This window comes from Methylobacterium sp. Leaf85 (genome assembly GCF_001422125.1).
GTDB lineage: Bacteria > Pseudomonadota > Alphaproteobacteria > Rhizobiales > Beijerinckiaceae > Methylobacterium > Methylobacterium bullatum.
This window is the reverse complement of record NZ_LMME01000007.1, coordinates 1-55,188: the sequence shown is the minus strand read 5'-3', so window position 1 is coordinate 55,188 and position 55,188 is coordinate 1. Positions and strand designations below refer to the sequence as shown.

At 65.4% G+C, this 55,188-nt stretch carries 58 protein-coding genes, 1 tRNA gene and 1 riboswitch (1 of these 60 only partly in view); of the genes, 28 read left to right on the top strand and 31 right to left on the bottom strand.

Annotated features, from left to right (window positions below; genetic code table 11):
- Positions 1-332, bottom strand: the beginning of a protein-coding gene (locus ASF08_RS06810; protein WP_056142993.1) for a GyrI-like domain-containing protein. 373 nt of this gene lie to the left of the window's left edge; the window shows 332 of its 705 coding nt (coding positions 1-332); it begins with the start codon at positions 330-332; its stop codon lies beyond the left edge, outside the window.
- Positions 333-575: 243 nt separating this feature from the next.
- On the opposite strand from ASF08_RS06810, the gene dapF reads away from it, so the two are divergent.
- On the top strand, positions 576-1,463 hold the full coding sequence (gene dapF, locus ASF08_RS06805; protein WP_056142989.1) for a diaminopimelate epimerase: 888 nt from the start codon (positions 576-578) through the stop codon (positions 1,461-1,463).
- Positions 1,464-2,711, top strand: coding sequence for a tRNA (N(6)-L-threonylcarbamoyladenosine(37)-C(2))-methylthiotransferase MtaB (gene mtaB / locus ASF08_RS06800; RefSeq protein WP_056142988.1), 1,248 nt, complete (start codon positions 1,464-1,466; stop codon positions 2,709-2,711).
- Between the two features lie 771 nt (positions 2,712-3,482).
- On the opposite strand, the gene ASF08_RS06795 is transcribed toward mtaB, so the two are convergent.
- A complete protein-coding gene (locus tag ASF08_RS06795; RefSeq protein WP_244474472.1) occupies positions 3,483-4,187 on the bottom strand; it encodes an RluA family pseudouridine synthase in 705 nt (234 codons plus the stop codon).
- 62 nt (positions 4,188-4,249) lie between these two features.
- Between ASF08_RS06795 and ftsY the strand changes: the two genes are divergently transcribed.
- Together ftsY and ASF08_RS06785 are read left to right on the top strand one after the other, a co-directional pair.
- Positions 4,250-5,653, top strand: a complete 1,404-nt coding sequence (gene ftsY, locus ASF08_RS06790; protein ID WP_056142981.1) for a signal recognition particle-docking protein FtsY — start codon at positions 4,250-4,252, stop codon at positions 5,651-5,653.
- A gap of 142 nt (positions 5,654-5,795) precedes the next feature.
- Entirely contained in the window at positions 5,796-6,413 is a 618-nt protein-coding gene (locus tag ASF08_RS06785; protein WP_056143102.1) for a septation protein A, read from the top strand.
- Between the two features lie 17 nt (positions 6,414-6,430).
- Here the strand turns inward: ASF08_RS06785 and ASF08_RS06780 are convergent, their stop codons facing one another.
- The 3 genes from ASF08_RS06780 to ASF08_RS06770 are packed head-to-tail and all read right to left on the bottom strand — an operon-like array spanning position 6,431 to position 7,965.
- A complete protein-coding gene (locus ASF08_RS06780; RefSeq protein WP_018044169.1) occupies positions 6,431-7,033 on the bottom strand; it encodes a DsbE family thiol:disulfide interchange protein in 603 nt (200 codons plus the stop codon).
- Complete coding sequence (gene ccmD, locus ASF08_RS06775; protein WP_056142979.1) at positions 7,030-7,185, bottom strand: heme exporter protein CcmD; 156 nt, start codon at positions 7,183-7,185, stop codon at positions 7,030-7,032. Before ccmD ends, ASF08_RS06780 begins: the two co-directional genes overlap by 4 nt.
- 3 nt (positions 7,186-7,188) lie before the next feature.
- Positions 7,189-7,965 carry a heme ABC transporter permease gene (locus tag ASF08_RS06770; RefSeq protein WP_018044167.1) on the bottom strand — a complete coding sequence of 259 codons (777 nt, stop codon included), beginning with the start codon at positions 7,963-7,965 and terminating at the stop codon, positions 7,189-7,191.
- 249 nt (positions 7,966-8,214) lie between these two features.
- Here ASF08_RS06770 and ASF08_RS06765 point away from each other — a divergent pair, with 249 nt between their 5' ends.
- Positions 8,215-8,826, top strand: coding sequence for an SOUL family heme-binding protein (locus ASF08_RS06765; RefSeq protein WP_056142977.1), 612 nt, complete (start codon positions 8,215-8,217; stop codon positions 8,824-8,826).
- Here ASF08_RS06765 and ccmB read toward each other — a convergent pair whose 3' ends face one another.
- From ccmB to relB, 4 genes are all read right to left on the bottom strand, one after another.
- Positions 8,827-9,483, bottom strand: a complete 657-nt coding sequence (ccmB, locus tag ASF08_RS06760) for a heme exporter protein CcmB (protein WP_043764704.1) — start codon at positions 9,481-9,483, stop codon at positions 8,827-8,829.
- Positions 9,484-9,491: 8 nt separating this feature from the next.
- Positions 9,492-10,148, bottom strand: coding sequence for a heme ABC exporter ATP-binding protein CcmA (gene ccmA / locus ASF08_RS06755; protein ID WP_056143100.1), 657 nt, complete (start codon positions 10,146-10,148; stop codon positions 9,492-9,494).
- Between the two features lie 75 nt (positions 10,149-10,223).
- Entirely contained in the window at positions 10,224-10,493 is a 270-nt protein-coding gene (locus ASF08_RS06750; RefSeq protein ID WP_056142975.1) for a type II toxin-antitoxin system RelE family toxin, read from the bottom strand.
- Positions 10,477-10,701, bottom strand: coding sequence for a type II toxin-antitoxin system RelB family antitoxin (gene relB, locus ASF08_RS23840; RefSeq protein ID WP_081612742.1), 225 nt, complete (start codon positions 10,699-10,701; stop codon positions 10,477-10,479). Before relB ends, ASF08_RS06750 begins: the two co-directional genes overlap by 17 nt.
- A 300-nt stretch (positions 10,702-11,001) precedes the next feature.
- On the opposite strand from relB, the gene acnA reads away from it, so the two are divergent.
- Entirely contained in the window at positions 11,002-13,701 is a 2,700-nt protein-coding gene (gene acnA / locus ASF08_RS06745) for an aconitate hydratase AcnA (RefSeq protein WP_056142973.1), read from the top strand.
- 150 nt (positions 13,702-13,851) lie between these two features.
- Here the strand turns inward: acnA and ASF08_RS06740 are convergent, their stop codons facing one another.
- Positions 13,852-14,973 (bottom strand): AI-2E family transporter, encoded by a 1,122-nt coding sequence (locus ASF08_RS06740; RefSeq protein ID WP_056142971.1) that lies wholly within the window; start codon positions 14,971-14,973, stop codon positions 13,852-13,854.
- A 372-nt stretch (positions 14,974-15,345) separates the two neighbouring features.
- Here ASF08_RS06740 and ASF08_RS06735 point away from each other — a divergent pair, with 372 nt between their 5' ends.
- The 9 genes from ASF08_RS06735 (at position 15,346) to ASF08_RS06695 (ending at position 22,954) form a co-directional block, all read left to right on the top strand.
- Positions 15,346-15,648, top strand: coding sequence for an acyl carrier protein (locus tag ASF08_RS06735; protein ID WP_018044158.1), 303 nt, complete (start codon positions 15,346-15,348; stop codon positions 15,646-15,648).
- Positions 15,649-15,721: 73 nt separating this feature from the next.
- Complete coding sequence (locus tag ASF08_RS06730) at positions 15,722-16,219, top strand: 3-hydroxyacyl-ACP dehydratase FabZ family protein (protein ID WP_056142968.1); 498 nt, start codon at positions 15,722-15,724, stop codon at positions 16,217-16,219.
- Entirely contained in the window at positions 16,216-17,367 is a 1,152-nt protein-coding gene (locus ASF08_RS06725) for a beta-ketoacyl-ACP synthase (protein WP_200931836.1), read from the top strand. Before ASF08_RS06730 ends, ASF08_RS06725 begins: the two co-directional genes overlap by 4 nt.
- 129 nt (positions 17,368-17,496) lie before the next feature.
- Positions 17,497-18,798: a beta-ketoacyl-ACP synthase gene (locus tag ASF08_RS06720; protein ID WP_056142964.1), complete on the top strand. Its 1,302-nt coding sequence runs from the start codon at positions 17,497-17,499 to the stop codon at positions 18,796-18,798.
- Positions 18,795-19,559 carry an SDR family NAD(P)-dependent oxidoreductase gene (locus ASF08_RS06715; RefSeq protein ID WP_056142960.1) on the top strand — a complete coding sequence of 255 codons (765 nt, stop codon included), beginning with the start codon at positions 18,795-18,797 and terminating at the stop codon, positions 19,557-19,559. Before ASF08_RS06720 ends, ASF08_RS06715 begins: the two co-directional genes overlap by 4 nt.
- Before the next feature lie 13 nt (positions 19,560-19,572).
- On the top strand, positions 19,573-19,848 hold the full coding sequence (locus ASF08_RS06710) for an SH3 domain-containing protein (protein WP_018044153.1): 276 nt from the start codon (positions 19,573-19,575) through the stop codon (positions 19,846-19,848).
- Positions 19,849-20,057: 209 nt separating this feature from the next.
- Complete coding sequence (locus ASF08_RS06705) at positions 20,058-21,083, top strand: zinc-binding dehydrogenase (protein WP_056142956.1); 1,026 nt, start codon at positions 20,058-20,060, stop codon at positions 21,081-21,083.
- Between the two features lie 97 nt (positions 21,084-21,180).
- Complete coding sequence (locus tag ASF08_RS06700) at positions 21,181-22,185, top strand: lipid A biosynthesis lauroyl acyltransferase (protein ID WP_056142953.1); 1,005 nt, start codon at positions 21,181-21,183, stop codon at positions 22,183-22,185.
- Positions 22,186-22,225: 40 nt separating this feature from the next.
- Positions 22,226-22,954, top strand: coding sequence for a DUF1223 domain-containing protein (locus ASF08_RS06695; protein WP_056142950.1), 729 nt, complete (start codon positions 22,226-22,228; stop codon positions 22,952-22,954).
- Positions 22,955-22,982: 28 nt separating this feature from the next.
- On the opposite strand, the gene ASF08_RS06690 is transcribed toward ASF08_RS06695, so the two are convergent.
- From ASF08_RS06690 to ASF08_RS06680, 3 genes are all read right to left on the bottom strand, one after another.
- The gene (locus ASF08_RS06690) at positions 22,983-24,248 is read right to left on the bottom strand and encodes an aminopeptidase (protein ID WP_056142946.1); all 1,266 of its coding nucleotides are present in this window, start codon (positions 24,246-24,248) and stop codon (positions 22,983-22,985) included.
- 91 nt (positions 24,249-24,339) lie between these two features.
- The gene (locus ASF08_RS06685; protein WP_026175995.1) at positions 24,340-24,633 is read right to left on the bottom strand and encodes a DUF2218 domain-containing protein; all 294 of its coding nucleotides are present in this window, start codon (positions 24,631-24,633) and stop codon (positions 24,340-24,342) included.
- Positions 24,634-24,948: 315 nt separating this feature from the next.
- Positions 24,949-26,394: an FAD-binding oxidoreductase gene (locus ASF08_RS06680; RefSeq protein WP_082473100.1), complete on the bottom strand. Its 1,446-nt coding sequence runs from the start codon at positions 26,392-26,394 to the stop codon at positions 24,949-24,951.
- Positions 26,395-26,562: 168 nt separating this feature from the next.
- Here ASF08_RS06680 and ASF08_RS06675 point away from each other — a divergent pair, with 168 nt between their 5' ends.
- From ASF08_RS06675 to ASF08_RS06660, 4 genes are all read left to right on the top strand, one after another.
- Entirely contained in the window at positions 26,563-27,261 is a 699-nt protein-coding gene (locus ASF08_RS06675) for a fumarylacetoacetate hydrolase family protein (RefSeq protein WP_056142939.1), read from the top strand.
- Entirely contained in the window at positions 27,258-27,737 is a 480-nt protein-coding gene (locus ASF08_RS06670) for an NUDIX domain-containing protein (RefSeq protein ID WP_187273317.1), read from the top strand. The genes ASF08_RS06675 and ASF08_RS06670 overlap by 4 nt, the downstream gene beginning before the upstream one ends.
- A 129-nt stretch (positions 27,738-27,866) precedes the next feature.
- Positions 27,867-27,941 (top strand) — tRNA-Gly (locus ASF08_RS06665).
- Between the two features lie 437 nt (positions 27,942-28,378).
- On the top strand, positions 28,379-28,633 hold the full coding sequence (locus ASF08_RS06660; protein WP_018044143.1) for a hypothetical protein: 255 nt from the start codon (positions 28,379-28,381) through the stop codon (positions 28,631-28,633).
- Between the two features lie 305 nt (positions 28,634-28,938).
- Here the strand turns inward: ASF08_RS06660 and ASF08_RS06655 are convergent, their stop codons facing one another.
- Complete coding sequence (locus ASF08_RS06655) at positions 28,939-29,121, bottom strand: hypothetical protein (protein WP_056142937.1); 183 nt, start codon at positions 29,119-29,121, stop codon at positions 28,939-28,941.
- Between the two features lie 206 nt (positions 29,122-29,327).
- Positions 29,328-31,142 carry an adenine deaminase gene (locus ASF08_RS06650; RefSeq protein ID WP_056142933.1) on the bottom strand — a complete coding sequence of 605 codons (1,815 nt, stop codon included), beginning with the start codon at positions 31,140-31,142 and terminating at the stop codon, positions 29,328-29,330.
- 329 nt (positions 31,143-31,471) lie between these two features.
- On the opposite strand from ASF08_RS06650, the gene ASF08_RS06645 reads away from it, so the two are divergent.
- Positions 31,472-31,729, top strand: a complete 258-nt coding sequence (locus ASF08_RS06645) for a hypothetical protein (protein ID WP_018044140.1) — start codon at positions 31,472-31,474, stop codon at positions 31,727-31,729.
- 2 nt (positions 31,730-31,731) lie between these two features.
- On the opposite strand, the gene ASF08_RS06640 is transcribed toward ASF08_RS06645, so the two are convergent.
- From ASF08_RS06640 to ASF08_RS06620, 5 genes are all read right to left on the bottom strand, one after another.
- On the bottom strand, positions 31,732-31,947 hold the full coding sequence (locus ASF08_RS06640) for an alkylphosphonate utilization protein (protein ID WP_056142930.1): 216 nt from the start codon (positions 31,945-31,947) through the stop codon (positions 31,732-31,734).
- A 3-nt stretch (positions 31,948-31,950) separates the two neighbouring features.
- Positions 31,951-32,166, bottom strand: coding sequence for a hypothetical protein (locus tag ASF08_RS06635; RefSeq protein WP_056142928.1), 216 nt, complete (start codon positions 32,164-32,166; stop codon positions 31,951-31,953).
- Positions 32,167-32,294: 128 nt separating this feature from the next.
- Entirely contained in the window at positions 32,295-33,050 is a 756-nt protein-coding gene (locus ASF08_RS06630) for an ABC transporter ATP-binding protein (protein ID WP_056143091.1), read from the bottom strand.
- Positions 33,050-33,802, bottom strand: a complete 753-nt coding sequence (locus ASF08_RS06625; RefSeq protein ID WP_056142927.1) for an ABC transporter permease — start codon at positions 33,800-33,802, stop codon at positions 33,050-33,052. The genes ASF08_RS06630 and ASF08_RS06625 overlap by 1 nt, the downstream gene beginning before the upstream one ends.
- 4 nt (positions 33,803-33,806) lie before the next feature.
- The gene (locus ASF08_RS06620; RefSeq protein ID WP_018044135.1) at positions 33,807-34,835 is read right to left on the bottom strand and encodes an ABC transporter substrate-binding protein; all 1,029 of its coding nucleotides are present in this window, start codon (positions 34,833-34,835) and stop codon (positions 33,807-33,809) included.
- 263 nt (positions 34,836-35,098) lie between these two features.
- On the opposite strand from ASF08_RS06620, the gene ASF08_RS06615 reads away from it, so the two are divergent.
- The 3 genes from ASF08_RS06615 to ASF08_RS23830 all read left to right on the top strand — a co-directional run bounded on the left by ASF08_RS06615 (position 35,099) and on the right by ASF08_RS23830 (position 39,240).
- Positions 35,099-35,500, top strand: a complete 402-nt coding sequence (locus ASF08_RS06615; RefSeq protein WP_056142924.1) for a DUF3597 domain-containing protein — start codon at positions 35,099-35,101, stop codon at positions 35,498-35,500.
- Between the two features lie 886 nt (positions 35,501-36,386).
- Positions 36,387-38,213: an ATP-dependent nuclease gene (locus ASF08_RS23835; RefSeq protein ID WP_082473107.1), complete on the top strand. Its 1,827-nt coding sequence runs from the start codon at positions 36,387-36,389 to the stop codon at positions 38,211-38,213.
- Positions 38,161-39,240, top strand: coding sequence for a DNA cytosine methyltransferase (locus ASF08_RS23830; RefSeq protein WP_200931835.1), 1,080 nt, complete (start codon positions 38,161-38,163; stop codon positions 39,238-39,240). Before ASF08_RS23835 ends, ASF08_RS23830 begins: the two co-directional genes overlap by 53 nt.
- 57 nt (positions 39,241-39,297) lie before the next feature.
- Here ASF08_RS23830 and ASF08_RS06610 read toward each other — a convergent pair whose 3' ends face one another.
- Together ASF08_RS06610 and ASF08_RS06605 are read right to left on the bottom strand one after the other, a co-directional pair.
- Entirely contained in the window at positions 39,298-40,440 is a 1,143-nt protein-coding gene (locus ASF08_RS06610) for a polyamine ABC transporter substrate-binding protein (RefSeq protein ID WP_156629489.1), read from the bottom strand.
- 26 nt (positions 40,441-40,466) lie between these two features.
- The gene (locus ASF08_RS06605) at positions 40,467-40,829 is read right to left on the bottom strand and encodes a RidA family protein (protein WP_056142920.1); all 363 of its coding nucleotides are present in this window, start codon (positions 40,827-40,829) and stop codon (positions 40,467-40,469) included.
- Positions 40,830-41,084: 255 nt separating this feature from the next.
- Between ASF08_RS06605 and ASF08_RS23825 the strand changes: the two genes are divergently transcribed.
- Complete coding sequence (locus tag ASF08_RS23825; RefSeq protein WP_156629488.1) at positions 41,085-41,708, top strand: GYF domain-containing protein; 624 nt, start codon at positions 41,085-41,087, stop codon at positions 41,706-41,708.
- A 668-nt stretch (positions 41,709-42,376) separates the two neighbouring features.
- Complete coding sequence (locus ASF08_RS06600) at positions 42,377-42,646, top strand: GlsB/YeaQ/YmgE family stress response membrane protein (protein ID WP_056143085.1); 270 nt, start codon at positions 42,377-42,379, stop codon at positions 42,644-42,646.
- A 108-nt stretch (positions 42,647-42,754) separates the two neighbouring features.
- Here ASF08_RS06600 and ASF08_RS06595 read toward each other — a convergent pair whose 3' ends face one another.
- Positions 42,755-42,976 (bottom strand): YgaP family membrane protein, encoded by a 222-nt coding sequence (locus ASF08_RS06595; RefSeq protein ID WP_018044130.1) that lies wholly within the window; start codon positions 42,974-42,976, stop codon positions 42,755-42,757.
- Between the two features lie 107 nt (positions 42,977-43,083).
- Here ASF08_RS06595 and ASF08_RS06590 point away from each other — a divergent pair, with 107 nt between their 5' ends.
- Entirely contained in the window at positions 43,084-44,790 is a 1,707-nt protein-coding gene (locus ASF08_RS06590; RefSeq protein WP_056142917.1) for an SWIM zinc finger family protein, read from the top strand.
- A 3-nt stretch (positions 44,791-44,793) separates the two neighbouring features.
- Here the strand turns inward: ASF08_RS06590 and ASF08_RS06585 are convergent, their stop codons facing one another.
- From ASF08_RS06585 to rpsO, 3 genes are all read right to left on the bottom strand, one after another.
- Positions 44,794-45,438, bottom strand: coding sequence for a glutathione S-transferase family protein (locus ASF08_RS06585; RefSeq protein WP_056142914.1), 645 nt, complete (start codon positions 45,436-45,438; stop codon positions 44,794-44,796).
- Between the two features lie 605 nt (positions 45,439-46,043).
- Positions 46,044-48,215: a polyribonucleotide nucleotidyltransferase gene (gene pnp, locus ASF08_RS06580; protein ID WP_056142911.1), complete on the bottom strand. Its 2,172-nt coding sequence runs from the start codon at positions 48,213-48,215 to the stop codon at positions 46,044-46,046.
- Positions 48,216-48,429: 214 nt separating this feature from the next.
- Positions 48,430-48,699 carry a 30S ribosomal protein S15 gene (gene rpsO / locus ASF08_RS06575; protein ID WP_018044126.1) on the bottom strand — a complete coding sequence of 90 codons (270 nt, stop codon included), beginning with the start codon at positions 48,697-48,699 and terminating at the stop codon, positions 48,430-48,432.
- A gap of 454 nt (positions 48,700-49,153) precedes the next feature.
- Here rpsO and ASF08_RS06570 point away from each other — a divergent pair, with 454 nt between their 5' ends.
- The gene (locus ASF08_RS06570) at positions 49,154-49,453 is read left to right on the top strand and encodes a hypothetical protein (RefSeq protein ID WP_056142910.1); all 300 of its coding nucleotides are present in this window, start codon (positions 49,154-49,156) and stop codon (positions 49,451-49,453) included.
- Positions 49,454-49,541: 88 nt separating this feature from the next.
- On the opposite strand, the gene ASF08_RS06565 is transcribed toward ASF08_RS06570, so the two are convergent.
- Both ASF08_RS06565 and ASF08_RS06560 read right to left on the bottom strand, forming a co-directional pair.
- The gene (locus ASF08_RS06565; RefSeq protein WP_056142908.1) at positions 49,542-50,609 is read right to left on the bottom strand and encodes a threonine aldolase family protein; all 1,068 of its coding nucleotides are present in this window, start codon (positions 50,607-50,609) and stop codon (positions 49,542-49,544) included.
- Positions 50,610-50,659: 50 nt separating this feature from the next.
- Positions 50,660-50,771: riboswitch (SAM-I-IV-variant riboswitch) on the bottom strand.
- 310 nt (positions 50,772-51,081) lie between these two features.
- Entirely contained in the window at positions 51,082-51,891 is an 810-nt protein-coding gene (locus tag ASF08_RS06560; RefSeq protein WP_056142904.1) for an exodeoxyribonuclease III, read from the bottom strand.
- A gap of 79 nt (positions 51,892-51,970) precedes the next feature.
- Here ASF08_RS06560 and ASF08_RS06555 point away from each other — a divergent pair, with 79 nt between their 5' ends.
- The gene (locus tag ASF08_RS06555; RefSeq protein WP_082473097.1) at positions 51,971-52,771 is read left to right on the top strand and encodes a lysophospholipid acyltransferase family protein; all 801 of its coding nucleotides are present in this window, start codon (positions 51,971-51,973) and stop codon (positions 52,769-52,771) included.
- Here ASF08_RS06555 and ASF08_RS06550 read toward each other — a convergent pair.
- From ASF08_RS06550 to ASF08_RS06540, 3 genes are all read right to left on the bottom strand, one after another.
- The gene (locus tag ASF08_RS06550) at positions 52,759-53,193 is read right to left on the bottom strand and encodes a hypothetical protein (RefSeq protein ID WP_156629487.1); all 435 of its coding nucleotides are present in this window, start codon (positions 53,191-53,193) and stop codon (positions 52,759-52,761) included. The genes ASF08_RS06555 and ASF08_RS06550 overlap by 13 nt on opposite strands.
- Before the next feature lie 259 nt (positions 53,194-53,452).
- Positions 53,453-54,364, bottom strand: a complete 912-nt coding sequence (locus ASF08_RS06545) for a LolA family protein (protein WP_056142899.1) — start codon at positions 54,362-54,364, stop codon at positions 53,453-53,455.
- 163 nt (positions 54,365-54,527) lie between these two features.
- Positions 54,528-55,188: DNA translocase FtsK (locus ASF08_RS06540; RefSeq protein ID WP_056142896.1), on the bottom strand; the 661-nt coding region annotated here is incomplete at its 5' end.

Here is a 55,188-nt window from a genome sequence, read left to right as displayed (position 1 = left end):
GCCTTCAGGGCCGGCACCGCCTCCTCCCAGCTCGCCCGCCCCGCCAGGATCGCGGCGGGTTTGGGCGGCAGGGAGACCTCGTCCACGTCGTTGGCGTCGCCGGGGGTCTCCACCAGGGTCGGGCGCGAGGGGCCCGGCGTGAGTGCCGGCACGGCGGGCAGCGCCTGGGTCGGCACCGGACGGGACGGCGCGTCGGGATTGACCGGATCGGGCGCCGTCGTGGTCGGCAGCGGAGAGGAGGTCGCGGGCGAGGACGGCTGCTGCGCGAGCGCGGAGGAGACGGCCAAAGCGGCGGCGAGGCTGACGAGCGGCAATAGACGATGACGGGTCAAGGCAACGCTCCGGAGATCGCACGCCGCGACGAATCGTACGGCTGAATCGCGAAGCCCTAAAATAGGGAGGAAGCCGCCCTCCTGCGAGGCACCAACCCGCATCGGGCGCAGGAACGTGACGGGCGCGTCCCTTGTGCAACGCTCCCCCGAGCGGACCCCGCGTGCGCGGCCCGGCGCTTTGGCCTATATGCGGTGGCCGCGCATGCGGGATGCCCCGTTCGGACAACGAAACAAAAGACGCTCATGACGAGGCTCGAGAACCGCCGGTTCCTGAAGATGCACGGGGCGGGCAACGCCATCGTGGTGCTGGACCTGCGCGGCACGGAGCTGGTCGTGCGCGCCGAGGAGGCCCGCGCCATCGCCGGCCACCCGCGCTCCGGCTTCGACCAGCTCATGGTCATCCACGATCCGCGCAAGCCCGGCACGGATGCTTATCTGCGGATCTACAATACCGACGGGTCGGAATCCGGCGCCTGCGGCAACGGCACCCGCTGCGTCGCCTACGCCATGCTCGACGACCCGGCCATGGCGCGTCCCGCCGAGAGCGGCCGCCTCACCCTGGAGACCAAGGCCGGGCTCTTCGGCGTGAAGCGCGAGGCGCAGGCCTCCTTCACCGTCGACATGGGCCGCCCCCGCCTGAAGTGGGACGAGATCCCGCTGGCCGAGCCGTTCCCCGACACGCGGCGGATCGAACTGCAGATCGGTCCCATCGACGCGCCCGTCCTGCATTCGCCGGGGGCGGTGAACATGGGCAACCCCCATGCGGTGTTCTTCATCGAAAGCGATCCCGACGGCTACGACCTCGGCCGCTTCGGCCCGATGCTGGAGAACCACCCGATCTTTCCCGAGCGCGCCAACATCTCGCTGGCGCAGGTGACGGGACCGGAGACGATCAAGCTCCGGGTCTGGGAGCGCGGCGCCGGGTTGACGCTGGCCTGTGGCACCGCCGCCTGCGCCACGCTGGTGGCGGCCTCGCGCCTGCGCATGCTCGGCCGCCACGCCACGGTGAGCCTCCCCGGCGGCGACCTCGTCATCGAGTGGCGCGCCGACGACCACGTGCTGATGACCGGCCCCGTGGCCCTCGAATGGGAGGGGTTCCTGTCCCCCGAGCTCTTCGCGCGGGTGGACTGAGTGGCGGTGGAGACCCTGACCTTCGGCTGCCGCCTCAACACGGTGGAATCCGAGGTGATGCGCCGCCACGCCGAGGCGGCGGGGACGGGCGGCGACCTCGTCCTCGTCAACACCTGCGCCGTCACGGCGGAGGCCGGGCGCCAGGCCCGCAAGGCGATCCGCAAGCTCGCCCGCGAGCGGCCGGGGGCCGAGATCGTTGTCACCGGCTGCGGCGCTCAGGTGGAGACGGACGCCTATTCGGCGATGCCGGAAGTGGCGCGGATCGTCGGCAACGACGCCAAGACCAGGGCCGAGACCTGGCTGCCCGCAACGCATGTCAGACCGCGCCTCGCCATCGACGACATCATGGCCGCGCGCGACGCCGCTCCGACGCGGATCGCCTCTGTGGCCGGGCATACCCGCGCCTTCGTTCCGGTCCAGAACGGCTGCGATCATCGCTGCACCTTCTGCATCATCCCCTTCGGCCGGGGGAATTCCCGCTCCGTCACGCTGGCGGACGCGGTCGATCAGGTCCGCCGAATCGTCGACCATGGCGGGCGCGAGGTCGTGCTCACCGGGGTCGACCTCACCGCCTACGGCCGGGATTGTTCGGAGCCGTCGAGCCTCGGCCGATTGGTCCAGGCGATCCTGCGCCACGTGCCGGATCTCGCGCGCCTGCGCCTGTCCTCCATCGATTCCATCGAGGCCGACGCGGCTCTCTGGGAGGCGATTGCCGGCGAGAACCGGCTGATGCCGCATTTCCACCTCTCGCTGCAGGCCGGCGACGACCTGATCCTCAAGCGCATGAAGCGCCGGCACGGCCGCGACGACGCGATCCGGTTCTGCGAGGCCGTGCGCCGTCTTCGCCCGGGCGCCGTCTTCGGGGCCGACCTCATCGCCGGCTTTCCCACCGAGACCGAGGCGCAATTCACCCGCTCCCTCGATCTCGTGGCCGAATGCGGACTGACGCATCTCCACGTGTTTCCCTATTCACCGCGCCCCGACACGCCGGCCGCGCGCATGCCTCCCGTCGCCGGAGACGTGATCCGCGAGCGCGCCGCCCGCCTTCGTGACGCGGGAGCGGCAGCCTTGACGGCGCATCTCGCGGGAGAGGTCGGCCGGACCCACCGCGTGCTCACCGAGCGCGGCGGGATGGGACGCACGGAAGGGTTCACGCCGGTCCGGCTGGCAGCCGACACGCCTCCGGGCGAGCTCCGCGACGTGACGATCGCCGGACATGACGGCCGGGTGCTGATCGCGGCAGAGTGATCCGAGCGCAACGGCTCTACCGGCTTCACACATCCGCACTTGTCGGCAGAGCGCGTCCCTCTCCCCCTTGTGGGGAGAGGTTAGGAGTGGGGGTGGTTCCGCTTGCCTCCGCAAGCTGAGGGTCACCCAACCACCCCCACCTCCAACTCCTCCCCACAAGGGGGAGGAGGGACTCGCGCCTTACTCGTCGGCCTCGTACCCACACATCTCCATCCGCTCCCGCATATGCCCCGGCGCCTCGCCAGTGATGGCCGGCCTTCTGAAGTAGAGCGGCAGGGTCMGGCAGCGCCCGCCTCTCSCCGCGCGCGGGGAGAGGATCGCGGACACCTTGTCGTGTCCGCGATGAGCGAGAGGCGAAGCCGAAGCGAGGGTGTGGGCGCGCGTCCGACAGTGGCTTACCCGGACGCGCCCCCTCACCCTCGGCTGCCGCCTCGCCGCGACGACGACGAGGTCGTCGCGGCCCTCTCCCCGCGCGCGGGGAGAGGTGATGTGCGCCCGCCGTCCAGCCAGTCCATTTCGCGGGTCATGTCACGGCGCCAGCGCCTCCTCGCCGCGCGCGGGGAGAGGATCGCGGACACCTTGTCGTGTCCGCGATGAGCGAGAGGCGAAGCCGAAGCGAGGGTGAGGGGGCGCATCCGATAGGGGCTCACCCGGACGCCCCCTCACCTTCGGCTGCCGCCTCGCCGCGACGACGACGAGGTCGTCGCGGCCCTCTCCCCGCGTGCGGGGAGAGGGGATGTGCTCCTCTAGCTCAGCCGATCCTTGCGCGCGTCATGCGCCGACCCGATACCCGCACATCTCCATCCGCTCCCGCATGTGCCCCGGCGCAGGCGCCTCGACCACGATCGGCGGCTTCTTGGGGTAGAGCGGCAGGGTCAGCGCGCGGGCGTGGAGCTGGAGCCCCGGCCCGCCCGAGCGAGGGGCGGTGCCGTAGATCGTGTCCCCGAGGATGGGCCAGCCCATGGCGGCGCAATGGACGCGCAGCTGATGCGTGCGGCCGGTGACCGGGCTGAGGGCGAGCCAGGCGAGGCTCCGGTCCGGCGAGCGGCCGAGAACGCGCCATGTGGTCAGCGACGGGTCACCGGCGGGGTCCGTCTTCATCCACCACGAGCGCGGGTCGTCCGAGCGGCGGGCGAGGGGGAGGTCGATGCGGCCCTCGTCTTCCGAGGGATCGCCCTCCACGATGGCCCAGTAGGTCTTCCCCACCGTGCCGCTCGCGGAAAACAGCTTGTTCAGGCGGGCCAGGGCCTTGGCGTGACGGCCGAGAGCCAGGCAGCCGGACGTGTCGCGGTCGAGCCGATGGGCCGCCTCGGGACGGCGCGGCAGGCCGAAGCGCAGGGCATCGAGGTGGTCGGTCAGGGTCTCGCCGCCCTTGGGGCCGGGATGGACGGGCAAGCCAGCCGGCTTGTCGATGACGAGGACAAGGGCATCGCGGTAGAGGAGGCGCGCGCCTATGTCTGTTATGCGGTGTTCCACTGGGGCATCGGCTGACGGCATCGCCCTGCGCTACTCATGCGGGGTCGAGGGAGCAAGTGGGAATGAGCGAAGACAAGAGGCCGGGCTGGTTGCTGCGGCGGATGTTCGGGAAGAAGGAGGAGGCCTGGCCGCCCGAGCCGGTGCCGGTCCAGCCGCCCGATCCCAAATCCGAGTCCAAGTCCGAGCCCAAGCCCGAGCCGAAACCCGAAACGCCGATCGAGCCGGCTTCACCTCCCATCGCGTCCCCCGCCTCGGCATCGGAAGGCCAGCCCGACTTCGCCACGGGTGCGGACGACATCTCGGCGATCCCGCTGCCCCCCAGCGAGCCCGCGCCCGCCGACCCGGACAAGAACACGATCCCCGACGAGATCGAGGGGGCGGACCTGCAGCCCATCGCGGGCGCCGACGAGCGCCCGCCGGCAGGCACCGCGGGAGACGATCCCGCGCGCGGAGCGGAGAAGGCCGACACCACGACGGTCGCCTTCGCACCAAAGCCCGCCCCCACGCCCGAGCCGGTCTCCGAAGCCGAACCGGCCTCCGAGAAGCGCGGCTGGTGGAGCCGCCTCACCGGGGGCATGAAGCGCACCTCGTCGGCTTTGTCCGAGCGGGTGACCGGCCTCTTCACCAAGCGCAAGCTCGACGCGGACACGCTGGAGGAGCTGGAGGACGCCCTGATCCAGGCCGATTTCGGCATCGACACCGCCATGCGGATCTCGGAGGCCGTGGGCAAGGGCCGCTACGAGAAGGGCATCTCCCCCGACGACGTCCGGGCCATCCTGGCGGCCGAGGTGGAGCGGGCGCTGACACCCGTCGCCATTCCCCTCAGCATCGACACGACGAAGAAGCCGTTCGTGATCCTGATGATCGGCGTCAACGGGGCGGGCAAGACCACCACCATCGGCAAGCTCGCCCTGAAGCTGAAGGGGGAGGGGCACAGCCTGATGCTCGCGGCGGGCGACACGTTCCGCGCCGCGGCCATCGAGCAGCTCAAGGTCTGGGGTACGCGCACCGGGGTTCCGGTGGTGGCGGGCGCGCAAGGAGCGGATGCCGCCGGCCTCGCCTTCGAGGCCTTCCAGCGGGCCAGGACCGAGGGCACCGACGTGCTCCTGATCGACACCGCCGGCCGGCTCCAGAACAAGACGGGGTTGATGGCGGAGCTCGAGAAGATCCTGCGCGTCATCCGCAAGATCGACGCCGAGGCCCCCCATGCCGTCCTCCTCGTCCTTGATGCCACTGTGGGCCAGAACGCGCTGAGCCAGGTCGAGCTGTTCTCGAAGGCGGCCAACGTCACCGGCCTCGTCATGACCAAGCTCGACGGCACCGCGCGGGGCGGCATCCTCGTGGCGCTGGCCGCGAAGTTCGGCCTGCCGGTGCATTTCATCGGCGTCGGAGAAGGCGTCGAGGATCTCGAACCCTTCGCCGCGCGGGATTTCGCACGGGCCATCGCGGGGTTGGACAAGGACTAGATTCATGGACGGGCGCTCCGGCGACCTGCGCGAAAAGGGCTCGCGCTAGGAAAGCCGGGGCGACTGTCCTACATCCGGCGTCCCGCCCGGCGCCGCTCTGCGTCCGGGCGTGCCGAACCACGAGCCGCTCACGATCATGACCCTGCCCATCGAATCCGTGCCGCCGCGCCGCCATCTCGATCCGGTGCCGAAGCTCGCCCTGGAAATGGGGCCGCTGGTGCTGTTCTTCCTGCTGAACTCGTTCGGCACGCGGTTCGGCCTGAGCGAGGACAGCAGCACCTTCCTGGCCATCGGGGTGTTCGTGGTGGCGACGGCGGTGGCCTTGGCCATCCATTTCGCGCTGCTGCGACGGCTGCCGATCATGCCGCTGGTCTCCGGCATCGTCGTGCTGGTCTTCGGCGGCATGGCGCTGGCGCTGCACGACAAGACGTTCTTCGTGATCAAGCCGACGATCGTGAACGCCCTGTTCGGCGCCATCCTCCTCGGCGGCTTGCTGTTCGGGAAGTCCCTGCTGTCGGTGGTGCTCGACTCGGTCTTCGACCTGACGGAGGAGGGCTGGCGCAAGCTCACCTTCCGCTGGGGCTTGTTCTTCCTGGCCCTGGCCGCCATCAACGAGGTGGTCTGGCGGACGCAGACCTACGCCTTCTGGGCCAATTTCAAGGTGGTCGGCATCATGCCCCTGACCATCCTGTTCGCCCTGTCGCAGACCCCGCTCCTCATGCGCTACGACCGCAAGGCCGAGGCGAAGCCCGACGTCTAGTCAGGCGCGTCGGCGAATCAGGGCTTCGCGGCCGTCATCGTCTCCGCCGCCCGGATCTTCTGCAGCACAGCGGCATAGTTCTCCGCCGTGACGATCCCCACGAGCTTGTCGCGGATCACGCCGTCGGGCCCGATGATGAAGGTCTCCGGCACGCCGTAGACGCCGAAATCGATGCCGGTGCGGCCGGTGGAATCCATGCCCACCGCCCGGAACGGAACGCCGCTGCGCGACAGGAAACGCCGGCCATTCTCGGGCGCGTCCTTGTAGTCGATGCCGACGAGGTTCACGCCCGGCTCGCGCGCCAGCCGCATCAGTTGCGGATGCTCGATCTGGCACGGGGCGCACCACGACGCCCAGAAATTGACCACCGTCACGCGGCCCTTGAGGTCGGCGCTGGACAGGCCGGGAATGGCCTGGCCTTCGCCGCCGACGAGGTTAGGCAATGGTCCCAGGGCGAAGGCCGGCACCGGCCGCCCGATCAGCGCCGAGGGGATCGCGGCCGGGTCGGCGCCGGACCGAAGGCGGATGAAGAACACCAGGGCCAGCGCCGCGAAGATCACCAGCGGCGCGATGACGAGGAGCGACCGGCGCACCGGTGCCGACGAGGATGCGGCGCTCACGCCCGCTCTCCCGCATCGCCCTGGAGGGCCGCGAGCGCCTGTTTCTGCGCCCGGTGATCGCTGAGCGAGCGCCAGATCAGGGCGCCGATGACGAGGGCGGTGAAGGCGTAGGCGCCGAGGATGAAGCCGGCATGCGGCCCGAGGGAAGCCATCGGTCAGACTCCCCGGATCGCCTGGCCGAGGGGCCGGGCCGGACGGGGATCGGCATCGAGACGCTCGGCCTCGCGGATGGTGAGCGCCCGGACCCGGCGGCGCAGGATCTCCGTGCGCATGGCGTAGAGATGCAGCGTGATCCCCAGCAGGGTGAAGGCGAGGATCATCTCGAGCAGGGGGTAGAGCATCGAGGGATCGATGCTGGAGCCGCCCATCCGCATGATCGAGGCCGGCTGATGCAGCGTCGACCACCAGTTCACCGAGAACTTGATGATCGGCAGATTCACGGCCCCCACCAGGGTCAGGATCGCGATGGCGCGCGCCGCCCGGTTCGGATCCTCGATGGTGCGCCACAGGGCGATGATGCCGCAATAGATCAGGAACAGGATCAGCATCGAGGTCAGCCGCGCGTCCCAGACCCAGTAGGTGCCCCACATCGGCTTGCCCCAGAGCGAGCCGGTGACGAGGCAGATCAGGGTGAAGGCCGCCCCGATCGGCGCGGCGGCGCGCTGCGCCACGTCCGCGAGGGGGTGGCGCCAGACCAGGGTGCCGATGGCGGAGAGCGCCATCGACCCGTAGAAGAACACGCCGAGCCAGGCCGCCGGCACGTGGATGTACATGATCCGCACGGTCTCGCCCTGCTGGTAGTCGGGCGGGACCACGAACCAGGTGAGATACAGGCCGATTGCGAGCAGCACGGCCGACAGCCCCGCGAGCCAGGGCATCACGGGGCCGGTCCAGCGCAGGAAGTGACCGGGATGGGCAAGACGTGTCCACATGGTCCGTGGACCTAGCCCAAGGTGCGGTGCAGCATCAATGCGGGCGTTACGCGCAGTCCAGCCGCGTCGATCATTTCTTCGCGCACGTCCTCACGTCTTTACCGTCCGGCCGGCCTCGATCTCGGCTATTCCGATGCCGCCCATTTCACCCGCGCGTTCCGTGGCTGGACCGGCCCGCCGCCGACGGAATGGCGGCGACTGGCGGCGAGCCTGGAAACAGGGCCGCCGATGGGGCGTTGACGCCGCGCCATGCTCGACAAAGCCCTCTACTACGCCCTGACCTTCGCGGAATCGGTCCTGTCCGTGGTCGGCATCCGTGCCACCTACGAGCAGCCGCGCTACGAGGTGGTCGAGCAACTGCCCCGCAACGTCGAAATCCGCCGCTACGAACCGCGTGTCGCGGTCGAGACCGACATGGCGGGACCGGGCGATAAGGAAGCGTTTCGGCGGCTGTTCCGGTACATCACCGGCGCCAATGATGGAGGCGACCGCATCGCGATGACGGTGCCGGTGGAACAGGGCACCCTGATTGCCATGACCGTGCCGGTGGAGCAGGGCGGCGATCTGCGCGTCATGCGCTTCTTCCTGCCCGCCGCCATCGCGAAGGCAGGTCCGCCGGTTCCCACCGATCCGAAGGTCCGCATCGCCCGGCTGCCCGCCGCGACCTACGCGGCGCTCCGCTTCTCCGGCACTCTCGACGCCAGGGCGCGCGAACAACGCGAGGCGGTTCTCCGGCAGGTCCTGGCGAAGATGGCCCGCGAGACGACGGGTCCGTCGAGCGTGCTGAGCTACGATCCGCCCTTCGCGATCCCTTTCCTGCGGCGCAACGAAATCATCGTCCCCGTCGCCGAGGGGCGTTGATCATTCCGACCAGCGCAGGGCCGCGGCCGCCGCGAAGGTCCCGATCACCGCCGCGATCAGGCTGAGGGCCGACAGGATCAGCAGGGGCGTCGTGAAGGGCACCGTGCCGCCGGAGGCCGCCTCGGTCGCCGAGACGCCGAAGATCAGCGTCGGGATCATCAGCGGCAACACCAAGACGGCGAGGATCAGGCCGCCCCGGCGGATCGATGCGGTGAGCGCCGCACCGACCGCGCCGATGAAGGTCAGGGCCGGCGTGCCCACCAGCAGGGTGAGGGCGGTGGCGCCCATGGCGGTGCCGTCGAGGGCGACGAGCAGCCCGAAGAGCGGCGAGGCCAGTGCCAGCGGCAGGCCGGTGGTGAGCCAATGGGCGATCACCTTGGCGAGCACCACCATCTCCATAGGCGCGGGAGCACCGGTCATCAGGTCGAGGGAGCCGTCCTCCTCGTCGGCCTGGAACAGGCGGTCGAGGCCGATCAGGGTGGCGAGCACCGCCGCGAGCCAGAGGATGGCCGGACCGATCCGCGAGAGCAGGTTGAGGTCGGGTCCGAGCGCGAAGGGCACCAGGGCGACGATCATCAGGAAGAACACCAGCGACAGGGCGCCAGAGCCGCCGACACGGGCCGCGAGCTGCAGGTCGCGGGCGATGAGGGCGCGCATCACGCCGATCACCACCACACCTCCGAATCGGCCGCATTCGCGCCGGCCGAGGCGGGTGCGGGTTTCAACGCCTCGTCGATGCGCAATTCGCGGGCATCCTCCAGGCCGAGGGACTGGTGGGTGGCCGCCACGATGAGGCCGCCCTCGGCCCGGTGGCGCGCCATCAATCCGGCGAGCACGGCCTGAGAGGCGGCGTCGAGGGCCGCGGTCGGCTCGTCGAGCAGCCAGAGCGGACGCCGGCAGACGAGAAGCCGGGCGAGGGCGACGCGGCGGCGCTGGCCGGCGGAGAGGTAGGCCACCGGCAGCCGCAGGGCATGGCCGAGGCCGAGTTCGTTCAGCGCTTCGGCCGGGCTCGCGGTGGGCGCGCCGAGGAGGTCGCGGGCGAAGGTGAGGTTCTCCTCCGCCGTCAGCGGGCTCTTCAGCCCATCGCGATGGCCGACCACGTGGAGACATTCGGCCAGCGTCGCCTCGCCCACATCGGCGACCGCGATGGTGCCGGCATCCGGCTTCAACCGGCCGGCGAGCAGGCTGAGCAGGGTGGATTTTCCCGCGCCGTTGCGCCCCGTCACCATCAAGGCCTCGCCGGGACCGAGCGCGAAGGACAGTCCCGAGAAGATGCGGCGGCCGGAGCGGCGGGCGGCGAGGTTCGTGGCGGTCAGCCGCACGGATAAGTCCATCCGTCGGCAGGGCCTTGGTTCAGGCCCCCGTCGTGAGACGAGTTGGGTCTTTTCACCATGCCCCTACCGATAGACCTCGCGACGATTGCCAATCCTGACCACGAGGATGCGGACGGCACTGTCTTCGATCGACGCGAACACGCGATAATCGCCGACCCGATACTTCCAGAATTCGCCGAGTTTTGAGCCCTTCAGGGCTTCGCCGATCATTCGAGGGTCGTCCAGAGACGAGACTCTGTGGCGCAGGAAGGTCAGAATACGCTTGGCTGCACTATCATCGAGCTTGGCGAGATCCTTTTCTGCAGTCCGCGTGAAATCAATGGTCCACGCCATAACGCGCCATCAGGTCGGACAGCGGGATCGTTTCGCTCTCGCCACGACGATGCTCTTCGAGGCGTCGCTCGGCCAATTCGAGATCCTCGAGGTTCTCGAGATGATCCAAGATCGCATCGCTCGCATGGTCGTGTGCGCTGCGGCCAGTACGGCGGGCGAGTGCCTCCAGGCGCTCCTCTATATCCGGGGGTAGGCGAAGGGCGATCATGGCGGTCTCCGGCTCTTCGATCTGCTTAACCCGCATGTGCCCCAACGTCCACGTTCTCCCCGACACTCCCGCGCTCGTGTCACGGCAGGGCGTAGCGGCCAGTTTCGAAGTGTTCTATACGGGGCCCAGGCTGCGCCGCGCGAGTCCCGAGCGTCCAAATCGCTCGTCGCGCAACATCCTGTCCGGGCACCCCCGGAGCGGCGCGCGCTTTTTTTTAGAAGCGCTCCAGCCGAACACGACTTCGTGGCGCGGGTCATGCCTGCGCGTGTTCGACAACCGCTCGTGAGGAAGAAACAAGCCGTGGCATCACTCGACAGCTTTCACTCCCGCCAGACCCTCACCGTCGGCGACAAATCCTACACCTACTACTCCATCCCCCATGCCGAGCAGGCCGGCCTCGCCGATGCGACGGCGCTGCCCTTCTCGATGAAGGTCATCCTCGAGAACCTCCTGCGGTTCGAGGACGACCGCTCGGTGAAGAAGGACGACATCTCCGCCACCGTCGCGTGGCTCGGCAATCTCGGCAAGGTCGAGACCGAGATCGCCTTCCGTCCCTCGCGCGTGCTGATGCAGGATTTCACCGGCGTGCCCGCCGTGGTGGATCTCGCGGCCATGCGCGACGCCATGGTGGCGCTGGGCGGCGACCCCCAGAAGATCAACCCGCTGGTCCCGGTCGACCTCGTCATCGACCACTCGGTCATTGTCGATGAGTTCGGCACCCCGAAGGCCCTGGCCGACAACGTGGCGCTGGAATACGAGCGCAACGGCGAGCGCTACACCTTCCTGAAATGGGGCCAGTCGGCCTTCGACAACTTCTCCGTCGTGCCCCCCGGCACCGGCATCTGCCATCAGGTCAACCTCGAGTTCCTGTCGCAGACGGTGTGGACCAAGACCGAAGACGGCACCGAGCTCGCCTATCCCGACAGCCTCGTCGGCACCGATTCGCACACCACCATGGTCAACGGTCTGGCCGTGCTCGGCTGGGGCGTGGGTGGCATCGAGGCCGAGGCTGCCATGCTCGGTCAGCCGCTCTCCATGCTGATCCCGGAAGTCGTCGGCTTCAAACTGTCGGGCAAGCTGCCCGAGGGCACCACCGCCACCGATCTCGTGCTCACCGTGACGCAGATGCTGCGCAAGAAGGGCGTGGTCGGCAAGTTCGTGGAATTCTACGGCCCCGGCCTCGACGACATGGCGGTGGCCGACCGCGCCACGATCTCCAACATGGCCCCCGAATACGGCGCCACCTGCGGCTTCTTCCCCATCGACCAGAAGACCATCGACTTCCTCAAGGTGACCGGCCGCGCCGACGACCGGATCGCGCTGGTGGAGGCCTATGCCAAGGCCCAGGGCATGTGGCGCGACGCGCAGACCCCGGACCCCGTCTTCACCGATTCCCTCGCCCTCGACATGGGTGACGTGCGCCCGTCGCTGGCCGGCCCCAAGCGACCGCAGGACCGGGTGCTGCTGGATGGCGCCAAGCCGGGCTTCGCCCAGTCCATGGAGACCGAGTTCAAGAAGGCCGCCGACATCGCCAAGCGCTACCCCGTCGAGGGGGCGAATTACGACATCGGCCACGGTGACGTGGTGATCGCGGCGATCACGAGCTGCACCAACACCTCGAACCCGAGCGTCATGATCGGCGCGGGGCTGCTCGCCCGCAACGCCGTCGCCAAGGGCCTGCGTTCAAAGCCCTGGGTGAAGACCTCCCTGGCGCCGGGCTCGCAGGTGGTCGCCGAGTATCTGGAGAGCGCGGGCCTGCAGGCTCCCCTCGACGCCCTCGGCTTCAACCTCGTCGGCTTCGGCTGCACCACCTGCATCGGCAATTCCGGCCCGCTGCCGGCGCCGATCTCGAAGGCGATCAACGACAACGACGTGGTCGCGGCGGCCGTGCTCTCCGGCAACCGCAATTTCGAAGGCCGCGTGAACCCCGACGTGCGCGCCAACTACCTGGCCTCGCCGCCGCTGGTCGTCGCCTACGCGCTCGCCGGCTCGATGCAGATCGACATCACCACCGAGCCGCTGGGCATCGGCTCAGACGGTCAGCCGGTCTATCTCGCCGACATCTGGCCCTCCACGGCGGAGGTCGCCGAGTTCATCGAGGCCAACATCACCTCGACCCTGTTCAAGTCGCGCTACGCCGACGTGTTCAGCGGCGACCATTACTGGAAGGCCGTTGAGGTCACCGAGGCCGAGACCTTCAAGTGGGATTCGACCTCCACCTACGTGCAGAACCCGCCCTATTTCGAGGGCATGACCAAGACGCCAGCGCCGATCACCGACATCGTCGAGGCCCGCATCCTCGGCCTGTTCCAGGATTCCATCACCACCGACCACATCTCCCCGGCGGGCAACATCCGGGCGGCCTCGCCGGCCGGCACCTACCTGCAGGAGCATCAGGTCCGGGTGCAGGACTTCAACCAGTACGGCACCCGCCGCGGCAACCATCAGGTCATGATGCGCGGCACCTTCGCCAACATCCGCATCAAGAACCAGATGGTCCGGGACGAGAACGGCAACGTGGTCGAGGGCGGCTGGACCCTGTTCCAGCCCTCGGGCGAGCGGATGTACATCTACGACGCCGCCCAGAAATACGCCGAATCGGGCACGCCGCTCGTGGTCTTCGCCGGCAAGGAATACGGCACCGGCTCGTCGCGCGATTGGGCGGCCAAGGGCACCAAGCTCCTCGGCGTCCGCGCCGTCGTGGCGGAGAGCTTCGAGCGCATCCACCGCTCGAACCTCGTGGGCATGGGCATCGTGCCGCTGGTGTTCCAGGGCGAGACGTCCTGGGCATCGCTCGGCCTCAAGGGTGACGAGACCGTCAGCCTTCTCGGCCTCTCGGGCGACATCAAGCCGCGCCAGACCATGATCGCCGAGATCACCTCCGCCGACGGCACCAAGACAGAGGTGCCGCTCACCTGCCGGATCGATACGCTCGACGAGCTGGAATATTTCCGCAACGGCGGGATTCTTCCCTACGTCCTGCGCTCCCTGGCAGCGTAAGCCTACGATGCGAGGAAGGCCCTTCCCGGTCAGGGGAGGGCCTTTCGGCTCGGACATTCCACCGGAATCTGAGCCGGCTTCGTAATTCTCGGAAACGCCGTCCGATGGCGGTCTTTTCGGCCGTCCCATGGCGGTTGCGGGCGGCTCGAATTACGGTCCGCGCGGGCCTCGGGATGCGTCCTGCGCGACGTCTCCATCGGTGAATTCCCGCCACAAAAGCACCAGCGCCGCCATCACCGCCGGGCCGAGGAAAAGCCCGAGCAGGCCGAACGTCTCGACCCCGCCGAGGATGCCGAGCAGCACCCAGAGGAAGGGCAGGCGGGTGGTGCCGCCGATCAGGACCGGCCTCACGAAATGGTCGGCGACGAAGGTGACGACGAAGCCCGCCACCACCACCACCACCGCCGGGATCACCGCCCCGCCGGCGAGAAGAATCAGCGCGGCGATGCCGAAGACCAGCGGCGCCCCGAAGGGGATCATCGCCGCCACCGCCGTCAGCGCGCCGAGCAGGACCGGATGCGGCACGCCCGCAAAATAGTAAACGATTCCAAGGATTACGCCTTCGCCGAGGCCGACCAGGACGAGCCCATCGACGGTGCCGTGGACGGAGGCCACCATCTGGCGCGCCACCCGCTCGCCACGCGGGCCGAACAGGCGGCCACTCGCCGTCAGCGACTGCCTGATGACAGCCCGCCCGTCGCGAAACAGGAAAAACAACGTCAGCAGGGTGAAGCCGAATAGCACAACCCGGCGAACCACTTGAGCCCCGAGGCTCTTGGTCAGGCCTATCGTCGTCGAGTTGTCGAGCTTGTGCAGGATCTCGGAGCCCGCGGACGGGTGGCTGAGATTCTCGTTCCACCAGGCACCGGCCCTGGCCGCGCCGTAGGGCAGATGGGACAGGAATTCGGGGGCTGGAATCCCGCTCTGCTCCACCGACTTCACCCAGGCCATCGCGTCATGGGCTTCCCGTGCCGCCTGGACGCCGAGGATCACCAGGGGCGCCAGGAAGACCAGCGCCACAGCCAGGGTGAAGAGGCTCGGCAGCAGGATGTTGTGCCCCCCGGCCGGCCAGCGCCGCTCGGCCTTCGCGTAGAGCGGCCAGAGCGCGATGGCGAGGATCACGGCCCAGGCCAGGGCCGGAAGGAACGGGTGGAGCACCCACAGGCCGAGGGCGGACAGCGCCAGGACCAGGGCGATGCGTGCCCCACCTTGGGCGCGGCTGCGATGGTCCACCGGCGGCTCCGCGGCATCGACAGAAATAGATTGTTCCATTCTCGTCACCTCTGCCGCCCCGTGGCACGCCTCACGCTCAACGAATTTCGGGCAAGGAGCCGGATGGACCCACGTCGAACAGGCCCGCGTCCGCATGTAGGTCAAGGCATCGCAGGGCGGAATGGTCCGGCGAGGCCCGCAGCCGCACGAAGACGCGAGCCTGGCCTGAGCTTCTGCCAAGGTTGCCCGCCACCACCCCCTCGTGTAAGGGACCGCCTTCGATCGGAAGCGGCGCGACGCCGCTTCGGGGGCATGCTGCGCGACCCGGGGGGCGCCGGGATCACGCGCCAGCCTCGGACCGGCCGCGCCCGCCACGAGATCCGATACCGGATCCGCCACGGCGCGCCATAGAGAAGAAAACGGCGAGAACGCATGTCTGACCAGCCGACCACCGCTACGTTCGACCGCGTCGCGGACATCATCGCCGACACCGCCGACATCCCGCGCGACACCATCTCGCCCGAGAGCCACGCCATCGAGGATCTCGGCATCGATTCGCTCGCTTTCCTCGACATCGCCTTCGCGGTGGATAAGGCATTCGGAATCAAGCTGCCGCTGGAGCGTTGGACCCAGGAGGTCAACGAGGGCAAGGTGCCGGCCGAGGAGTATTTCGTGCTGAAGAACCTCTGCGCCCGCATCGACGCGCTGGTGGCCGAGAAGGCCGCCAAGGCCTGAAGGGCAAGCCCGGCCGGGCCGAGCATTTGAGTGTCCAGCGGAGCCTCTAGTCCCCAGCGGAGCCTTTGACGCCATGCGCCTCGAATATTTCGAGATGATCGACACGGTGACGAGTCTCGACAAGGCCGCCGGCCGGATCGAGGCGCTGGCTCACGTGCCGATGGAGAGCCCGGTCTTCGAGGGTCACTTTCCCGGCCATCCCCTGGTGCCCGGGGTGCTGCTCACCGAGACCATGGCACAGGCGTCCGGTTACCTGCTCCTCGCCCATCTCGATTTCGTGCAGATGCCGTTCCTGATGGCGGTGGACAAGGCGCGGTTCCGCTCTTTCGTCGGCCCCGGCGCGACGCTCGTCGTGCAGGCGAGCCTGGAGCATGATGGCTCCGGCTACGCGGTGACAAAGGCCTCGATCCGCCACGAGGGCAAGCCGTTGGCCGATGCGGAGCTGCGGTTCCGGACGATGCCGTTTCCCGAAGGGCTCGATGCTCCCATGCGCGAGCGCGCCCGGCGGATCGGCCTGATGGATCGCGCCATAGCATCGGGGGCGCCCCCCGGCGGGGCGGTTCCGGCATGAGCAAGACCAGCATGAGTCAGCGCGACGTCGTCGTCACTGGTATCGGCCTCGTTTCCTGCGCCGGCGAGGGGATCGCCGCTCACCTCGAAGCCTTCGCGGCGGGCAGTCCAAAGGCCACGGATACGGAGCGCTTTGCGCCCTATCCGGTCCATCCCGCCCCGGCGCTGGTCCTCGACGGACAGATCCCCAAGAAGTCGGACCAGCGGCAGATGGAGGCGTGGCAGCGCCTGGGCGTCTACGCGGCCGGGCTTGCCCTCGACTCGGCCAGGGTGAAACAGGACGCGGCCTTCAAGGCAGCGATGCACCTCGTCGTCGCCTGCGGCGGCGGCGAGCGCGATACGGCGGTGGACGGTGCTATCCTGACCGGCCTGCGCGACGCGGCCGATCCGGGCGCCTATCTCAACGAGCACCTGCAGAACGACCTGCGCCCGACCCTCTTCCTGGCACAGCTCTCGAACCTGCTCGCCGGCAACATCGCCATCGTCCATGGGGTCACGGGCGCCTCGCGCACGTTCATGGGTGAGGAGGCTTCGGGCGTCGACGCCTTGCGCAACGCTCAGAGCCGTATCGCTTCAGGCCAGATCGACACGATGCTGGTGGGCGGTTCCTACAGCGCGGAACGTCCCGACGTCCTGGTCGTGCACGAGCTGGGCAGATATCTGCGGAAAGGCAACTTCCGGCCGGTCTTCGAGCGTCAGGGTGAAGGCGAGGCCGGCTTCATCCTTGGGAGTACCGCCGCCTTCCTCGTGCTGGAAGCCGCCGAAACCGCCGCCGCGCGCAAGGCGACGATCTTTGCCCGCCTGCTTCCGGTGGAGAGCGATCGTCCCAGGCGCGAGACCGGCAGCGTAGAACTCAGCCTCTCCGCCTTGTGGAAAAAGGCCGGCGCCAAGCCGGACCTGCTAATTTCGGGCGCTACCGGCGTCGAGGGAATCACAGCCGAGGAGAGCACGGCACTGGGCGAACTTGCGCCCGGTGTGCCCGTCACGGCCCTCGGGGACATCACCGGCCACTCGCTCGAAGTCACGGCGCCGTTGGGGGCCGCACTCGCCGCCGCGCTCATCTCGGAGGGCAGGGCGCGCGAGGTCGCGATCACCACCGTTGGCCATCGCCGCGGTGAGGGCGTGGTCCGCTTGAGCGCGATGTCGTGACCCGCGGGGATGCGGCTGTCAGCTCACCGAAATTCCGCTAAGACCGGTTCAACCGTGATCGATCGGCCCGAATGTTCGGGGCGGGGCAACTTCAAGGCCGTTCGGTCGGAACGATAGCAAGACGGCGCTATGACGAACTCCTCTCCCCGCGATTCACGAAGCTTCCGGGACAGCCATGGCCGGCCATTGGTCGCGGTGACGGGCCTCGGCATCGTCACGTCCCTCGGGCAGGGACAGGCCGACAATTGGGCTGCGCTCACCGCCGGCCGGTCCGGCATCCACAGCATCGCCCGTTTTTCCACCGATGGCCTGCGCACCCGTATCGCCGGGACGGTGGATTTCCTCGACACCGACCCACTCGTGGCGCCCGCATTGTCGCAGCGCTTCGCCGAGGAAGCGGCCGAGGAAGCGATCACCCAGTCCGGCATTGGTGCGAAGGGTGATTTCCCCGGTGCACTGTTCATCGCCGTACCGCCGGTGGAGATGGAATGGCCCCAGCGCCAGTCCCTGGCACAGGCGTCCGGCCAGAACGGCGACATCACCTATTCCGACCTTCAGCGGGCGGCATCGAGCGGGCGGTTCGACGCTTGGCACGACCTCTTCATCTTCGCCACCGTAGCCGACAACATCGCCGACCGGTTCGGCACCAAGGGATCGCCGATCTCGCTCTCCACCGCCTGTTCCTCCGGCGCCACCGCGATCCAGCTCGGTGTCGAGGCGATCCGGCGGGGCGAGATGCAGGCGGCTCTCTGCATCGGCACCGACGGTTCGGTAAACCCGGAATCACTGATCCGGTTCTCGCTGCTCTCTGCTCTTTCGACCCAGAACGATCCGCCGGAGGGGGCGTCGAAGCCGTTCTCCAAGAATCGTGACGGTTTCGTCATGGGGGAGGGGGCCGCCGCCCTGGTCCTAGAGAATGCCGAATCCGCACGGGCGCGCGGCGCGACGATCCTCGGCTATGTCCTGGGCTGCGGCGAGAAGGGCGACGGCTTCCATCGCACCCGGTCGAGCCCAGACGGTGCGCCCGGCATCGCCGCCATCCGCGCTGCCCTAAACGATGCCGGCACCGAGCCGGATTCCATCGATACGATCAATGCACACGGCACATCAACGCCGGAGAACGACAAGATGGAGGCATTGGGATGCGCCGCTGTGTTCGGTGAGCGGATCCGCACCCTGCCGATCTCGTCGAACAAGTCGATGATCGGCCATACGCTGACCGCCGCGGGGGCCATCGAGGCGGTGATCTCGCTCCTCACCATCGCCCATGGCCGCATCCCGCCGACGATCAACTATGCGGTGCCGGACCCAGCCCTCTCCCTCGACGTGGTGACCACGGCCCGCGACGCCCGGGTCAGCCGCGTTCTGTCCAATTCCTTCGGCTTTGGCGGGCAGAACACCTGCCTCGTCCTTGGGGACGAGCCCGTATGACAACGGAAACCACCCGGCGCGTTCTCGTCACCGGGGGTGCCTCCGGCCTCGGCTCGGCAATTGTGCGGGCGCTGGTATATGCCGGCTACGACATCGCCTTCACCTATCGCTCCTCGGGCGATGCGGCGGAGCGCCTCGTGGCCGAACTCAGCCAGGCCAATCCCGGACGGGCGATCACCGCCCACCCTCTCGACCTCGCCGACCGCGATGCCCTGGAGGTTTTCTGCGAGGCCCAGGAAGGGGAAGCGTTCTACGGCCTCGTCCATAATGCCGGCCAATCTTACGACGTGCTGGCCGCGATGATGGCTCAGGACAAGGCCGAGGCGGCGATGCAAGTGAACTTCTGGTCGCTGACCCGGATCACGAAGGCACTGGTGCGCGGCATGATCCGAGGACGTTCCGGCCGCATCGTCTCCATCGGTTCGGTGGCAGCCCTACAGGCCAACCCGGGCAATGCTGCCTATGCGGCGACGAAGGGTGCGCTGATCTCCTATTGCCGGACGTTGGCGATCGAATCGGCCAAGCGCGGAGTGACGGTCAACGTCATTGCGCCGGGCTTCATCGACACCGAGATGATGGCTCCCTATGCCGCGCATCGTGACGGTATGGAGAAACAGATTCCCTTGGGACGCTTCGCCAAGCCTGAGGAAATAGCGGCGCTCGTGGCCTTCCTTATGGGAGATGCCGCAGCCTACATTACCGGCGCGGTTCTGCCGGTCGATGGCGGGCTGACGGCGATGATGGGTGTTCACCGGACCTGAGGCGGATGATCCTATGCGCTTCCGCCTCATCCTCGCGCTGGCTCTGACAGCGGTTCCCGCCTTCGCCGAGACCGGCGCTTTCCGCGTCGACGGTCTTCCGCGCGGTGACGGGTTGAGCATCCGCGAGACCCCGGACGCCTCGGCGCCCGTGCTTGGCCAAGCGCCGGAAGGGGCGCGCCTGCGCGGCTTCGGCTGTACCAACGAGACGCCGAGCGGCCTCACATGGTGCCGGGTCAAGGCTGGCCCGATCCTCGGCTGGGCGCGGCGGCGCTACCTTGCGCCGGATTGAGCCGGGACGGCTTTCAGTCGATAAGGCCGCCTATCCATTCCAATCCCTCTTCCCCGAGGTGCGGAGTTATTGCGGAGGCCTCCAAGGAGGGCTCCAGATGGCACATGAGCCCTGGAGCCCCCCTTCGAGGCCTGCTGATGCGGGCGCCGCAGGACGAGGTGGTGCGAAGGAGGCTCGGGGTCCGAAGCGCCTGACGAGAGACGAGACCGATGCAAGCCCTCCAACTCTTCGGTGACCGTGACCTTCGCCTCGGCGAGGTCGATCCGCCTGCCGCTCCCGGCCCGGGCGAGATTCAGATCCGCGTGCGCGCCGTGGGCTTGAACTTCATCGATGTCTGGGGCTTTCGCGGCATGGCCTTCGCCAAGCGCAAGATGCCTCTGACGGTGGGGGCCGAAGCCTCGGGCGAGATCGTCTGCGTCGGCGAGGGCGTGACGGATCTCCGCGAGGGCGACCGCGTGGTGATGTACGGCGCGCAGACCTGCGGCCGCTGCAAGGCCTGCCGGGAAGGTCGCGACAACCTGTGTGAGGACGTCTCCGGCGTCATGGGCTTCCATATCGACGGGTTCGCGCGCGAGCGCGTCACCATGCAGGCCCGTCTCGTGGTAAAGGTGCCCGATGGGGTAAGCTTCACCGATGCAGCCTGTGCGCCGATCGCCTTCGGCACCGTTCAGCACATGCTGTTCGACAATGCCAAGCTCGAACCCGGCGAGAGCATCCTCGTCCATGCCGGTGGCTCGGGCATCGGCACCGCCGCGATCAAGATGGCCAAGGCTATCGGCTGCACCGTGTTCACGACGGTAGGTGACGACAGGAAAGGCGAGATGGCAAAAGCCCTCGGCGCCGATCACGTGATCAATTATCGGAACGAACGCTTCGAGGGTGAGGTTCGCCGCCTGACTAAGCGAAAGGGCGTCGATGTGGTGTTCGAGCATGTCGGTCCTGACACTTGGAACGGCTCGCTCCTTTGCCTCAAGCGAGGCGGCCGCCTCGTCACCTGCGGCTCCACCTCCGGCGTCTCCACCACTATGAACCTGATGCAGTTGTTCCAGCAGCAGTACCGCATCACCGGCTCCTTCGGGTGCTCCATGGCCAACATCCGCCAGTCCCTGGCGAAGATGGCGGACGGGATCACGCCGGTGGTGGACACGGTCCTCCCCCTCGGGGACTTTTCACAGGGGCTGGAACGCCTGGAATCGCGTAAGGTGTTCGGTAAGATCCTGGTGGCGATCGACTGACCTATCGTTGGGGCAAGCATGACTCGCATTCACCTCAGGCTGCCACTTCTCCAAAAAATGTTCTACACGAGCATGATAGCCACTTCCGGATAGTCTCGTGCTGCGTCTTGCCCTCGTCCTGAACCGCCATCTGCCCCGGATGGCGGGGATTGCCATGATTCCGCTCGTCCGCTGCCTGTTCTGGTTAGCGCGGATGCTGGGGACCGAGCGGGCGAGCCGGACCGGCGGGGCGATTGCGCGAAGGGTGGGGCAGTTCCTGCCGGCGAACCGTATCGCATTGGCGAATCTGCGTGCTGCTTACCCCGAGAAGGATGAGGCCGCGATCAGGGCGCTCGCGGCCCAGGCTTGGGACAATCTCGGCCGGACGGGGGCAGAATACGCGCATCTCGCCACCCTGTTCGATATCGACCCCAACGATCCGGCGAGTCAGCGGATGACCGTTGCCGGCGCCGAACATTTCGAGGCCTTGCGCGACGACGGCAAGCCGGGGCTCATCTTCGCTGCCCACCTCGCAAATTGGGAATTGCCAGCGATCTGCGCCGCTCGCTACGGGCTTGAGGCTACGGCGATCTTTCGCCCCCCCAACGACATCGCCTCAGCCCGCCTCGTCGCCGAGGTGCGCCGCGAGACCATGGGCGGGTTGGCGGCAGCGGGGCAAGGCGCCGTATTTTCGATGCAGGGCGTCGTGGAACGCGGCGGCCATCTCGGCCAGCTCATCGATCAGCATTTCACCCGCGGTGTGGTGGTGGAGTTCTTCGGCCGACCCGTTCTGGTGAACCCTTTGCTCGCCAAGCTCGCCAAGCATTACGAATGCCCCGTTCACGGTGTCCGCGTGGTGCGCAAGGACAATGCCCGCTTTCATCTTGAACTCACCCCCCCCCTCGATCTGCCCCGTGATGCCAAAGGCGAGATCGACGTCCAGGGCGCGATGCAGGCGATGACCCGCGTGGTGGAGCAATGGGTCCGAGACAATCCCGGCCAGTGGCTCTGGATGCACAGGCGCTGGCGCCCGAACATGCTGCCAAAACCCAAGGTTGCCCCGCCGATACAGTCGGACTCATCCACGGCCCATCGAGACAACGTGTCTTCCGTTCCAGGCTGAGGCGCTGTCACATAGGTATATGGGCCGATCCGCTTCACGCATGCGCCGCTCCGCGCCAAGCCTCCTTGCGCTGACCATTGTCCTGACGCACATGGTGGGTCCGGCTCGCGCCGAGCCGCCCCGCGCGGTGATCGAACTCTTCACCAGCCAAGGTTGCGGCGCCTGCCAGCAGGCCTCCCGGATGATGGGAGAGTACGCTCAGCAGCCCGACGTCATCGCCCTGACACTGCCGGTCACCTACTGGGACTATCTCGGCTGGAAGGACGAGTTCGCGATTCCGGCGTTCACCGAGCGCCAGCGCGCCTATGCTCTCAGCCACGGTGAGCGCCAGCTCTTTACGCCCCAGGCCATCGTCAACGGCGAGCCGTCCCCGGTCCGGTCGGACCGGGCATTCCTGGACCGCAGCCTTCGTGCGGCACGGCAATCGAGCGGCCTCATCGTATCGGTGAAGGCAACGGACCAGGGGGACCGTATCGCCATCGATATCGGCGCCGGACGCGGCACCGGCGAGGTCTGGCTGCTGCCAATCCTGCGCAGGCACCGGACAGCCGTCGCGCACGGCGAGAACAAGGGGCAGGTGGTGGATTACGTCAACGTGGTGCGCGGGATGCACAGGGTCGGAGCCTGGACGGGCCAAGCCACGCATTTCGAACTCCCGCGCACCCTCGTTCGCTCGGGCAATGCCGACGGTTACGTGGTCGTACTCCAGAGCGGGACGCTGGCCCATCCCGCTCGGATTCTCGGTGCCACGAAGGGTCCCGGCTTCTGAGCCACGGCCACTTCCCGCCTTCTGTGCCTCAGCCGATCCATTCCCCCGCGCGCATCACCGGTACCGCGCGCCCTTCGGCAGTAAGTCCGTCGACATCAATGTCGGCAGAGCCGATCATCCAGTCGATATGGATCAGGCTACGGTTTGCGCCACGTGCCGCGAGGTCGTCCTCACTGAAGCCTTCTCCACCATTGAGGAAACATTTGCTGTACGCCTGCCCCAGAGCAATGTGGCTTGCGGCGTTCTCGTCGTACAGGGTGTTGTAGAACAGCAGTCCGGACGCCGAAATGGCGGACGAGGCCGGCACCAGGGCGACCTCGCCGAGACGGCGGGAACCCTCGTCCGTGTCGAGCACCCGCGCGAGGACGTCGCTTCCCGTGCGAGCCGTTGCCTCGACGATACGCCCCTCTTCAAACCGAACCCGGATACCGTCGATCAACGTGCCCTGGTAAGACAGGGGCTTGGTGCTTGCCACATAGCCGTCCACCCGCAACTTGTGCGGCGTGGTGAACACCTCCTCGGTGGGAATATTGGCATTGCACAGGATGCCGCTGCGCGAGACGGATGCACCGCCGCACCATTCGTGATCGTCAGCGAGACCGACGGTGAGGTCGGTATCCGGCCCTTGAAACCGCACAGCCGCAAAGCGATGCTGATTGAGGATTTTAGTGCGGGCGTGGAGAGCATCGTTATGCGCCTTCCACTGGCCCACCGGATCGTCTCCGTCGACCCGGGACGCGGCGAAAATCGCGTCCCACAGGCGTGCCAGCGCCTCGTCCTCCGGGCAATCCGGGAAGACGGTCCGCGCCCACGGGCGGGTCGCCGCCGAGACGATCGTCCAGTTGGTGGCGAAGTTGGCGATAAGCTCAAGGGCCGGCACATAGGCCTTCGAGCGCGAGCGATTGGCGCGGGCGACCTTCTGCGAATCCTGGCCGGCCAGCAAGGATGGATCATCTCCGGCGATCGCCAGCCTCGCGGCCCCGTTGCGGAAGGCTTCGGCCATACCGCCGTAAAGCCAGCCCGCCGCAGTATCGAACGCGTCGTCAGGCGCGTGAGCGAAACGAGCCAGGGTTGCGGCATCGTCGGAATAAAAGGTTGTCACCAGGGACGCGCCGGCCTTGTAGGCTTCGGTGGTAATCGCGCGGGCGAGGGGCGCGGCTTCGAGCGGCGCGGTCATCACCAATTCCTGGCTATGCTTCAGCCCGAGCCCAATTCGGACCGCCACCTCGGCGAGGCGGCCGATCCGCTCGTCGAAGGGGAGGGCGATCGTGTCAGCCCCAGTGCTCGTCGTCATCACCCTGTCTCCTCAGCCCCACCCCGCATAGGCTGCGGGGACGACGCTCAGCAAGATCGGAATTCGTGGCGGGGTTTCAAGCGCGGGGCGGTCAGGCCGCGCGCGACCAGGTGATTTCGCCGAGATTCTCGCGGAAGGCAAAACGCATGAGGTGGTCGGCCACCACGTTTTCGAGACGGGTCAGACCGGCCGGGTCGGGGGTCGCCACACGCATCAGCAGGGCATCGGCTTCTGCCTGGAACGTGCAAATGCGATCCTCGCCGAACGGCACCGTACCGGCCGCATCCGTGGCCTCCACGGGGAACTTATGACTCCAATGGCGGCAAAGCTGCTTCAGGTAGCGGCTTGCCTCGGCAGTAGGAACTCTCGCCTGCGAGGTCGGCATCGTCTGGTCTCCTTCGGTCCCTGTAATTCAAGAGCACAGCCGGCAAATGGTTGTCGCCAGGCTGGGCAGGCCGTCATTGAGGGTGCGATCCGCCTCTCATGAAGGGGACTAGATCGTTAACGCCCCCATAAGACGCTGCAGCGCACTCAAGCAGCACTCTCACCGCGACAACGCTTTAGATCGGAATTCGAACCCGATTTATGGCGCGTCGCGAGACGGATTGTGATCCTTTCTTGTGCGCCGCACAATGGGCTTGTGCAAAACGCGGATGAGCGTTCGGTTCGCTCCCGAAAGGCAAGGTCATGGCCCCGAATCCTATTCGGGAGGAAGCGCCGGAGGTGGATTTGCCGACATTGCTACGATCTTCCCAGGGTTTAGGAGATCGTGCGGATCGAGGGCGAGCTTGAACCGACGCATCAGGTCCAGGCCCACTGGATCGCCGTAAAGGCCCAGTTCGTCGCGCTTGATCAGGCCGATGCCATGCTCGGCGGCGATGGACCCGCCCATATCATGCACAATGTCGTGAACGATCCTATTGAAGCGAGCCCAATGCTTGAGGAAAGCGGCCTTCTCCATGCCGAGAGGCTGGCTGAGGTTGAAGTGGATGTTACCGTCGCCGAAATGCCCGAACGCGCAGACGCGCAGGCCCGGCATTTCGGCTTCGCAGGCTGCAATCGCCGTATCCAGGAAGTCGGCCAGACGCGAGAGCGGTACCGAGACGTCGTGCTTGATCGAACCGCCTTCGAGTGACTGAACGTCGGACAGGTTTTCGCGAAGCGCCCATAAGTTCGCGTTCTGCGTCTCGCTCAATCCGATGACTGCATCTTCAACGAGACCATCCTCAATCGAAGCGGCGAGGGCCTTCTCGAGGCCGCCCAAAGCCTCCGGCCCGGCGCGCGTCGTGGACATCTCGACGAGCGCGTAGGCAGCATGGTCGCCGGTGAGGGGGCGCAGAAATCCAGGCCTATGTTTCAGCACGATGTCGAGGCCGAAGCGCGGAATGAACTCGAATGCCGTGAGATCGCGTCCGACCGTCCGCTTCAACTTGTCGAAAAGGGTCAGAGCCGCGTGTGGGGACGACAAGCCAGCGAAACCCACCGCCCGCGACGAGGGCTTGGGATAGAGCTTCAGCACCGCCGCGGTGATGATTCCCAGCGTCCCTTCCGATCCGACGAACAGGTGTTTCAGGTCGTAGCCCGCATTGTCCTTACGCAGTGCGCTCAGACCGTTCCAGACTCGGCCATCAGCCAGCACCACTTCGAGGCCGAGCACGAGATCGCGCGTGTTGCCGTAGGCGAGGACTCCGGTCCCGCCGGCATTAGTGGCGAGGTTCCCGCCGATCGTGCACGACCCTTCCGAAGGCAGTGAAAGGGGAAACAGCATTTCCTCCACGTCGGCCGCCGCCTGAACCTCGGCGAGCAGGGCGCCGGCTTCGACGGTAATGCTGGCGCTCAGGCGGTCGATGGCGCGAATGCGGGAGAGACGACACAGGGACAGGACGATCCCGCCCTGTGGCACGCCGCCCCCCACCAGTCCGGTATTGCCGCCCTGGGCAACGATTGCGATTCCAGCTTCGGCGCAGGCCGCGACGACGAAGGCGACCTCGCCGGTATCGGCCGGACGGACGACGGCGATTGCGCTCCCCCGGAAGAGGCCGCGCCATTCCACGAGATGAGGTGCGATGTCAGCGGGCGCCGTGAGGACATGCTCCTCCCCCAACCGACCGGCGAGACGAGAAAGGAATTCGGCGGAAGCGCTCACGGAAAGCTCGGGGCAGGAGATGAAGGGGCAACACGAGGGGTCAGGGCAGGACCGGCACGATGGCGGCGGGCGGCTCTCCTCCTATGATAATGATAGTGACCCCTCTTTGCAGGGCGCAGGGCTGCCCCGCAACCGATCCGAGCAAACCCATCAGGAGGCGCCAGACCGATGCTGTCCGTGATCCCGAACCCACCCCGCATTGCCCTGCCTATCGTCGGCAGCGAAGACTTCTTCCCCGTGCGCCGCGTCTATTGTGTGGGGCGCAACTACGCCGCTCATGCCCGCGAAATGGGAAAGGATCCTGAGCGCGAGCCGCCGTTCTTTTTCATGAAGCCGGCGGACGCGCTTCAGATCGTCCCGGGCTCGGAGGCGGTGGATCATCCCTATCCGCCGCGTACCGCTAATTACCATTTCGAGGTGGAACTCGTGGCCGCTCTCGGACGCGGCGGGCGGGACATTCCCGCGACTGAGGCGCTGGATCACGTCTACGGCTACGCCGTCGGCCTCGACATGACCCGCCGCGATGTTCAGGACGAAGCAAAGCGCCTTGCCCGCCCGTGGGACCTCGCCAAGTCAGCCGATGCCTCGGCCCCCATCGGACCGCTCCACCGGGTAGAAGGTCGCGGGCATCCGATGCGCGGCGCCATCGTGCTCTCAGTGGACGACATTCCCCGTCAAGCCGGCGACCTATCGGAGATGATCTGGTCCATTGCCGACCAGATCGCGCTCTTGTCCACCTATTTCGAGCTCCATCCCGGCGACCTGATCTTCACGGGCACGCCTTCGGGCGTCGGCGCGGTCGAGCGCGGACAGGCAATGGAGGCGGCCATCGAAGGCTTCGGCGCCATCCGCCTCATCGTCGTATGATCAGAACCCTCCTCGACCGACCGCTCTTCCAGTGGCTGTTCCAGTTCGGCGCCCTCGCGTCCCGGGGGATGACCCTCGGCGTGCGTGGCGTCGCCCTCGACGCGCGGGGCCGCGTCTGCCTCGTGCGCCATACCTATGTGGCGGGATGGCACTTGCCCGGCGGTGGCGTCGAAATCGGCGAGAACGCCGTCGACGCCATGGTCAGGGAGTTACGGGAGGAGGCCGAGATCGTGGTGGAGGAAGCGGACACGATGCGCCTGCACGGATTTTTCCGCAGCACCGCTGCCACGGGCCGCGACCACATCGTCGTCTACGTCGTCCCAGCCTTCACGCTCCTCGGACCAAAGCTTCCCGACCGGGAGATCGCACAATGCGACTTCTTCGCGCTCGACGCCCTGCCCGAAGGGACCACGCGGGCCACGCGCGAGCGCCTCGGCGAGATCGCCCATGGGCGATCCCCGGCGGCCGCGTGGTGAGGAAGCGAGAAAGTTGCCCGCCGGCAAAAGAACCACAAAACAGCCCTTGCCACGCCCGCCATAATGTTGTTTAGAGACGCGGTCCGGGGCCGCCGGCGGGTCTTCTCCTTCAGCGGCACGGCATAGTGAGCGGGTGTAGCTCAGGGGTAGAGCACAACCTTGCCAAGGTTGGGGTCGAGGGTTCGAATCCCTTCGCCCGCTCCAATTCATCCAACCGACTTATAGTACTGCGACAGGCCGCCTTCGGGCGGCCTTCGTCGTTTTCGCCTTGTAACGCATCTCCTGGCAGACGGTTATGATGCGTCGGCTTCCCGCACATCGCTTCATCCGGTGGCGACCTTCCGGACCTGTCGATGAACCAATGCGGCCCTCTGCATGTTGAGTGAACGACAGCAAGGGAAAAAACGTATGACATCAACGTGGATGACCCTCGAAGAACTCGCCTTGAACCGCCGGATTACGGTGAATGAGGCTCTCCGAATCGTGAACGAGGCCCATTGCCCCAGAGTGTTTCGCGCGTCGGCGACTCTCTATCTGGTTTGAGGGTCATACGGGCAGGTTTGTGTTTCGTTAACGATTTTTACCTTCTATGCCCGTCCCGGCCCTGAACCACTGACTCCAGACCGAAGGAATACGACGCGATGAAATCATTCCGGATTGCCGCCCTCACGGCATTCGTAGCCTGCGCCGGCTTCGCCTCAGCATCCCAGGCTGCCCCCATATCGCTCGGCAAGGTGGATATCGCTCCGTCGGGCGCCGTGGAACATGTGCAGTATGGCTACGGCTATGGCTATGGTCACAGCGCCCGCTATTTGCGTCGCAAAGCCATCCGGCAGGAAATCCGTCGCGAGCGTCGTTGGGACGCCCGCCGCCGTGCTTGGCGCTACGGTTATTGAGCGTTAGGCCATTGTCATGATTTGAATGAATTTAACGAAACAGCTCGGCGCCATCATTTGGCGCCGAGCTGTTTCGTTACGCGGGTCTCTGCTGCTCAGCATTCGTACGGGATCGAGCGGGAATACAGACCCGTATCCGGGTGATCTCAGAACCGGCGTTTCCGCCCCGGCCTTGTTGGATCATATTGATACTTGGCAGGGTCTATCTAGTGATGAGATGCCCCCAACTCATGGGATTTACCCTTGATACCGGACGCCAAGCGGGTTCATCACGGCTGCTTAAAAGCCTGCAGACAGAGCTCTCGTTAAAGCGCTTGCCCGCCGGTCTGACGCATGGGATCGCAGATTTTCGCCGAAACCTTATCGAGATGCTCGCAGGCATTCTTCAGGTACCAAGTTTTCAGATCCGGCTGGGTTGGTGCGACGAACATCGCCACGAGGACGAAGCCGACGAAGCCGAGGACGACGAGCGTCAGAAGATTCCGCATCAACTCACTCCATAAAAAGGCGTTCTCTCCCGCTATTGGAGCGATAGCCCCTAGAAGATAACGCAAAACGGCCAGCCAATCGCCTCAACGGACAATTCGGCTGACCGGTTCGATAACACTACGGCTTGCAAAAGCCGACATGGGAAAGGCTGTTGAGACCTGATTCCTCAACGATCTTTGAAGTGCATCGGTTCCCAATAGGAGTTTTAGGCCTCTACGGGTTCGAATAGCGGCACAATCTCCATGGCTGGGACCAATACGATGCCCTTGTCGGTGATCCGAATTTCCGGAATGACCGAGAGGGGGATCAGGTTGAACCCCATATAGGGAATCGTGCACCCGGCCCGCTCCCAGGCCTTCTTCAGCAGTCGGACTTCCTCGGCGACGATACCGACGCGCTTGTCCGAGAGAAGTCCCGCCACTGGCAGCGGAACCATGGCGGTCACCTGGCCATCCTCGACGACGCAGACGCCCCCTTGGATCGCCGACAACGCATCAATGGCGACGCGCATATCCTCCGCGTTCAGCCCCGCGACGATCACGTTGTGCGAGTCGTGGCCGACACTGCTCGCGACCGCGCCATGCTTCAGCCCGAAGGCACGCAGCAATCCGTGTGCGACGTTGCCGGCTCCGCCATGGCGCTCGATGACGGTGACGAAGCACAGATCGTTGTCCCGCAAGGTCGTCGGCCAATCCGAAGCAGGCGTCACGTCGTACCGCTCATGGGTCAGTTCGATTCCGGGAAGCGTGGTGCGGATGGCGTTGACAACACAGCGGCCTTTGGGGAGCACCGGGACCAGGCCTGGTAGGGGCAGTGGCAGATGCATCGTCGCATAGGCCGGTGCAGGGTATCGGTAGGGACGCGAGAGCGCCGCATCGAGGAGAGGCGTGATCGTGCGATTCTCGACCACGCAACGGCCACCGTACCAAGTGGTCTGCGGAATGAAATCGTCGTCGAGGAGTACGAGATCGGCCCGGCGACCGCCACCGAAGCCACCGATCTCGCTATCGAGCCCATACCGGGTCGCCGGATGCAGCGAGCCCATCGACCACGCCTGTTCGCGGGGAATACCCATGCGGATGGCCTCTCGCACCACCCAGTCGAGACCGTAGGCGAGGAGATCCTGGGCGTCCCGGTCGTCGGTACAGACGCAGACCCGCTTGGCCGAGGCCCCCAGTTCGATGATCGTGCCGATGGCCTTGGGCAGGCTGTGCCAGGGCGTGGTCGGCGGGCCTCCGCGCAGGTAGATCCACAATCCCGCTTCCAGCAAGTCGTCGGCAATGTCCCGGTCGATGGCCTCGTGGGTGTCGGTGACGCCGCTGGCGGCATAGGCGCCGACAAAGCCGCGTCCGTAGATGTGACCGGAGACCGGTCGCCCACGCTGCAGTGCAGCCGCGATGATGGCATGAGCCCGCTCGTCGCCCTCGGCCACGGCGACGAAATCCATCTTCTCGCCGAGGCCGATCGCCTCCGGCCACGCATCGAACAGGGCGCCAATCTTCTCCGCCGTGAGGTCGCCGCCGGCGGTCTCGAGTTCCGGCGAGGTGGCCGGAACCGTGCTCGGAACCGTCAGGTAGATATTGAGCGGCGCCGCGCGGGCATCCTCCAGCATCCAGGCGATCCCGTCCGTGTCGAGGACGTTGCCGATCTCGTGGCTGTCGCAGACGATCGTCGTTGTGCCATTGAGGAGCGCAGCCTCGGCATAGGCACAAGCCGTCACCATGCTGCTCTCGATGTGCAGATGGGGATCGACCAGGCCGGGAGCCAGAATGCCGCCGCCGGCCTCATAGCGTGGCGCTCCGCCCCTGTAGGCTCCCGTCGGCTTCACGGCGGCGATGCGCCCGCCCGTGATCCAGACTTCGCTGTCGGGCCGCATCCGCTCGGAATAGGTGGACAAGATGCGCGCGCCGGTGATGACCAGATCCGGCTCGGCCCGTCCGCCTGCGACACTGGCGAGCTGGCGGGTCATCCGGCTCAAGGGAGCGACGGAGAAGCGTGTCAGCGGTGTCGGATCGGTCATCGTGCAATCGGCTCCTCGCCTCGCCCGGCCCCCCTGCCCGACGGGGCGGGTCACAGCGGGCGATCCGCACGCATCATGCCACAGGTCGGTCCATTAGGTCGGCCCATGCGGGAGGCTGCCTTGCGCCGCACCATGCCGGAGGGGATACGGGTTGCCTTAACGTCGGGACGGGACCATGTAGCGCCTGAGCCCGGTCGCGACCCTTCCGATCGATCGGCGACGGCGAAGAAGGCAGGGTGTCGGCGGGACCACGGGGTCGATCGCCAGACATCTGCCTTGAGAGCCGTCGACCGGGCACCCTCCCGGTTTTCATCGTCCGAGCATCCGTCATGGCCAAGCGTACCAAGTCGAAACCGCAGGAGCGTGGCTCCGTCCTGTTCGATGTCCTCTACGAGGACGAGTCCCGCGCTTCGAACCGGCGGGTTCCCATGGAGATCCTCGGAGGCCTCGACGGGGACGAGCCGGCCCGGCACCTCATCGAGGAGCAGGACCGCGCCATCGCCGAGAAGTCCGGCCGCCCCTCCCGTGCCATCCGCAGCCTCAGCCGCTCGCCGATCCGCGCGCCGAGTGCCGTCTCCGGCGACTGATCTCAGGCCTTCTTGAGGAACTGGGTCTTCAGGACGAGCCCCTTCACCTTCTCGGCGTTGCACTCGATCTCGTCGGGATCGTCCGTGATGCGGATGTTTTTGATCAGCGTTCCCCGCTTCAAGGTGGTCGAGGTTCCTTTCACCTTGAGGTCTTTGACCAGGGTGACGGAATCTCCATCCGCCAGCTTCGTGCCATTGGCATCCTTTGTGTCGGCCATGGCTCAGGCGTCCGCGTTGGAGATCGGCGGCATGTACGGCTGACCGGCATTGGTCAGCGCCCGGTCGACCGCCTCGATCGCCAGCAGGATGCGCATGAAATCCTCCGCCGCGGAAGCGGCGGCGAGCTCGCTCGAGCCGATCCGCTTGGCGAGCGCGCTGCGCTGCCGCGAGAGGCTGGCGCGGGCGCGGTTGAGGTCTGAAATCTCGTCGGGCGTCATGGTGGGGTCTCTCTGCCGATCGACCGTCCAGGCGGTCTCGGGTGGGGAGCGATGCAGTCTTTATCGGCGGGATGCAATGGCGCGTCCCCCCAGAGAACGCCTCGCCGACGCCTCGCCTGCGTAGAGGGTCACAATTCCGCCGACCGCCCCGACAGCTCCGCCCGGAGCTGTCGGGCCGCGTCGGTGAGGGCCGTATCCCGGCGCAGGCGCGGGCGGGGAACGTCGATCGTCATGTCGGCGGCGACCCGTCCGGGACTGCCCGCGAGCACCACCACGCGGTCGGCGAGGGTCACGGCCTCGTCGATATCGTGGGTGACGAACAGGATGGTCTTGCCCGTCGTCGCCTGGATGCGCTGCAGCTCGTCCTGCAGGCCCTCGCGGGTGAAGCTGTCCAGCGCCGAGAAGGGTTCGTCCATGAGGAGCACGTCCGGATCGACGGCCAGCGCGCGCGCGATGGCGACGCGCTGGCGCTGGCCGCCCGAGAGCTGGTGCGGCCAGCGCTGGCCGAGGTCGCCGAGACCCACGAGGGCGAGCATCTCCTGCGCCTTGGCCAGGCGCTGAGCCTTCGACAGGCCGCTGCCCTCGAGACCGAAGGCGACGTTGGCGATCACCCGGCGCCAGGGCAGCAGGCGGGCGTCCTGGAACACCAGCGCCATCGGCGTGCGGCAGCCCTCGCGCGTGGCGAGGCGGACCGTCCCGCCGCTGGGCTCGGCGAGGCCGATCAATACCCGCAGGACCGTGGATTTGCCGACACCGGATTCGCCGACGATGACCACGAACTCCCCGCGCGCGATGGAGAGGTCGAGCTCCGACAGGATGACGTTGCGGATTCCGTCGCGCTCGTAGGCGAGGCTGAGGCCGCGGATGTCGATGATCGGGTCCATCAGGCGCGCCACCGCAGGAGCCAGCCCTGGAGGGCGACGAAGCCGGTATCGAACAGGCCGTAGAGCCCGGCCATGGTGAGCATGTAGACGACCACGATGTCGGTGGAGAGGAGGCTGGAGGCCTGCATCATGCGGGCGCCGACGCCGGGCACGCCGAAGATCTCGGCGGCGACCACCGCCATCCAGGCCTGGCCCAGCGCCGTGCGCAGGCCGACGAGGATGCCCGGCGTGGCGGCCGGCAGCAGGATCTTGGTGAGACGCGCCAGGGGCGAGCGGAAACCGAAGGCCTGGGCGACCTCCACGAGGTCCCGGTCCACCCCCCGCACCGCCCCCTGCGTCGCAAAGAACACGATCCAGAACACGCCGATGGCGATGATGAACACGGCGGCCGAGGGCTGGACCCCGAACCAGATGATGGCGAAGGGCACCCAGGCGAGGCCGGGGATGGGGCGCAGCAGGCGCACGATCCAGGCGGTGAGCGCCTCGAAGCCGCGGAACATCCCCACGACGATGCCGAGCGCAATGCCGGCCCCGGCGCCGACGGCAAGGCCGACGAGGTAGTGGCTCAGGCTCGACCACACCGCCTCGCCCCAGACCCCGAGACGGATCTCGTTGAGGAAGGCGGCGGGGATCGTGCTCGGCGGCGGCAGGAAGGCCGGGTTGATCAGCCCGAGCCGAGGCATCGCCTCCCAGAACAGGAGGAAGGCGACGAGTCCGAGAGCCGCGAGGGCGGGAGCGCGAAGGGCGGTCATCCGATCAGCGCGCGATGGCCTTCTCGTAGTAGCGGGAGTCGAACAGCCCATCGAGGGGCACGTCCTTCTCCAGGGCGCCGATGGAGACCTGATAGGCCTGCATCGCCTTGGTGGCGACGATGATGGCGCGCGGATCGACGGTGAATTTCGCCGCCGGGGAGGTGAGGGCCTTCTGGATGGTGGCGAGATCGACGATGCCCTTGCCGAGGGCGGCGAGCACGTGGGGCGCGGCCTTGGCCGAATCGGATTTCAGCAGGGTGTCGGCGCGGATGAGGGAGCGCACCAGGGATTCCACGGCGCCGGGGTTCCGGTCGGCATAGGCGCCGTAGACGCCCACCACCGTGCCCGGCTGGTCGGGGAACATCTCGGCCCCGTTGGCGATCAGCGCGATCGCGGGGTTGCGGCCCTGGACGATGGTGAGGGCCGGCTCGCGGATCGAGGCGCCGTCCACGGCGCCGGCGAGGATCGCCTGCTGCGTGGCGTCGATGCCCATGGACACCACCTCGGCATTGGCCTTGTCGGCCTTGGCCACCTGCCACAGCCAATGCTGCAGGGTGGTGTTGGGCACCGAGCCGAGGGGCTGGGTGGCGAGCCGCGCGGGGCGGCCTTCCTTGGCTTTGAACTGCGCAAAGGCCTCGGCCTTGCTGGCGCCGCTGGCGAAGAACGGGGCGAGCTTGGGCCCGGCCACGAACACCATCTCCTCCACCGCCGTGGAGGCGACCACGCGGACGTCGATGTTCTTGGTCCGCGCCACGGCGAGCGGCGCGACCCCGGCGACGTAGACGTCGATGGTGCCGGATGCCAGCGCCTGGATCATGTTCGGGCCGGATTCGAAGGTGGTGAAGGTGGGGCTGAGGCCCGCCTCCTTGAGCCAGCCTTCGCCGTTGGCCACGAAGATCGGCGAGGCGCCGATGACCGGGATGACGCCGATCCGCATGGGAATCGGCGCGGTCTGCGCCTGGGCGGGGGCGGCGAGGACGAGCCCGACGAAGGCCGTCAGGAGCGTCGCGAGGACGGGGAGGGGAGAGCGCATCGGGAGATCCGGATTCCGGAGCGAAGGGTGGCCCGGCAAGGAGCCTCGAGCCCGGCCATGCCACAGGCCGCGCATTCTTCAAACACCCGTGAGCGAAAGAACGGCCCCGGCTTCGCAATCGGGGAGGGCGTTCCACGCTCACGCTTCGCCGCACGGTCTTTATTCCCTTGTCGCCGATCCGGAACGGGCGCGGCCCGATTCCGTTGAGAGCAGGAGACCGGCCACATTTCGTCGCGGCCGGCCAACGACAAGGACACAACGCCATGAGCTTTCTCGGCAGCATCGTCAGCAAGATCCTGCACCCGTTCGGTGGCGGAAGCACCAGCGCGGAGGCCGCCCCCGCCGACGCACCGGCCGGCACGGCCACGACCGACACGAGCGGCGCCGCAGCGGCCAAGCCCGGCGAGCCGGTGGACGTGGAAGCCGTGCTGAACGGCATGGCCGCGAAGAACTCGCAGCAGTTGAACTGGCGCACCTCCATCGTCGACCTGATGAAGCTCCTCGACATCGATTCGAGCCTCAGCGCCCGCAAGTCGCTCGCCGACGAGCTGCACTACACCGGCGACAAGGAAGACTCGGCCACGATGAACGTCTGGCTGCACAAGCAGGTCATCAAGAAGCTCGAGGAGAACGGCGGCAAGGTGCCGGCCGACCTGAAGGATTGATCGGCCCCCTCCCTCCCCCCTGTGGGGAGGGATCGAGGGTGGGGGTGGCTCCGCCAGCCTCCGCGGGGAGACGATCTCCCAAGCCGGTGGCGGGTCGCCCAACCACCCCCACCTCCAACTCCTCCCCACAAGGGGGAGGAGGGCGCCGCACACACCTTCACCCCCGCGCGCGACAGCGCCGGGGGCATGGCCCAAAAGAAGCCCCAAAAGGGGGACGCGGGACGCCGCGAAACCCATTGAGCGCTAGAATTGTTTGCCGGTCCCCCGGCGTCCCGTCAGGCTCCGGCATTCCCGCCGGGGCCTGTTTTTTCGTCGCGGTGTCTCCAGCGGTCCTCGCGTTGCGTCGCGCTCTGGTGGTGGTCGTTCGATCCCATCCCGGCTGTTCGAACGGACTTTGCCCCGCACGCCCTCTCGTATTGGAGGGGTCGCAATCCTTGTCATGGGAGCCCAGACCGAGGTCGATGCCGGGGCATTTAACTCCCAGTTCCTCGCCCCGATCCGAGCCTCCAGCCTTGGCGAGCCGCCGCCCGGGGCGATGGTGACCGACACCACCGACGCAGGCACCGCCCCGCCGCCCCTTTCGGCCCACCCGGTCGGTCACCGGACAGGCCCCCTTCACTGGGCGGCAGGTGTGGGGATATAGGCATGGAATAGGAATTTTGTCAAGAAATTTTCATCTGGTATCTCCATACCCGGGAACTGCTCATGAGTGGGGGGAACCGATAAACGACATCTCTCGAAAAAAAATTCTGTGGCCAACGACCAGTTTCGAATGAAGAAAGCAACCGCAGGTAGACAAGCGGACACCAAGAGTACATCGTAGAGGTCAGACGGTTGAGTTTTATGACCAGTTAGGCAGTCTTAGCTCAAAATATAAGTTGATGAAATGCCAAAGAACCATAATGTTAAATCTATAGCATCAGCGTTTGAAGCTGGACTATACGAACCATATATAAGGCATATACGTTTCCCTTTTTATAAGAACCTAGTCCCGTTTACTGAGATAAACTTTGATTTTCCGATAACTGCCCTTGTTGGAGCGAACGGAACCAATAAAAGCTCTATACTGCGGGCACTTCAGGGGTCGCCAGAATATAGCAACCTCGGTAATTATTGGTTTTCAACTGATGTTGATACAATAAGTGATGAGCCACGCAATAAACATTGCTTTATTTATGGCTACAGGCACAAATCCGCTCAAAAAATCGTCGAGGTTTTAAAAACAAGGGTTATGAAAGATGACCCGGACTACTGGGAGCCGTCAAGACGAGTAAAAAGATATAAAATGGAAGATTTCACCAAAACCAAGGGGAATTCTGGAACAACGCGGTGGGATGGAATCGATAAGAAAGTCACTTATATAGATTTTCGTCAATCTCTTAGTGCGTTTGATAAATATTTTTACCGAACTGAAAATGCCTCCCCGCAAGAAATGCGCGAGAGAAAGGATTTTATTCGCCAAAGATCTGTGCATTTGAATCGGGCGATTGAAGCCAAAACAAAAAGCTATACTTACTACGTCAATAGGATTATTGGCGGACAGAATAAGGTTGCTTCCAAAAGCGACATTTCTGTAATATCTCATATATTAGGTAGAAAATACAAAGAAATTATATGGGTAAGACATACTTTCTTCAATATCGAAGCGTGTACTTGTGTGTTGAAAACTGATGATTTAAATTATACGGAAGCATTTGCAGGAAGTGGAGAGTTCGCTGTTGTACGTCTGGTAATCGAAATCTCGTCTTCTCCCGAAAAATCGTTAATACTTTTAGATGAACCGGAAGTATCACTTCATCCAGGAGCTCAAGAACGTCTAGTCGACTTTTTATTCGATATCTGCAAGACGAAAAAACATCAGATTGTTATATCCACTCATTCACCTGCTATAATTCGCAAGCTGCCAGATAATGCAATCAAAGCATTCTTGTTTGATCCAGCTCTTGGCAAAATTCGTTTACCTACGCAATCTTCGGCACCTGAAGAAGCTTTTTTCTATCTGGGGGAGCCTATTCCAGAAAAAGTAACAATCATTGTCGAAGACGCGCTTGCAATGAATTTTATCAGGAAATGCTTGAGAACAAGGGGAGAGGCTTTTCTACAAAGATTTGATGTAAAGTTTTTCCCTGGCGGCGCAGAAACTTTATGGACCCAGTACATGCCGATTTTTGCTTTGGAAGATCGTTTTGATATTTTGATATTTTTAGATGGTGATAAACGACCGGTAGAAAACCTCATTGATCCAGCGTCAGTACCTAGCAATATCGAGGCACAAGAGTTAAAGAGAATACTTCGCATCGTCGCAGGAGCAGAAATTCAGTTCCAGACCGACGGTAGTATTATGACTGGAACCACTGAACAAAGAAGCCGTGTAGAAACACAACAGAATAACTCTCGTAGAAAATTTGTATCTTGGGCGCTAAAACACGTGCGTTACTTACCCGGTGACTCAAATCCTGAAGACTTTATATGGGAGCATATGACCAAAGATGACTTATCGAATTCAGTTGCAAATGCTTTCCCACCAAAGGAGCGTTTCGTAGAACTTACGAGAAAAGAAATGGGAATTGCGCCATACGAACCATTAAATAGCACTGATATTCTGCAAACCCAAATTCGACGGCTAGCGAGTATCTCTGATGAGAATTCTGGTATAATAGATGTTTTGGCTTCAATCACGGACTTTGTCGAAGCTAGCAAACGGCAAAATTGAGATGATAAAAGTATACGACTTTTTTTCCGGCTGCGGCGGTACAAGTTGCGGCTTGTCTCAGGCCGGACTTGAGATCGTTACAGGTCTAGATAGTGACCGAGATGCTGCTTCGACCTATCGCATGAATATCAAAGGAGCCTCCTTCTTGGAGACCGATATTCGGAGTCTATCAGAAGAAGCTTTAGACCTAAAAACACATGGCGGCGCACCAATTTTATTCTGCGGCTGCGCTCCCTGCCAGCCGTTTTCAAAGCAAAATCGCAATCTGGATTTTAATGATCCGAGGCGAAATCTGTTGTCCGAATTTGGACGTTTTGTTCAACGGTGGACGCCGGACTATGTCCTAGTTGAGAATGTCCCGGGATTGCAGCGTGTATCCCCCGATGAAGGTCCTCTCAGAAGCTTCATTTCGCTACTTAACAGTCTAAATTACAGCTTCGTATCGGGGGTACTTCCCGCGCTATGGTACGGAGTTCCACAAACCCGCGAGCGTTTTATCCTAATTGCCAGCCTAAAGGCTGGCGTTTTTCTTCCTCCGGCAAGTCATGGATTAGGCCTTAAATCCCCCTCGACAGTTGAGGATTGGATAGGTGAGCTACCAAGCATTGCGGCTGGGGAAACGCACAGCGACGATCCTGACCATCAAGCGGCGCGTTTGTCTGACTTAAATCTGGACCGTATCGCACATACCCCAGAAGGCGGAGGTCGTGAGGCTTGGCCAGAAGCATTACGATTGGAATGCCATAAATTTCATAAAGGGCACTCCGATGTTTATGGCCGTTTGTCTTGGAAAAAACCTGCCGCCGGCCTAACCACTCGCTGTATTAGCTATTCGAACGGCCGTTTTGGACATCCAACGCAGGATCGCGCAATTAGCGTTCGCGAAGCTGCTAGCTTACAGACATTCCCCGACTGGTATAAATTTTCGGGATCTCTTGCATCGCGCGCAAGGCAAATTGGAAACGCCGTTCCTCCCTTGATGGCGAAACAGATTGGTGAAGCTATAATTTCGCATGCACTACAATGAGTGTTCGCTTAATATTTAATAGCTAGCTTCAATATACTACATTCCCGCCCACTCCTTTCACCGCCCCGTCCGCACCCGCGTCCAATTCCGCGTCACGAACCGCTGCGTCCGGTCATCCCAGGCCTGGTTGGTGAACAGCCGCTGCATCGTCGCGTCGTCCGGGTAGATGCCGGCATTCGAAAGAATCTCCGGCTTCACCAGGGGTTTGGCGGCGAGGTTGCCGTTGGCGTAGGCGACGAAGTTGGTGTTGGCGGCGGCGACGTCGGGGCGCATCAGGTAGTCGATGAAGCGGTGGGCCTCCTCCGGGTGGGGGGCGTCCTTGGGGATGGCGAGGGCGTCGAACCACATCAGCGCGCCTTCCTTCGGGATGAAATAGGCGATCTCGACGCCGTTCTTCGATTCCTCGGCGCGTTTCTTGGCCTGCATCACGTCGCCGGAATAGCCGACCGCGAGGCAGAGGTCGCCGTTGGCGAGCCCGTTGATGTATTCCGACGAGTGGAATTTTCGCACCGCGCCGCGCACTCTGAACAGGGCGTCGGTGACCTGGGAGATGTCGTCCCAGCGCTTGGTGTCGGGCTTGAGGCCGTAGGCCGGCAGCATGCTCGGGATCAGGTCCTCGGGGCTGTCGAGCATCATCACCCCGCAATCCTTCAGCTTGGCCATCAGCGAGGGGTTGAGCACCAGCGTCCAGGTGTTGAGGGGCTGGTTCGGGCCGAGGCGCTCGCGCACGGGGCCGAGATTCACGCCGATGCCGGTAGTGCCCCACATGTAATCGACCGCGTAGGTGTTGCCGGGGTCGTAGACCGCGAGGCGCTGGGCGATCTCGGGCCAGGCGTGTTTCAGGTTCGGGATCTTGGCCTTGTCGAGGGGCCGGAACACGCCGGCCTTGATCAGCCGCTGCAGGAACGGGCCGGTGGGCACCACGAGATCGTAGCCGGACTGGCCGGCCAGCAGCTTCGTCTCCAGGATCTCGTTGTTGTCGTAGGTGTCGTAGACGACCTTGATGCCGGTCTCCTTGGTGAAGGCGTCCAGCATCTTGGGGTCGATATAGTCCGACCAGTTGTAGATGTTGACCACGCGCTCGGGGCCCTTCTGCTCCTCAGCCTGCGCCGAATTGAGGAAGGCGAAGGCCAGGAACAGCGACCCGGCGAGGCTGAGCGCCAGCGCGATCAGAAGGATGACGAAAACGATCCGGCGCATCGGCTGGCTCCTCGCGTGTCCAGGCGTCAGGCGGTGCGTTTGGCCGCGACGACGACGATCTCCACGAGGTATTCGGGTGCGGCGAGCTTGGCCTCCACCGTGGCGCGGGCGGGCGGGTTGTCCTTCGAGACCCAGGCATCCCAGGCGGCGTTCATCTCGGCGAAGGTGGCGATGTCGGCGAGATAAATGGTGGTCGAGAGGATGCGGCTCTTGTCGCTGCCGGCCTGGGCGAGCAGCCGGTCGATCTCGGCGAGGATCTCCTGCGTCTGCGCGGTGACCCCGGCCCCCACCACCGTGCCGGCCACCTGACCCGCGAGGTAGACCATGTCGCCATAGGTGACCGTCTGGCTCATGCGGGCGCCGGATTCGAAACGGGTGATCGTGGTCATGCGGGGATACTCTTCTATCGATGCGTTACATGCAGGACTACCGGCCCCGACGGCCGGTGCCAAGCTATGGGCTCAACGCGATTTTGAGAGATGGCGCATCGGTCGCTCAACCTCATGTGCTCAAGCAGCAACATCCGGACTCGTAATGCACCGAGGGAGACCGACAAAGGATTCATCTCTTGACGGGAAGCCGAGGCAACATTCAAGCTTACACGCTTGAGGCATTCTTCCGCGTTGACATCAGAGCCGCTGATTATGAACATCGATAATGACAGCAATTTTAGCAAACCATCGAATGGTCAAGTAACAGCATATCCCTCGGGTCCGGCGTCAAACCCGGATACCCCGCCCCATCCGCTCGACAATAAATGGCATCTTCACATCAACGGACAGACTTACGGTCCCTATACTGGCCATACGATCAAAGAATATATTAGCGAAGGAAGGGTAACACCAAATTCCCAAGTTCTTCTTATCGGCACTGAGAAGTGGACCAATGCCGCAGAAGACCCCTTGATTTCCAGCCTCTTGCGAGAACAGCAAAAACCAAGCCCGCCTCCTATCAGCGCGGCGGCTGGCTCAACAGTCGTTCAAGTCACCAATCAAATTCAAACACCCAACCTGTTTGCAGGACTTGAGGTTGCCAGCGCAAAATCGCCGGGGGTAGCCTTGCTTTTGTCTATTCTCATCTGCGGCGCAGGGCAGATGTACAATGGTCAAGTCGGCAAGGGAATACTGATGTTTTTTGCATGCGTATTTCTTTGGTTAATCTTCCTTGGCTGGATAATATCAATTTGGTCTTTGATCGACGCATATCAAACCGCAAAGCGGATGAACCTTGCTTACATGAGGCAGGTCTCAATGGGCGGTCCTATTTAAGGGGATTGGCCTTGCTGAATCAGCGGCACTCGATGGCTTGGACAAACTGTCCAGCCTGCCAAAAGCCTGTTCCACCCACTCGCGCTATATGCACGAATTGTGGGTGCGTGATCGCTGTCGAGGTTCTCATTCGACAGGGTAGACCAAAGCTCTTCAAGTCGGCGGTAGCTGTTGTTAGATTTTTACAACGCCAGCCCTACCGGTGGCCACTTTGGACGCTTGCATTTTTTCCACTGCTACTAGCACCGCCCACAGCGGCGATATTCATATCGCTAGGGCAATGGAAACTTGCTAAGCCCACAAATCATGATAAGAGACTTTACTCAATTATAATTCTAATTTCACTATTGAATATTGCTATCTCCGTGGCGCTGATATCCACTACCGCCGATCATCTAATGACGCTTCTCGTGGATGCTTATCGAGGTCTTTTTAACATTCGATCTCATTCTGGCAATAATGACTTAAAATACATATAGTGCCCGTATATCGCATTTTAATACATTAAAAAGTTTTGCAAACGGGATCCGGCATCGGTCCGGGCAACCGTTACCGTACGTACTCGTGCCGCCTTCATGGTAGATCACCCTGGCAATGAAGCACCGGGCAACCTCCTGCCCTCTCACGCGTTCAACGCTCACACAGAGCTTAGCTGAGAGGTCGCTATGTTGGATATCCTCGGAACAATCGTGATTGGCTTCGTCGCCGGCGTAATCGCTAAATTTATTATGCCAGGCGATAAATATGAGCCCTCGGGCTTCATTATGACCACACTTCTAGGAATCGTCGGCGCAGTCATCATGACCTTTATTGGCCAGCAGGCTGGTTGGTATGGCGCGAATGAGGGTGCGCGCTGGATTGCATCGATTGTTGGAGCGTGTCTCGTACTTGCGATTTGGAGCTTCATCCAACGTAGCCGCACCTCCACCACCCTCTGAGCCTCGAAGGGCGCGGGTCGTGTGACCCGCGCAGAAGATCGGACATGAAAAAAGGGGCGCCCCATCGGAGCGCCCCTTTTTCGTGTCTTGGGTTCAGGAGATTTGGGTTCAGGAGATGTAGCCGGCCGACTTGACCGGGCAGTGGCCGGTGGCACCGCGAATGGCGAGGCCGGCACCGACCACGAGGGCGGCGAGGCTCAACCACTTGTTCGGCCGGGGCTGGGCGGCGGCCGCCGCGATACCGAGGCCGAGCACCACGGACACCGCCCGCTCGGTGGTGGACAGGTTCGCTTCGCCCTCGAAGATGCTCGGAATCATCGGATCTGCCATGGTGGAGTCTACTCCTCGTGTTGCGTCGCGGGGCGAACGCGGCGGGAGGATGGGTGTTCCGAGAGAACGGAGGCCGGATGGGTACGAGCACACGCAAACCGATATCCATGGCCGAGATCCGCCGCCTCGCCGGCCCGGAAGTGTTCACGCGCGGCGAGGAGTACCGGCGCCGGGGCGCGGTCTCCGACCTCGTGATGCGCGGCGACACCCTCACCGCCGCCGTGGCGGGGAGCGAGATCGACCCCTACCGGGTGAGCATCCGCCTCGCGCGGGGCAAGGCGACGGCCTTTTCCTGCACCTGCCCCTACGAATGGGGCGGCGCCTGCAAGCATGTGGTGGCGGCGCTGCTCACCCTCGCCGACGATCCCGGCTCCGCCGTCGCCCGGCCGACGCTGGAGGCCCTTCTCGCCCCCTTGAGCGCCGAGGCCCTGCGCGACCTGATCCTGCGGCGGGCGGAGGAGGATCCCGACCTCACCGGCTGGATCGAGGCGGACCTCGCCACCGCGTTGCGCCCCGGCGGCGCGCCGGTGGACACCGCTCCAATCGCCGCGCGCGCCCGCGCCGTGCTCTCCGGCCCCTCCCGACACCGCGACTTCTGGGACGGCTATCGCCCCAGCGGCAATGCCGACGCCCTGCGCCACCTCGCGGACAAGGCCGTGCCGCACATGGAGGCCGGCGACGGAAGCAGCGCCCTGCGGATCCTCGAGGCCGTGGCCGAACCCGTGATCGAGGACTGGCTCGGCGGCGGCTACGAGACGGACGAAGAGTTCTACCTCCTCTTCCACGATCTCGGGCGGATGATGGCCGAGGCGGCGCTGCTCTCCGACCTCGACGGGGGCGAGCGGGAGGCGCTGGTGGACACCCTGGAGGGCTGGGACGCGGAGCTCTACGACTACGGCGTCGAGGACGGCTTCGGCATCGCGGCCCGCGCCCTGGAGCAGGGCTGGGACGATCCCGCGCTCAACGCCATTTTGGAGGGCGGGACCGGGCCGTGGCCGGCGGACGACGAGGACCTTACCGAGCTCGAACTCACCGCGATCCGCCTGCGGGTGCTCGACGCGCGGGGCCACGGCGACGCCTATCTCAACCTCGCACGGGCCGTCGGCGCCGAGGCGCGCGTCGCCACCATGCTCGTGCGGCTCGGCCGGATCGCGGAGGCGGTGGCGCATGGCAGTGCCCGCTTCACCCTGCCGGACGAGGCCCTCGACCTCGCGCGGGCGCTGATGGAGGCGGGCCGGTCCGATGAGGCGTTCCACGTCGCCGAGGCCGGGCTCGGCCTCGCGGGGGGCGATGCCGGCGACAGGGACGATCAACCGTGGCGTCCCGGCGCATCGGTCCTCCCCCTGGCGCAGTGGCTGCGCGAGGATTACGAGGCGGCGCGCGCGGTCGCGGGGGAAGGCTGGAACCGGCTGAAGCCCGATCTCCTCGCCGGGCTGATCGCCGCCGACCGCGCGCCCGACCGGATCGAGATCCTCCTCGACGAGGGGATGATCGACGAGGCGGTCGCCGCCATCGGCGAAGCGACGGGCTACGACACGCCCGAGCCGGTGACTTTGCGCCTGCTGGAGGTGGCGCATGGGCGCCATTCCGATTGGGTGATCCGCACCGCCGAACGCAAGGCCGTCGCGATCATCGATCAGGGTCAAGCGGGCCGCTACGATGTCGCCGCGGCCTTCCTCGCGCGCGCCGCCCAAGCCTACGACGCGGCGGGGCGGATCGACGACTGGACCGCCCGCATCGAGGACCTCATCGCCACCCACCGCCGCAAGCACAAGCTCCGCCCCCTGCTGGAGGCCCTGCGCTACGACGCGTGAGCCTCACGCCCCCGCATGACCGGCGGGGGTCGATGCGGCGACAAGGCCGTCGTCGATCTCGCTCGCCCGCAACGCCGCCGGCCGGGCATAGAGCCGGCCGATATAGGCCTCGAAGGCGGGGCGGCGCGGAATCGTGCCGAACTGCATGCCCCAGCCGAGATGCGAGCCGAGATAGAGGTCGGCGGCGCTGAACCGGCCGCCCGCGAGATACTCCGTGCCCGAGACCGCGCCTTCCAGGGTATCGAGCACCTCGGCCATGCTGCCGTAGCCGGCCATGCCCTTGCGCTCGGGCGGCACATCGATACCGAGCGCCGTGTTCAGGACGGCCGCCTCCACCGGCCCGGCGGCGAAGAACAGCCAGCGGTAATACGCTCCGCGCTCCGCGCTGCCGGATGGCGGTGCGAGACCGGCGTCGGGGAACGCATCGGCGAGATAGGCGAGGATGGCGGCGCATTCGGTGACCACGCTCTCGCCATGGCGCAGGGCCGGCACCTTCCCCATGGGATTGATGCCGAGATAGGCCGGCTGCTTCAGCGCTGTGAAATTGAGGATCTCTGCCCGGTAGGGCCGCCCGACCTCCTCCAGCATCCAGCGCACGATCCGCCCGCGCGACATCGGGTGGGTGTAGAGGATGAGGTCTTCGCTCATGGGGCCTCCCTGGGACGGTGGTCGCCGGCGATTCGCCGAGGCAGGGGAGGGTACGGAGCTGACCGAAGCCGGCAAGTGCCCGTGGCTGCCACCAGACCACCTCCACCTCAGCTGCGGCGCCGCAGCCTCGGGAGGGTTCCGGGGATCGCAATGATATCTGAAGCCCTCCTTCAAGGCCTGCGCTTCGCTCCGTCGCCTCAGGATGAGGTGGTTTGGCGGGATGGGCCATGTGCGGCCGGCCCTGTTGCCATCACCAGACGTCCCACCCAATCACCTCATCCTGAGGCGCCGCGTAGCGGCCTCGAAGGAGGGCTCCAGAAGATCGCGGTGGGTTCTGGAGCCCTCCTTCGAGGTCTCCGCTCCGCCCCGTTCCTCTCCGAACTTTCATGCATCGGTCGAGGTCGATGTCATCGATACACACCCAGGGCGCAGCGGAACGATCATGGCCATCCGCCTCTGACGATACCGGATGATGGAGTGAGCACCGGGCACGACCATCTCGATCATGGGCGCGCTTCCCGAGGCATCCGTGCCCCAAACGAAAAAGCGCGGCCCCTCTCGGGACCGCGCTCTTCATTCTCGATCACCCCGAAGGCTGAGGGGGCTTACGCGTCCTGGCGAGGTCCGCGGGCGCGGTCCTGCTCGGCGTTGCGCTCGGCCTTGAGCTTCTCGGTCAGGTCCTCGCCGGTCTCCTGGTCGACGACCTTCATGGAGAGGCGGATCTTGCCGCGATCGTCCGCGCCGAGGAACTTCACCTTGACCTTCTGGCCGTCCTTGACGACGTCCGTCACCTTGGCGACGCGCTGGGCGGCGAGTTCCGAGATATGGACGAGGCCGTCCTTGGCGCCGAAGAAGTTCACGAAGGCGCCGAACTCCATGCATTTCACGACGGTGCCGTCGTAGATCATGCCGACTTCGGCTTCCGCCACAATCGACCGGATCCAGTTATAGGCGGCCTTGATGGCCTTGCCGTCGCTGGAGGCGATCTTCACCGTGCCGGTGTCGTCGATGTTGATCTTGGCGCCGGTCTTCTCGACGATCTCGCGGATCACCTTGCCGCCGGTGCCGATCACTTCCCGGATCTTGTCGGTGGGGATCTGCATGGTCTCGATGCGGGGCGCGTATTCGCCGAGCTCGGGACGGGCATCGGTGAGGGCCTTGGCCATCTCGCCGAGGATGTGGACGCGGCCTTCCTGCGCCTGATGCAGGGCGACCTTCATGATCTCCTCGGTGATGCCGGCGATCTTGATGTCCATCTGCAGCGAGGTGATGCCGGCTTCCGTGCCCGCCACCTTGAAGTCCATGTCGCCCAGATGATCCTCGTCGCCGAGGATGTCGGACAGCACGGCGTAGCGCTCACCCTCGAGGATGAGGCCCATGGCGATGCCGGCCACCGGACGGCGCAGGGGCACGCCGGCATCCATCAGCGACAGCGAGGCGCCGCAGACGGAGGCCATCGAGGACGAGCCGTTCGACTCGGTGATCTCGGACACGACGCGGATCGTGTACGGGAACTCGTGGGCCGGCGGCAGCACGGGATGCACGGCGCGCCAGGCGAGCTTGCCGTGGCCGATCTCGCGACGGCCCGGGGAGCCCATGCGGCCGGTCTCGCCCACCGAGTAGGGAGGGAAGTTGTAGTGCAGCAGGAAGGTCTCCTTGTAGGTGCCTTCCAGCGCGTCGATGAACTGCTCGTCCTCGCCGGTGCCGAGGGTGGCGACCACGAGGGCCTGGGTCTCGCCGCGGGTGAACAGCGACGAACCGTGGGCGCGGGGCAGCACGCCGACCTGGGACACGATCGGCCGCACGGTGCGGACGTCGCGTCCGTCGATGCGGGAGCCCGTGTCGAGGATGTTCCAGCGCACGACCTTGGACTGCGCTTCCTTGAACGCGGCCTTGACCTTCTCAGGCGAGAACCTCTGCTCACCCTCGGCCGGACAGAGAGCCGCGATCACCTTCGCCTTCACGGCGTCGACGGCAGCGTAGCGCTCCTGCTTGACGGTGTTCTTGTAGGCGTCGCGGAGCTCCGCTTCGCACACGTCGAGGACGGCCTGCTCCACGTCGCCGTTCTCGGGCGCGGAGAAGTTGCGGGGCTCCTTGGCGGCCTTCTCGGCGAGGCGGATGATCGCGTCGATGACCGGCTGGAAATGCTTGTGGCCGAACATCACGGCGCCGAGCATGGTCTCTTCGTCGAGCTCCTTGGCCTCGGATTCCACCATCAGCACGGCGTCCTGCGTGCCGGCGACGACGAGATCCAGGGTCGAGTTCTCGAGCTCGGGAACCGGCGGGTTCAGGATGTACTGGCCGTTGACGTAGCCGACGCGGGCCGCGCCGATCGGGCCGGTGAAGGGCACGCCCGACAGGGTGAGGGCGGCGGAGGCCGCCACCATGGCGAGGATGTCGGGATCGTTCTCGAGGTCGTGGGTCAGGACGGTGACGACGACCTGGGTGTCGTTGCGCCAGCCTTCGACGAAGAGGGGGCGGATCGGGCGGTCGATGAGGCGGGAGACCAGGGTCTCCTTCTCGGAGGGACGGCCTTCGCGCTTGAAGTATCCGCCGGGGATGCGGCCGGCGGCGTAGGCGCGCTCCTGGTAGTTCACGGTGAGCGGCAGGAAGTCGATTCCGGCCTTGGGCTCCTTGCCGGACACAACGGTGGCCAGCACCGAGGTCTCGCCATACGTCGCCATCACGGCGCCGTCGGCCTGGCGGGCGACCTTGCCCGTCTCGAGGACGAGCTTGCGGTCGCCCCAGATCAGCTCTTCACGTTGTACGTCGAACATATGTCATGCCTTCCTGCGGTCGGGCGTGCCCGGCGCCGCCAGGGGCAAGACGGCGAGGAGTTCCGCGCCGGACCGGCGAAGAACTCCTGGCGATCCTGTCCCCGACGAGTGCGCCTCGAAGCGGCCCGATGGTCGCGCGGCCAGACCCATTCCGGCAGCGCGGGACGTCAATGAAACGCGGCCCTGAGCCAGGCTCGGGACCGCGAAAATCGCCTTAGCGGCGGATGCCGAGACGCTCGATGAGGCTGCGGTAGCGGGCCTCGTCCTTGCGCTTGACGTAGTCGAGCAGCGAGCGGCGCTGCGAGACCATCTTCAGGAGGCCGCGGCGGGAATGGTTGTCCTTGCCGTGGGTCTTGAAGTGGCCGGTGAGGTTGGTGATCCGCTCGGTGAGGATCGCCACCTGGACCTCCGGAGAACCGGTGTCCTTGCCGCCGGTCGCGTATTCCTTGATGAGCGCAGTCTTGCGCTCGGCCGAAATCGACATCGCATTCCCTTTCGATACGGGTTTTCGGATCGAGACGGTTTTCTTCGAGAAAGACCGCCTCAGCCTGCGACGGGGCCTGTGCCGGGATGTCGTCCAGCACGGTCGCGTTCACAAGCAGCTTTAGCCCCGTGCCCGTTTCCGGGTCGAGGCCAGAGGACACATACACGAATCCGGGCTTCGTGCCACCCCCGTCCCGGCGCCTGCCCGGACGGATGCCGGGCCTTCGCTCCGCCTCGGCGGAGCGTCCGGAACGACGCAAGGCCGCCTCGGGCCATTCCAAGTCTAACGTCTTGATTTATCGTATTGTCTGTCGACGAGCCGGGCTCCATTTCGCCGCAAAGGTCACACTGCGACAAATTCGAGCTTCTGTCTTTTGCATTCAAACTTAAATGTGATAAAGGCTCGGCCTCAACTAAGAAGCGCAATCAGGTTTTCCGAAACGACTGGGGGTGGAATGAACCGGATCATCATCAAGATCGGAAGACCGATAGCATTTGCTGTTATTGCTTTCGCATCAAGTTATTACTTGTTTGGCTCGGCCTTTATCGCGTTGGCACTTAGCCTGATCCCCCTGCTGCTCGGGGGGCTTGGTGTCTTCGAGAGCTTTTCCTACACAGTCGCGGCGCTGATCTTCGTCGCCGCCGTGATCTGGGCCGTCGTTCCCGCCGGGACGAAGGAGTTCGTCAAGCAACACTACGATGCCGCCGTGAAGGAGTTCGTGGCCAGCATGCCCGACACGAAGAAAACGGACTGAACCGGCATCGAAAACAGCGTTCGCCGGTTCTGCGGCCGGACCGCCCCGACGCTCAGAAGCTTGAGCGCAGCCCGATGGGCGGATGGAATCAGCCGGAGGCGGACAGTCGATCCGGCACAGCGGAGCTCACCGCGCGGATGTCCCGCACGAGCGCGTCGATCCGCTCGAGCTCGGAATCCCAGGCGAACATGAATCGGGCGCCACCGCCGATGAAGGTGTAGAAACGCCAGCCCCTGTCCCGCAAGGCGTCCAGTCGCTCGGGCGATGCCTTCAGGAATACGGCGTTGGCCTCCACCGGAAACATGGCGGTAAAGCCCGGGCACTCCGCCACCGCCCCGGCGAGACGTCGCGCGCAGGCATTGGCGTGGGCCGCGTTGCGGAGCCAGGCGCCGCCCTCCAGCATTCCGACCCAGGGCGCGGTGAGGAAGCGCATCTTCGAGGCGAGCTGCCCCGCCTGCTTGCAGCGATAGCCGAAATCCTCGGCGAGGGCGGGATCGAAGAACAGGATCGCCTCGCCCGCCGCCATGCCGTTCTTGGTGCCGCCGAAGCAGAGCAGGTCGACCCCCGCCTTCCAGGTCATCTCCGCCGGTTCACAGCCGAGGCTGGCGCAGGCATTGGCGAAGCGCGCGCCGTCCATGTGAAGGCGCAGGCCGAGGTCACGGCAGGCGGCCGAAACCGCCCGGATCTCGTCGAGGGTATAGAGCTGCCCGGTCTCCGTCGGCTGGGTGATCGTCACGACGCGGGGTTTGGGGAAATGAATGTCGGAGCGCCCCGTCGCGAGCCCCCGGATGAGGGCCGGCGTGAGCTTTCCGTCCGGGCTCGCCGCCACCAGCAGTTTCGAGCCGTTGGAGAAGAATTCCGGGGCGCCGCACTCGTCGGTCTCCACATGCGCCGAGGCCGAGCAGATGACGCTGTGATAGGACTGGCACAGGGAGGCCAGCGCCAGGGAGTTCGCGGCGGTGCCGTTGAAGGCGAAGAACACCTCCGCATCCGGCTTGTCGAACAGATCGCGGAACGCGTCCGACGCCCGCTTCGTCCAGGCATCCTCGCCATAGGCGGGCACCGAGCCGCCATTGGCCGCTTCGGTGGCGGCCCAGGCCTCGGGACAGATGCCGGCGTAGTTGTCGCTGGCGAATTGCTGGGGTTCGGACTTCATCGTCGCTGCGCCTTCCGTCGGTCCCAAAGGAGAGCCGAAGCGACGCGTGGCGAAACCCGTTTCGTTGCCGGTTCGGCCACATCCCCTCCAGTCGATGAGGGCTCCACCTTGCTCGGATCAGCAGGTTGGCGTCGGGCGTCGCCGCGACTCTTGATGCAGGAGGAGACTTAGCAGCGCGCGGGGCCGGCCGCAACGCGAAGAGAATATGCGTGCCGCCCGTCCTCCCACACTGGGAGGACGGGCGAGGAGCGAACTTCAGGCAGTCGGGCGACCCGAGCGGCCGGAATAGCGGCGGCGGAGGTAGGAGACGACCCTGGGGAGAAGGAAGGCGAGGATCAGCTTGCGCATTTGGAGGACACTCCGGAGCGGTGAATAAGATGCGGCGCCCATCCGGGGCCGCCAGTCCGAAGTGCAATGATCGGCAGGGCTTTGCGTTCCTCGGCCGGCCATACGGAGAGGATGCGCCCGCCCGTCACAGGTCGAGGGTCAGCGTCACCGGTACGTGGTCGGAGGGTCGCTCCCAGCCCCGCGCCTCGCGGAACACGTCCACGGAGCGCGCGGTGCCGATGAGGTCGGGCGAGATCCAGGCATGGTCGAGGCGCCGCCCCTTGTTGGCGGCCGACCAGTCCGGCGAGCGGTAGCTCCACCACGTGTAGATCTTCTTGGGCTCCGGGGTGAGCACGCGGGCGGCGTCGATCCAACCGGCTTCCCCGCGCAGTTCTTCCAGGGCCTGCGTCTCCACCGGCGTATGGCTGACCACGGAGAGCAACTGCTTGTGCGACCAGACGTCGTGTTCGAGGGGCGCCACGTTGAGGTCGCCCACCAGGATCGCCGGGCCGGCCATGCGCCGTGCGCCCCAGGCACGCAGGTCTTGCAGGAAGTCGAGCTTATGCGCGAATTTCGGATTGAGCTCGACATCCGGAACGTCGCCGCCGGCCGGGACGTAGAAATTGTGGATCACGAGGCCCGCCGCCGCACCCGCCTCCGGCCCGAGCACCGCCGAGATGTGGCGGGCATCCGGCTTACCGCAGAAGGCCATGACGTCGCGGGTGAGCAGGGGAAAGCGCGAGAGGATGGCCACACCGTTGTAGCCCTTCTGGCCGGCGAAGACGACGTGCTCGTAGCCGGAACCCCGCAGGGCCTTCAGCGGAAACGCGTCGTCCGGGCACTTGGTCTCCTGCAGGCAGAGCACGTCGGGCTTCGCTTGCGCGAGGAACCGCAGCACGAGATCGATGCGCAACCGCACCGAATTGATGTTCCAGGTGGTGACGGAGAGGCGCAACGGGTCTAGCTCACAGATGTGATAAGGGACGGGATCGGCCGCTTCGATAGACCGGATCGGCCCGCCCGTCGCCGCACAAATGCCGCGTTCCATCAGCGAGAAGGACGCGCCGTCGCCGTTTCAGGAAGGATCGCCCGTCGTGTCGCGCACCCGCTCTGCGCTCTTCAACGTCTACTGGGCCGCCTGGACCGCCTGTTTCGCGCTTCCCCTCGTGGTGCTCGCGGCCCTCGGCTGCCCGACGAAGCCGATTCGGGCGGCGACGCGGCTGTGGTCGCGCGGCATCCTGTTCGGCCTGCGCCACATCGTCGGCCTGTCCTATGTGGAGGAGGGGCGCGCCCACATCCCCGCAGAGCCGTGCCTCATCGTGGCCAACCACCAATCGGCCTGGGAGACCCTGGCCTTCCTCATCCTGATCCCGAACGTCGCCATCGTGGCCAAGCGCGAACTCGTGGCGATCCCCATCGTCGGATGGTTCCTGCGCCGCTCGCCGATGATCATCATCGACCGGGCCAACGGCACCCAGGCCCTGCGCACCATGATCGACGAGAGCCGGATGGCCATCGCGGAGGGGCGCTCGATCCTGATGTTCCCGGAGGGCACCCGCAGCACCATCGACGCGCCGGTGCAGTTCAAGCGCGGGGTCGAGCTGCTCTACGCCAAGCTCGGCCTGCCGGTGCTGCCCGTGGCGGTGAATTCCGGCCTGTACTGGCCCCATGGCGGCTCGCGCCACATTCCCGGAACGGTGGTGGTGAGCTACCTTGAAACCCTGAAGCCGGGATTGAGCGGGGGCGAGTTCATGCGGGGCACGCAGGATGCGATCGACGCGGAGTTGAACCGCTGGCGGAGCGGCGCCCCGGCCGTCGCGCTTCAGGTGTCGTAAGTCTTCGGAGCGACCTCAATGGCGTCGAGGCTCGCACGAATTGTCCCGAACGCACCAAAGCAGGGTTTGAGATCGATCTCGATATCGCCGAGGCCGAGCCCCGTGCAGCTATGCGTCGGGTGAACCGGGCGATCCTTAGCCCATCGCAACCTTAGACCGCCAATCACATTCTGACGGCTGAATCCCGCCAGGCTGACATCGATCATGTCCGTCAGGACCAAGGTGACGCGGGCGTATTCGCGCCGTCCTCTCGCGCGCGTCTCGACGTCGAGCTTAAGGAGATTTCGACCGGAGCAGTCGAGGGTCAAGGCAACGAGTTCGGCATCGCCGAAATTCGGGGACCCGCCCATCCACGCCAGCAACGCGGCGCCGCCCGGTGTCGCCTCAATGACGGCACTGGTCTGGTCCGGCTCTTCCGTCATCGATCTCTCCAGCAGCCGCCGGCCGCACACCACCCGTTCCATATACCCGCCGCGTCAGGGGAAGCCGATCAGGGGAACGAGGCCGGTGACAGATCGGCAGGGCTTGATGAGCGAAAAAACCCTCCCCCCTGTGCGGGGGAGGGTGCCTGCGGAGCAGGGGGGAGAGGGGCCGCCCCTTTCCGGAAATGGCGCTCCCCTCATCCGACCCGCTGACGCGGGCCACCTTCTCCCGCAAAGGGGAGAAGGGAGGCACTCGCGATCACTGCGCCTTGATCTGCTTCTCCATCGCCTTGTCCTCGCTGCGCCCGTAATTGATGAAGAACTGGCTGCCGTCGATGGCCTTGCCCTTCTGCAGGTTCGAGAGCTGGACCGTGGTCTGGTAGCCCTGCGGATCGGTGATCCGCCACTGGCTGAGGGTCTTCATCTCGGCGTCGAAGAACAGCTGGATCTTCGAGGTGCCGCCCAGCGTCGCCCGGTCCTCGAGCGAGATGCGGATGCCGCCCGGATCGTTGGCGATGTCCGACACAGTGAGGTCGCGGGCGAGGTCGATCTTGTCGCGGAGCAGGAATTTTAGCGGCGTCTGCGAGATGAAGTAGAGGTCCTGGGTCTTCAGCTTGCGGTCCTTCACCGCCACCGACGTGCCATCGGCCACCACCTCCATGGGGGAGGGCTGGTCGTAGTCGAAGCGCAGGCGGCCGGGCTTGGCCAGGGTCAGCTTGCCGCCGATGCGGCGCCCGTCGCCGGCGATCTGGACGAAGTTGCCGCTGAGCGTGGTCATCCCGTTGAAATAGGCGTTGGCCTGGGCGAGCACGGCGGCGGGCTCGGCATCGAGCATGGAGGACGCGGCGGTGGGGGCACCGACGGCGGCCACCTTGGCGGGCGCGTCCGAGGGCGCGGCCTTCGCGGCGGGCTTCGCGCCGGGAGCCGCCTTGTCCGACCCCGCCTTGGCGTCCTTGGCGGGTTTGGGTGCCTGGGCCGCGGGCTTCTTCGGCGCGGCGGGAGCGGCCGGTGGCGCTTCCGGCTCGGGAGCGGGGGCCGGCGCGGGCTGCTCCTTGCGGCCGAACAGACCGTCGAGGAAGGACGAGACCTGCGCCGAGGCCGGCGCGGGCTGGAGGCCGGCCGCCAGCACGAGGAGCGAGCCGGCGGCGAGAAGGTGGCGTCGGCCGGTCATCCTGGGGCGTTCTCCGAAGTCGGGTGGGGTTCCGGCTTAGAACCCGAGCCTGTGGCGAATATGGGACGTCGATGCGGTGGAGGTGAGGGGCCGGAGACGGCTCGCCTCGTCCGGAGCCACCCCCACCCTCGGTCCCTCCCCACAAGGGGGAGGGAGGAATAGCTCACTCGTCGTCGTCGTCCATCATCGGCGAGGACATCGAGATCGCCCCCATGCTGGACGGCGCGGTCTCCATCAGGATCTCGCGCTTGCCGGCGTGGTTGGCCTGGCCGACGATGCCCTCGACCTCCATCCGCTCCATGATCGAGGCGGCGCGGTTGTAGCCGATCTGCAGGCGGCGCTGGATGTAGCTGGTGGAGGCCTTGCGGTCCCGCATCACCACCTGCACCGCCTGGTCGTAGAGGTCGGCACCCGCATCGATCCCGCCGCCCGCATAGGCCCCGGCATCGAAGATCGGCGCGTCGATCTCTTCGGCCTCGGCGGCCGCCGCCTTGTCGGCCTTGGAGGCCTTGGCCGGCTTCTCCTCGGGCGGGTTCTCGTCCACGGTGACGGCTTCGAGATAGGACGGCCGGCCCTGGCGCTTCAGGTGGGCGACCACGCTCTCGACCTCCGAATCCGAGCAGAACGGGCCATGGACGCGGGTGGTGCGCCCGCCGCCGGCCATGAACAGCATGTCGCCCTGGCCCAGCAGCTGCTCGGCGCCCATCTCGCCGAGGATCGTGCGGCTGTCGATCTTGGACGTGACCTGGAAGGAGATCCGGGTCGGGAAGTTCGCCTTGATCGTGCCGGTGATGACGTCCACCGACGGGCGCTGCGTCGCCATG

Bases quoted from the DNA above. Each gene is read 5' to 3' on its own strand.
- dapF (WP_056142989.1), top strand. From the start codon at position 576: ATGACGAGGCTCGAGAACCGCCGGTTCCTGAAGATGCACGGGGCGGGC.
- ftsY (WP_056142981.1), top strand. From the start codon at position 4,250: ATGAGCGAAGACAAGAGGCCGGGCTGGTTGCTGCGGCGGATGTTCGGG.
- ccmD (WP_056142979.1), bottom strand. From the start codon at position 7,185: ATGGCTTCCCTCGGGCCGCATGCCGGCTTCATCCTCGGCGCCTACGCC.
- ASF08_RS06770 (WP_018044167.1), bottom strand. From the start codon at position 7,965: ATGTGGACACGTCTTGCCCATCCCGGTCACTTCCTGCGCTGGACCGGC.
- ASF08_RS06765 (WP_056142977.1), top strand. From the start codon at position 8,215: ATGCTCGACAAAGCCCTCTACTACGCCCTGACCTTCGCGGAATCGGTC.
- ccmB (WP_043764704.1), bottom strand. From the start codon at position 9,483: ATGCGCGCCCTCATCGCCCGCGACCTGCAGCTCGCGGCCCGTGTCGGC.
- ASF08_RS06750 (WP_056142975.1), bottom strand. From the start codon at position 10,493: ATGGCGTGGACCATTGATTTCACGCGGACTGCAGAAAAGGATCTCGCC.
- relB (WP_081612742.1), bottom strand. From the start codon at position 10,701: ATGATCGCCCTTCGCCTACCCCCGGATATAGAGGAGCGCCTGGAGGCA.
- ASF08_RS06740 (WP_056142971.1), bottom strand. From the start codon at position 14,973: ATGGAACAATCTATTTCTGTCGATGCCGCGGAGCCGCCGGTGGACCAT.
- ASF08_RS06735 (WP_018044158.1), top strand. From the start codon at position 15,346: ATGTCTGACCAGCCGACCACCGCTACGTTCGACCGCGTCGCGGACATC.
- ASF08_RS06730 (WP_056142968.1), top strand. From the start codon at position 15,722: ATGCGCCTCGAATATTTCGAGATGATCGACACGGTGACGAGTCTCGAC.
- ASF08_RS06725 (WP_200931836.1), top strand. From the start codon at position 16,216: ATGAGCAAGACCAGCATGAGTCAGCGCGACGTCGTCGTCACTGGTATC.
- ASF08_RS06720 (WP_056142964.1), top strand. From the start codon at position 17,497: ATGACGAACTCCTCTCCCCGCGATTCACGAAGCTTCCGGGACAGCCAT.
- ASF08_RS06715 (WP_056142960.1), top strand. From the start codon at position 18,795: ATGACAACGGAAACCACCCGGCGCGTTCTCGTCACCGGGGGTGCCTCC.
- ASF08_RS06710 (WP_018044153.1), top strand. From the start codon at position 19,573: ATGCGCTTCCGCCTCATCCTCGCGCTGGCTCTGACAGCGGTTCCCGCC.
- ASF08_RS06705 (WP_056142956.1), top strand. From the start codon at position 20,058: ATGCAAGCCCTCCAACTCTTCGGTGACCGTGACCTTCGCCTCGGCGAG.
- ASF08_RS06695 (WP_056142950.1), top strand. From the start codon at position 22,226: ATGCGCCGCTCCGCGCCAAGCCTCCTTGCGCTGACCATTGTCCTGACG.
- ASF08_RS06690 (WP_056142946.1), bottom strand. From the start codon at position 24,248: ATGACGACGAGCACTGGGGCTGACACGATCGCCCTCCCCTTCGACGAG.
- ASF08_RS06685 (WP_026175995.1), bottom strand. From the start codon at position 24,633: ATGCCGACCTCGCAGGCGAGAGTTCCTACTGCCGAGGCAAGCCGCTAC.
- ASF08_RS06675 (WP_056142939.1), top strand. From the start codon at position 26,563: ATGCTGTCCGTGATCCCGAACCCACCCCGCATTGCCCTGCCTATCGTC.
- ASF08_RS06670 (WP_187273317.1), top strand. From the start codon at position 27,258: ATGATCAGAACCCTCCTCGACCGACCGCTCTTCCAGTGGCTGTTCCAG.
- ASF08_RS06660 (WP_018044143.1), top strand. From the start codon at position 28,379: ATGAAATCATTCCGGATTGCCGCCCTCACGGCATTCGTAGCCTGCGCC.
- ASF08_RS06655 (WP_056142937.1), bottom strand. From the start codon at position 29,121: ATGCGGAATCTTCTGACGCTCGTCGTCCTCGGCTTCGTCGGCTTCGTC.
- ASF08_RS06650 (WP_056142933.1), bottom strand. From the start codon at position 31,142: ATGACCGATCCGACACCGCTGACACGCTTCTCCGTCGCTCCCTTGAGC.
- ASF08_RS06645 (WP_018044140.1), top strand. From the start codon at position 31,472: ATGGCCAAGCGTACCAAGTCGAAACCGCAGGAGCGTGGCTCCGTCCTG.
- ASF08_RS06640 (WP_056142930.1), bottom strand. From the start codon at position 31,947: ATGGCCGACACAAAGGATGCCAATGGCACGAAGCTGGCGGATGGAGAT.
- ASF08_RS06635 (WP_056142928.1), bottom strand. From the start codon at position 32,166: ATGACGCCCGACGAGATTTCAGACCTCAACCGCGCCCGCGCCAGCCTC.
- ASF08_RS06630 (WP_056143091.1), bottom strand. From the start codon at position 33,050: ATGGACCCGATCATCGACATCCGCGGCCTCAGCCTCGCCTACGAGCGC.
- ASF08_RS06625 (WP_056142927.1), bottom strand. From the start codon at position 33,802: ATGACCGCCCTTCGCGCTCCCGCCCTCGCGGCTCTCGGACTCGTCGCC.
- ASF08_RS06620 (WP_018044135.1), bottom strand. From the start codon at position 34,835: ATGCGCTCTCCCCTCCCCGTCCTCGCGACGCTCCTGACGGCCTTCGTC.
- ASF08_RS06615 (WP_056142924.1), top strand. From the start codon at position 35,099: ATGAGCTTTCTCGGCAGCATCGTCAGCAAGATCCTGCACCCGTTCGGT.
- ASF08_RS23835 (WP_082473107.1), top strand. From the start codon at position 36,387: ATGCCAAAGAACCATAATGTTAAATCTATAGCATCAGCGTTTGAAGCT.
- ASF08_RS23830 (WP_200931835.1), top strand. From the start codon at position 38,161: ATGTTTTGGCTTCAATCACGGACTTTGTCGAAGCTAGCAAACGGCAAA.
- ASF08_RS06610 (WP_156629489.1), bottom strand. From the start codon at position 40,440: ATGCGCCGGATCGTTTTCGTCATCCTTCTGATCGCGCTGGCGCTCAGC.
- ASF08_RS06605 (WP_056142920.1), bottom strand. From the start codon at position 40,829: ATGACCACGATCACCCGTTTCGAATCCGGCGCCCGCATGAGCCAGACG.
- ASF08_RS23825 (WP_156629488.1), top strand. From the start codon at position 41,085: ATGAACATCGATAATGACAGCAATTTTAGCAAACCATCGAATGGTCAA.
- ASF08_RS06595 (WP_018044130.1), bottom strand. From the start codon at position 42,976: ATGGCAGATCCGATGATTCCGAGCATCTTCGAGGGCGAAGCGAACCTG.
- ASF08_RS06590 (WP_056142917.1), top strand. From the start codon at position 43,084: ATGGCCGAGATCCGCCGCCTCGCCGGCCCGGAAGTGTTCACGCGCGGC.
- ASF08_RS06585 (WP_056142914.1), bottom strand. From the start codon at position 45,438: ATGAGCGAAGACCTCATCCTCTACACCCACCCGATGTCGCGCGGGCGG.
- pnp (WP_056142911.1), bottom strand. From the start codon at position 48,215: ATGTTCGACGTACAACGTGAAGAGCTGATCTGGGGCGACCGCAAGCTC.
- rpsO (WP_018044126.1), bottom strand. From the start codon at position 48,699: ATGTCGATTTCGGCCGAGCGCAAGACTGCGCTCATCAAGGAATACGCG.
- ASF08_RS06570 (WP_056142910.1), top strand. From the start codon at position 49,154: ATGAACCGGATCATCATCAAGATCGGAAGACCGATAGCATTTGCTGTT.
- ASF08_RS06565 (WP_056142908.1), bottom strand. From the start codon at position 50,609: ATGAAGTCCGAACCCCAGCAATTCGCCAGCGACAACTACGCCGGCATC.
- ASF08_RS06555 (WP_082473097.1), top strand. From the start codon at position 51,971: ATGCCGCGTTCCATCAGCGAGAAGGACGCGCCGTCGCCGTTTCAGGAA.
- ASF08_RS06550 (WP_156629487.1), bottom strand. From the start codon at position 53,193: ATGACGGAAGAGCCGGACCAGACCAGTGCCGTCATTGAGGCGACACCG.
- ASF08_RS06545 (WP_056142899.1), bottom strand. From the start codon at position 54,364: ATGACCGGCCGACGCCACCTTCTCGCCGCCGGCTCGCTCCTCGTGCTG.